The organism is Gordonia sp. NPDC003504 (assembly GCF_053587995.1).
Window position 1 is genome coordinate 1 of the sequence record NZ_JBSFPC010000002.1, and the last position, 57198, is coordinate 57198.

Annotated in this window: 52 protein-coding genes, 1 tRNA gene, 1 pseudogene and 2 riboswitches (1 of these 56 only partly in view); of the genes and pseudogenes, 27 read left to right on the plus strand and 27 right to left on the minus strand. The window is 66.4% G+C overall.

Annotation, left to right across the window (positions count from 1 at the left end; translation table 11 throughout):
• Together cobF and ACWDPV_RS04145 are read right to left on the minus strand one after the other, a co-directional pair.
• The coding region (gene cobF, locus ACWDPV_RS04140) for a precorrin-6A synthase (deacetylating) (protein ID WP_449741908.1) at nt 1-750 on the minus strand (750 nt) is incomplete at its 3' end.
• 3 nt (nt 751-753) lie between these two features.
• The gene (locus tag ACWDPV_RS04145; protein WP_449741909.1) at nt 754-1575 is read right to left on the minus strand and encodes an SDR family oxidoreductase; all 822 of its coding nucleotides are present in this window, start codon (nt 1573-1575) and stop codon (nt 754-756) included.
• Between the two features lie 209 nt (nt 1576-1784).
• On the opposite strand from ACWDPV_RS04145, the gene ACWDPV_RS04150 reads away from it, so the two are divergent.
• On the plus strand, nt 1785-2351 hold the full coding sequence (locus tag ACWDPV_RS04150; protein WP_449741910.1) for a hypothetical protein: 567 nt from the start codon (nt 1785-1787) through the stop codon (nt 2349-2351).
• Between the two features lie 119 nt (nt 2352-2470).
• Here the strand turns inward: ACWDPV_RS04150 and ACWDPV_RS04155 are convergent.
• A tRNA-Arg gene (locus tag ACWDPV_RS04155) sits at nt 2471-2543 on the minus strand.
• A 556-nt stretch (nt 2544-3099) separates the two neighbouring features.
• Between ACWDPV_RS04155 and ACWDPV_RS04160 the strand changes: the two genes are divergently transcribed.
• Nucleotides 3100-3792: a M24 family metallopeptidase gene (locus ACWDPV_RS04160; RefSeq protein WP_449741911.1), complete on the plus strand. Its 693-nt coding sequence runs from the start codon at nt 3100-3102 to the stop codon at nt 3790-3792.
• Nucleotides 3793-3873: 81 nt separating this feature from the next.
• Nucleotides 3874-4011 (plus strand): annotated as a pseudogene (locus ACWDPV_RS04165) (NAD(P)-binding protein); the annotation flags it as partial.
• 47 nt (nt 4012-4058) lie between these two features.
• Here ACWDPV_RS04165 and ACWDPV_RS04170 read toward each other — a convergent pair.
• Entirely contained in the window at nt 4059-4511 is a 453-nt protein-coding gene (locus ACWDPV_RS04170) for a MarR family winged helix-turn-helix transcriptional regulator (RefSeq protein WP_348809398.1), read from the minus strand.
• Nucleotides 4512-4567: 56 nt separating this feature from the next.
• Here ACWDPV_RS04170 and ACWDPV_RS04175 point away from each other — a divergent pair, with 56 nt between their 5' ends.
• On the plus strand, nt 4568-4936 hold the full coding sequence (locus ACWDPV_RS04175) for a cupin domain-containing protein (protein ID WP_348803081.1): 369 nt from the start codon (nt 4568-4570) through the stop codon (nt 4934-4936).
• Nucleotides 4937-4939: 3 nt separating this feature from the next.
• Here the strand turns inward: ACWDPV_RS04175 and ACWDPV_RS04180 are convergent, their stop codons facing one another.
• Genes ACWDPV_RS04180 through ACWDPV_RS04210 form a run of 7 tightly spaced genes read right to left on the minus strand, consistent with a single transcriptional unit; the run spans nt 4940 to nt 13725 of the window.
• Entirely contained in the window at nt 4940-6307 is a 1368-nt protein-coding gene (locus tag ACWDPV_RS04180) for an NtaA/DmoA family FMN-dependent monooxygenase (RefSeq protein ID WP_348803082.1), read from the minus strand.
• A 12-nt stretch (nt 6308-6319) separates the two neighbouring features.
• Nucleotides 6320-7513, minus strand: coding sequence for an LLM class flavin-dependent oxidoreductase (locus tag ACWDPV_RS04185; protein WP_348803083.1), 1194 nt, complete (start codon nt 7511-7513; stop codon nt 6320-6322).
• Nucleotides 7506-9077 carry a dipeptide ABC transporter ATP-binding protein gene (locus ACWDPV_RS04190; RefSeq protein ID WP_449741912.1) on the minus strand — a complete coding sequence of 524 codons (1572 nt, stop codon included), beginning with the start codon at nt 9075-9077 and terminating at the stop codon, nt 7506-7508. Before ACWDPV_RS04190 ends, ACWDPV_RS04185 begins: the two co-directional genes overlap by 8 nt.
• On the minus strand, nt 9074-9967 hold the full coding sequence (locus ACWDPV_RS04195) for an ABC transporter permease (protein ID WP_449741913.1): 894 nt from the start codon (nt 9965-9967) through the stop codon (nt 9074-9076). The genes ACWDPV_RS04190 and ACWDPV_RS04195 overlap by 4 nt, the downstream gene beginning before the upstream one ends.
• Entirely contained in the window at nt 9960-10955 is a 996-nt protein-coding gene (locus ACWDPV_RS04200; RefSeq protein WP_449741914.1) for an ABC transporter permease, read from the minus strand. The genes ACWDPV_RS04195 and ACWDPV_RS04200 overlap by 8 nt, the downstream gene beginning before the upstream one ends.
• A gap of 8 nt (nt 10956-10963) precedes the next feature.
• Nucleotides 10964-12592, minus strand: a complete 1629-nt coding sequence (locus ACWDPV_RS04205) for an ABC transporter substrate-binding protein (RefSeq protein WP_449741915.1) — start codon at nt 12590-12592, stop codon at nt 10964-10966.
• Entirely contained in the window at nt 12592-13725 is a 1134-nt protein-coding gene (locus ACWDPV_RS04210) for an LLM class flavin-dependent oxidoreductase (RefSeq protein ID WP_449741916.1), read from the minus strand. Before ACWDPV_RS04210 ends, ACWDPV_RS04205 begins: the two co-directional genes overlap by 1 nt.
• A gap of 7 nt (nt 13726-13732) precedes the next feature.
• A riboswitch (SAM riboswitch) is annotated at nt 13733-13816 on the minus strand.
• 136 nt (nt 13817-13952) lie between these two features.
• Nucleotides 13953-14032: riboswitch (ZMP/ZTP riboswitch) on the plus strand.
• A 22-nt stretch (nt 14033-14054) separates the two neighbouring features.
• Here ACWDPV_RS04210 and ACWDPV_RS04215 point away from each other — a divergent pair.
• Nucleotides 14055-15425, plus strand: coding sequence for an NAD(P)/FAD-dependent oxidoreductase (locus ACWDPV_RS04215; protein WP_449741917.1), 1371 nt, complete (start codon nt 14055-14057; stop codon nt 15423-15425).
• A 4-nt stretch (nt 15426-15429) separates the two neighbouring features.
• Here the strand turns inward: ACWDPV_RS04215 and ACWDPV_RS04220 are convergent, their stop codons facing one another.
• Both ACWDPV_RS04220 and ACWDPV_RS04225 read right to left on the minus strand, forming a co-directional pair.
• Complete coding sequence (locus ACWDPV_RS04220; RefSeq protein ID WP_449741918.1) at nt 15430-16281, minus strand: SDR family NAD(P)-dependent oxidoreductase; 852 nt, start codon at nt 16279-16281, stop codon at nt 15430-15432.
• Between the two features lie 5 nt (nt 16282-16286).
• On the minus strand, nt 16287-16718 hold the full coding sequence (locus ACWDPV_RS04225; protein WP_348809405.1) for an SRPBCC family protein: 432 nt from the start codon (nt 16716-16718) through the stop codon (nt 16287-16289).
• A gap of 138 nt (nt 16719-16856) precedes the next feature.
• On the opposite strand from ACWDPV_RS04225, the gene ACWDPV_RS04230 reads away from it, so the two are divergent.
• Entirely contained in the window at nt 16857-17420 is a 564-nt protein-coding gene (locus ACWDPV_RS04230) for a TetR/AcrR family transcriptional regulator (RefSeq protein WP_348809406.1), read from the plus strand.
• Here ACWDPV_RS04230 and ACWDPV_RS04235 read toward each other — a convergent pair.
• Nucleotides 17409-19019: a GMC oxidoreductase gene (locus tag ACWDPV_RS04235; RefSeq protein ID WP_449741919.1), complete on the minus strand. Its 1611-nt coding sequence runs from the start codon at nt 19017-19019 to the stop codon at nt 17409-17411. The two genes, ACWDPV_RS04230 and ACWDPV_RS04235, sit on opposite strands and share 12 nt — an antisense overlap.
• 253 nt (nt 19020-19272) lie before the next feature.
• Between ACWDPV_RS04235 and ACWDPV_RS04240 the strand changes: the two genes are divergently transcribed.
• Both ACWDPV_RS04240 and ACWDPV_RS04245 read left to right on the plus strand, forming a co-directional pair.
• Entirely contained in the window at nt 19273-20790 is a 1518-nt protein-coding gene (locus tag ACWDPV_RS04240) for an LVIVD repeat-containing protein (RefSeq protein WP_449741920.1), read from the plus strand.
• Complete coding sequence (locus ACWDPV_RS04245) at nt 20787-21437, plus strand: DUF305 domain-containing protein (protein ID WP_449741921.1); 651 nt, start codon at nt 20787-20789, stop codon at nt 21435-21437. Before ACWDPV_RS04240 ends, ACWDPV_RS04245 begins: the two co-directional genes overlap by 4 nt.
• 22 nt (nt 21438-21459) lie before the next feature.
• Here the strand turns inward: ACWDPV_RS04245 and ACWDPV_RS04250 are convergent, their stop codons facing one another.
• Both ACWDPV_RS04250 and ACWDPV_RS04255 read right to left on the minus strand, forming a co-directional pair.
• Nucleotides 21460-22773, minus strand: a complete 1314-nt coding sequence (locus tag ACWDPV_RS04250; protein ID WP_449741922.1) for a DUF2254 domain-containing protein — start codon at nt 22771-22773, stop codon at nt 21460-21462.
• The gene (locus tag ACWDPV_RS04255) at nt 22770-23228 is read right to left on the minus strand and encodes a MarR family winged helix-turn-helix transcriptional regulator (RefSeq protein ID WP_449742417.1); all 459 of its coding nucleotides are present in this window, start codon (nt 23226-23228) and stop codon (nt 22770-22772) included. The genes ACWDPV_RS04250 and ACWDPV_RS04255 overlap by 4 nt, the downstream gene beginning before the upstream one ends.
• A gap of 103 nt (nt 23229-23331) precedes the next feature.
• Between ACWDPV_RS04255 and ACWDPV_RS04260 the strand changes: the two genes are divergently transcribed.
• The 12 genes from ACWDPV_RS04260 to ACWDPV_RS04315 all read left to right on the plus strand — a co-directional run bounded on the left by ACWDPV_RS04260 (nt 23332) and on the right by ACWDPV_RS04315 (nt 34872).
• Entirely contained in the window at nt 23332-24456 is a 1125-nt protein-coding gene (locus ACWDPV_RS04260) for an FUSC family protein (RefSeq protein ID WP_449741923.1), read from the plus strand.
• A 147-nt stretch (nt 24457-24603) separates the two neighbouring features.
• Entirely contained in the window at nt 24604-26775 is a 2172-nt protein-coding gene (locus ACWDPV_RS04265) for a glutamine synthetase III family protein (protein WP_348803102.1), read from the plus strand.
• 105 nt (nt 26776-26880) lie between these two features.
• On the plus strand, nt 26881-28512 hold the full coding sequence (locus tag ACWDPV_RS04270) for a PucR family transcriptional regulator (RefSeq protein WP_449741924.1): 1632 nt from the start codon (nt 26881-26883) through the stop codon (nt 28510-28512).
• A gap of 300 nt (nt 28513-28812) precedes the next feature.
• Nucleotides 28813-29172 (plus strand): helix-turn-helix domain-containing protein, encoded by a 360-nt coding sequence (locus tag ACWDPV_RS04275; protein WP_449741925.1) that lies wholly within the window; start codon nt 28813-28815, stop codon nt 29170-29172.
• A 467-nt stretch (nt 29173-29639) separates the two neighbouring features.
• Nucleotides 29640-30788: a hypothetical protein gene (locus tag ACWDPV_RS04280; RefSeq protein WP_449741926.1), complete on the plus strand. Its 1149-nt coding sequence runs from the start codon at nt 29640-29642 to the stop codon at nt 30786-30788.
• Entirely contained in the window at nt 30745-31170 is a 426-nt protein-coding gene (locus ACWDPV_RS04285; RefSeq protein ID WP_449741927.1) for a hypothetical protein, read from the plus strand. Before ACWDPV_RS04280 ends, ACWDPV_RS04285 begins: the two co-directional genes overlap by 44 nt.
• Nucleotides 31171-31198: 28 nt before the next feature.
• Complete coding sequence (locus ACWDPV_RS04290; protein WP_449741928.1) at nt 31199-31945, plus strand: hypothetical protein; 747 nt, start codon at nt 31199-31201, stop codon at nt 31943-31945.
• Between the two features lie 5 nt (nt 31946-31950).
• Complete coding sequence (locus ACWDPV_RS04295; protein ID WP_449741929.1) at nt 31951-32238, plus strand: hypothetical protein; 288 nt, start codon at nt 31951-31953, stop codon at nt 32236-32238.
• Nucleotides 32239-32300: 62 nt separating this feature from the next.
• Nucleotides 32301-32612, plus strand: a complete 312-nt coding sequence (locus tag ACWDPV_RS04300; RefSeq protein ID WP_449741930.1) for a hypothetical protein — start codon at nt 32301-32303, stop codon at nt 32610-32612.
• The gene (locus ACWDPV_RS04305; RefSeq protein ID WP_449741931.1) at nt 32602-33222 is read left to right on the plus strand and encodes a hypothetical protein; all 621 of its coding nucleotides are present in this window, start codon (nt 32602-32604) and stop codon (nt 33220-33222) included. Before ACWDPV_RS04300 ends, ACWDPV_RS04305 begins: the two co-directional genes overlap by 11 nt.
• Complete coding sequence (locus ACWDPV_RS04310) at nt 33219-34406, plus strand: relaxase/mobilization nuclease domain-containing protein (protein ID WP_449741932.1); 1188 nt, start codon at nt 33219-33221, stop codon at nt 34404-34406. The genes ACWDPV_RS04305 and ACWDPV_RS04310 overlap by 4 nt, the downstream gene beginning before the upstream one ends.
• The gene (locus tag ACWDPV_RS04315) at nt 34318-34872 is read left to right on the plus strand and encodes a hypothetical protein (protein WP_449741933.1); all 555 of its coding nucleotides are present in this window, start codon (nt 34318-34320) and stop codon (nt 34870-34872) included. The genes ACWDPV_RS04310 and ACWDPV_RS04315 overlap by 89 nt, the downstream gene beginning before the upstream one ends.
• Before the next feature lie 886 nt (nt 34873-35758).
• Here ACWDPV_RS04315 and ACWDPV_RS04320 read toward each other — a convergent pair.
• Genes ACWDPV_RS04320 through ACWDPV_RS04330 form a run of 3 tightly spaced genes read right to left on the minus strand, consistent with a single transcriptional unit; the run spans nt 35759 to nt 37402 of the window.
• Nucleotides 35759-35911, minus strand: coding sequence for a hypothetical protein (locus ACWDPV_RS04320; RefSeq protein ID WP_449741934.1), 153 nt, complete (start codon nt 35909-35911; stop codon nt 35759-35761).
• A 45-nt stretch (nt 35912-35956) separates the two neighbouring features.
• The gene (locus tag ACWDPV_RS04325; protein ID WP_449742418.1) at nt 35957-36652 is read right to left on the minus strand and encodes a recombinase family protein; all 696 of its coding nucleotides are present in this window, start codon (nt 36650-36652) and stop codon (nt 35957-35959) included.
• 3 nt (nt 36653-36655) lie between these two features.
• On the minus strand, nt 36656-37402 hold the full coding sequence (locus ACWDPV_RS04330) for a recombinase family protein (RefSeq protein WP_449741935.1): 747 nt from the start codon (nt 37400-37402) through the stop codon (nt 36656-36658).
• Between the two features lie 192 nt (nt 37403-37594).
• On the opposite strand from ACWDPV_RS04330, the gene pruA reads away from it, so the two are divergent.
• Nucleotides 37595-39229: an L-glutamate gamma-semialdehyde dehydrogenase gene (pruA, locus tag ACWDPV_RS04335; protein WP_449741936.1), complete on the plus strand. Its 1635-nt coding sequence runs from the start codon at nt 37595-37597 to the stop codon at nt 39227-39229.
• Between the two features lie 12 nt (nt 39230-39241).
• Complete coding sequence (locus ACWDPV_RS04340) at nt 39242-40189, plus strand: proline dehydrogenase family protein (RefSeq protein ID WP_449741937.1); 948 nt, start codon at nt 39242-39244, stop codon at nt 40187-40189.
• A gap of 82 nt (nt 40190-40271) precedes the next feature.
• Here the strand turns inward: ACWDPV_RS04340 and ACWDPV_RS04345 are convergent, their stop codons facing one another.
• The 6 genes from ACWDPV_RS04345 to ACWDPV_RS04370 form a co-directional block, all read right to left on the minus strand.
• Nucleotides 40272-40817 carry a molybdenum cofactor biosysynthesis protein gene (locus tag ACWDPV_RS04345; RefSeq protein ID WP_348809417.1) on the minus strand — a complete coding sequence of 182 codons (546 nt, stop codon included), beginning with the start codon at nt 40815-40817 and terminating at the stop codon, nt 40272-40274.
• Between the two features lie 16 nt (nt 40818-40833).
• Entirely contained in the window at nt 40834-42417 is a 1584-nt protein-coding gene (locus tag ACWDPV_RS04350; protein ID WP_348809418.1) for an ATP-binding protein, read from the minus strand.
• A 33-nt stretch (nt 42418-42450) separates the two neighbouring features.
• Nucleotides 42451-43332: a catechol 1,2-dioxygenase gene (gene catA / locus ACWDPV_RS04355; RefSeq protein ID WP_348803109.1), complete on the minus strand. Its 882-nt coding sequence runs from the start codon at nt 43330-43332 to the stop codon at nt 42451-42453.
• Nucleotides 43333-43403: 71 nt separating this feature from the next.
• Entirely contained in the window at nt 43404-43688 is a 285-nt protein-coding gene (gene catC / locus ACWDPV_RS04360; protein WP_348803110.1) for a muconolactone Delta-isomerase, read from the minus strand.
• Between the two features lie 14 nt (nt 43689-43702).
• Nucleotides 43703-44803, minus strand: a complete 1101-nt coding sequence (locus ACWDPV_RS04365; RefSeq protein WP_348803112.1) for a mandelate racemase/muconate lactonizing enzyme family protein — start codon at nt 44801-44803, stop codon at nt 43703-43705.
• Nucleotides 44800-45777, minus strand: coding sequence for a LysR substrate-binding domain-containing protein (locus ACWDPV_RS04370; protein WP_348803113.1), 978 nt, complete (start codon nt 45775-45777; stop codon nt 44800-44802). Before ACWDPV_RS04370 ends, ACWDPV_RS04365 begins: the two co-directional genes overlap by 4 nt.
• Nucleotides 45778-46007: 230 nt before the next feature.
• Here ACWDPV_RS04370 and benA point away from each other — a divergent pair, with 230 nt between their 5' ends.
• The 5 genes from benA to ACWDPV_RS04395 all read left to right on the plus strand — a co-directional run bounded on the left by benA (nt 46008) and on the right by ACWDPV_RS04395 (nt 55796).
• Nucleotides 46008-47414, plus strand: a complete 1407-nt coding sequence (gene benA / locus ACWDPV_RS04375; protein ID WP_348803114.1) for a benzoate 1,2-dioxygenase large subunit — start codon at nt 46008-46010, stop codon at nt 47412-47414.
• Nucleotides 47415-47466: 52 nt separating this feature from the next.
• Complete coding sequence (gene benB, locus ACWDPV_RS04380; protein WP_348809419.1) at nt 47467-48039, plus strand: benzoate 1,2-dioxygenase small subunit; 573 nt, start codon at nt 47467-47469, stop codon at nt 48037-48039.
• A 15-nt stretch (nt 48040-48054) separates the two neighbouring features.
• A complete protein-coding gene (benC, locus tag ACWDPV_RS04385) occupies nt 48055-50868 on the plus strand; it encodes a benzoate 1,2-dioxygenase electron transfer component BenC (protein WP_449741938.1) in 2814 nt (937 codons plus the stop codon).
• 736 nt (nt 50869-51604) lie between these two features.
• Complete coding sequence (locus ACWDPV_RS04390; RefSeq protein ID WP_449741939.1) at nt 51605-52870, plus strand: DUF222 domain-containing protein; 1266 nt, start codon at nt 51605-51607, stop codon at nt 52868-52870.
• A gap of 403 nt (nt 52871-53273) precedes the next feature.
• Complete coding sequence (locus tag ACWDPV_RS04395; protein ID WP_449741940.1) at nt 53274-55796, plus strand: LuxR C-terminal-related transcriptional regulator; 2523 nt, start codon at nt 53274-53276, stop codon at nt 55794-55796.
• Here ACWDPV_RS04395 and ACWDPV_RS04400 read toward each other — a convergent pair.
• A complete protein-coding gene (locus ACWDPV_RS04400; RefSeq protein ID WP_348803119.1) occupies nt 55742-56446 on the minus strand; it encodes a CoA transferase subunit B in 705 nt (234 codons plus the stop codon). The two genes, ACWDPV_RS04395 and ACWDPV_RS04400, sit on opposite strands and share 55 nt — an antisense overlap.
• A gap of 50 nt (nt 56447-56496) precedes the next feature.
• On the minus strand, nt 56497-57198 hold the 3' portion of the coding sequence (locus ACWDPV_RS04405) for a CoA transferase subunit A (protein WP_449741941.1). Its footprint extends 87 nt past the window's final position; only the last 702 of its 789 coding nucleotides appear in the window; its start codon lies off the right edge, out of view; its stop codon occupies nt 56497-56499.

Sequence of the window (57198 nt, forward strand, 5' to 3'; positions counted from 1 at the left end):
TCTGGACGCCGGCTCCGGATCGGCGGATGCGGCCACCACCCGGGCCGCCTCGGCACGCGCGCGGACGATCTCGTCGGTGACGTCGCCGACGCGGCCGGAGATGAGGATCTCGTCGGCCGTGCCGAGGTAGGCACCCCACCAGATGTGGTCGTCGGCATCGGCGGTGTACCGGAACGCGAGATCGGCGTCGAGCATCACGATCTGGTTGGTGTCGGCACCCGGCGGGGTGTCGGCAAGCCGACGCCCGGTGGTGAAGTGGATCGGTTCGCCCACGCGGTTGGCGACGATTCGGTGCGCGGCGGTCAAGGCGCTCGCACTGGTCACGCCGGGAATGACCTCGACGGCGACCTCGAGGTCGTCGCGGGCGGCGAGATCGTCGACGATGCGCAGCGTCGAGTCGTAGAGGGCGGGATCGCCCCACACGAGGAATGCGACGATTCCGGTGTCGGGAACGTGCTCACCGATCGCGCCGGCGATCACCTCGGCGCGGGCGGCGTGCCACCGGCGGACCTCGGAGTCGTAGTCGGCGGGGTGCCGGTCGCGCGGCGGATCACCGATCTCGATGAGCGAATAGCCCTGTGGCGCATGCCTTTCCAGGATGTTGCGGCGCGCATCGAGCAGGCCGCCCTTGCTCGTGCCCTTGTCGAGGGCGAGAAAGGCATCGACGTCGGCCATGGCCTCGATGGCCTGCAGTGTGATCTGTCGTGGGTCGCCGGGTCCGATACCGATGACGCGGATGGTGACGTGCATACCTTAGATCTTGACGCGCGGCAGGCCGTGTTTGCGCGCGGTGATGTCGAGGATCAATTGACGAGGTGCCAGGCGGCGCAGCAGAAAGACGATTCCGGCGCTGTTTCCCTTGGCGTAGAACGGCTTCGGATGCTCGGCGAGGGAGGCGTCGACGATGGTCGTGGCCATGGTCTCGGCGTCGATGCCCTGTTTCTCGTTGCGGCGGGTGGCCGCGGCGAGTGTCTGGTATTCCTGCGCATACGGTGAGCCGTCGGCGATGTGGATGCTGCGGCGGTCGCCGATCCCGGTGGCGATGGTGCCCGGTTCGACGCTGATCATCCGAATGCCGTACGGCGCAACCTCTCTGCGGGTGGCGAGGGCGAAGGCCTTGAGCGCCGACTTGGTGGCGGCGTAGTTGGAGCGGAAGGCGACCGGGAAGCTCGACAGCATGGACCCGACCATGACCACCGTGCCGTGGCGGCGCTCGCGCATACCGGGCAGCACCGCCTTGGTGATGGCGACGGGCCCGAAGACGTTGACGCGGAACAGATCTTCGATGGCACTCATCGTGGTGTCCTCAAGGGCACCGGCCTGTGATTCGCCGGCGTTGTTGATCAGGATGTCGACGGCGCCGACCTCGGCCACCGCCGCGGTCGCGGAATCGTAATCGGCATTGTCGAGCCGGACGTAGGTGACGCCGGGGATCGGGTCGGCCACCGTGTCGGGATGGCGGCTGGTTCCGTACACGCGGTGGCCGCGTGCGACCATCTGGCGGGCCACCTCGGCGCCGATGCCGCTGGTCGCGCCGGTGACGAGGACGGTGAGCGGAGCTGGTGTTGATGTCACCCGCCCACCGTATCGCCTAACCGAGCACCGATGACCGGGGTGGGAGATACGGCCCGCGCACCGCCTTCGCGTGATATCGAGCGTGGGACATCGCAACACGAATAATGCGGCAACCCAGACGTTTCCGTCGCCGATCGGCTCCTGCGCGTAACGAGTCCGACAGACCGGCTTATTAGCAAGTGAAAGGACCATCGAGACAGGAGAAGTTCATGAGTCACCCACGACGTACGTTTCGAGGCTGCCTTCTGGCGGCCGTCTCGGCAATCCTCATCGGCGTCGGCTTTGTGGCAGGTTCGCCCTCCGCGGCCGCTGCTCCGTCGACGGGCACCGTCAACGGTCTGAGTCCGTTCTGGGTGAAGCCCGAGTTGGCGCTGACGCGCGCCCAGGTCACCTACGATCCCGCTGCCGGCCACCTGCAGGTGACACTTACGCACCGAGCGGCTCGACCGCGTGGCGCGGAGCTGGGTGAGTCCATCGATGTCACCTCGACATCCAAGTACGCGATGTCGTCGACCGAAGCCGACGGCGTCCACATCTACAGTCACGTCGCCGCCAACGACGCGCGGCAGACCTGGTTCTACATCACCAAGGATGGCCCACAGAGCGACCGCGGCCCGGTCACCGTGCAGGTGAACGGCGCGTCGACCACGTACACCATCGGTTCACCCGACATCCGAGCACTCCCATTGCACTACATCTCCGCCCACACCGACGACGCGCAGGTCTGCGAGTCCTCGTGCATGCCCGGCGGAACCGTCGACGAGCATCGATTCTGAGTGGAGTTGCGTGGGATCCGACGGAAGCCAGCAAGAGTGCCCGGCAAGAGTGCACTGTGCGCCTTCGTAGATCTTTTTCAAACCACACAGTGGGCGCACACCCGGCCGGAACATCACTGTGCCCCAGGCAGGATTCGAACCTGCGACCCTTCCTTTAGGAGAGGAATGCTCTATCCCCTGAGCTACTGAGGCGGGGACCGGGTGAAGTGATGGAGGAAGTTCCCGCGATGTCGTGCTTTCGCGGAGCTTCTACCTGGTGTTTCTTCGTCCAGCCCGTGTCGGTGACCGCGCGCGCTCCGGCTGCCGACGTGTGGAGTCTACGGCAGCCGGATATGGACATGGCAATACACCTCACGCCGGTGGGGTGACGCCCTCACAACCAGCCAACGCTCCTGCGCATTCGAATCGCGACAGGTCGAGCATTCGGTCGGTCATCTCCCGCGACTGGCGCCACGCGCTCCAATACCCTGGGCAACATCACGAACGTCGAGCGCACCCAGCATCTCGCCGCGGTCGGCGTAGCGACGATAGATGGTCGTGCGGGCGACTCCCGACGCGGCGGCTGCAGTCCCCGCACGAGGCGCCAGCTCGGCCCTGGGCCGGCCGCGGTCACCACCCACGAGGCGGCAGCGGCCCGCGCCTTTGTCGCCGAGGTCCGTGCCCTGCCCGCCGCAGCCCGTCGGCACGACACCCCGCCCACCCGCGCCGCCGAATTCACCCGACCGCTCGCCCGTGCGACCATGACTGTGTGACGACCCCCGAAACCGAACGCGCGGCACGCCTGCTCGATGCGCAGGCCAAGGCGGAGAGCCTGTTCCAGGAAGTCACCGACCGCGGCATGATCCGGGCCGGCGTCACCGAGCGTGAACTCTCGAACGAGATCCGCGACCTCGCCGCCGACATGTTCGGCGTCACCCGCCACTGGCACAAACGCATCGTTCGGGCCGGCGAGAACACCCTGGAGACCTACCGGGCCAATCCCCCCGACCGGGTCATCGCCGACGACGAGATCGCCTTCCTCGATTTCGGACCGATCTTCGAGGAGTGGGAAGCCGATTTCGGGCGCACCTTCGTTCTCGGCGACGATCCGGCCAAACATGCCCTGGCGCAGGCGCTTCCCACCATATGGACGGCCGGCCGCGAGTTCTTCCGGATCACTCCGGATATCACCGGCGCTCAACTGTTCGACCACGTCGTCGCGCTGAGCGAGGACGCCGGCTTCATCTTCAGAGGTCAGATCGCCGGACATCTCGTCGGCGAGTTCCCCCACGAGACCATCGACGCCGCCGAGATCGAGAGTTACATCGCCCCCGGTTCCGACGGGCCGATGCGCCGAACGGACAAGCGCGGCAACATGTGCCATTGGATTCTCGAGGTCCACCTGGTGACCACCGACCGCCGGTTCGGCGGATTCCACGAGGAACTTCTCGACCTTCCCTGACGAATACCCAAGCAGTCTGGACTGTTCGCATTTCTATGGCTGGCATCTCAGCCATGCCGACAGCCCGGACCGTCTCCACCGATGCCGATTCCCCCCGACCATTACGACGACGTCGTCGTCTTCGGTTCCGGTTTCGGCGGTTCGGTCGCGGCCCTGCGGCTCACCGAGAAGAGGTATCGCGTCGCCGCCCTCGAGGCCCGCCGACGCTTCGCCGACGAGTTCGGCGGCGCGGGTCCGGAACGTCACACACGGACTGATCGCGCTCCTCACCACGACGGGCGGGGTGAGGCGCCCTCGCCGAGGATGCGTAATGCGTCGACGACCACGCGCGTGGCGGCGTCGCCGATGACGGCGGTCAGCGCCGAGATCTCCGCCGCGGCGGCCGCACCGGCCAGCCGCATCACCGACTCGCCCCGATCGGTCAGTTCGATCAGTCGCGCCCGGCGGTCACTCGGATGCGCCGTCCGCACGACGTACCCGTTCGATTCCAGCGCCTCGACGATGGCCGCCGCCGACTGCTTGGTCATCCCGAGGTGCCGGGCGATGTCGTTGATCGATGCCCCGCCGCCGGCGATCCGGGCGAAGACCAGCCCGTGGACGGGACGCAGCCCGTGGTGACCGGCCTCGATGACGCGACGGTTGATGCGTTCGTTCACCCCGGACTCCGCCTGCATCAGCAAGAACGGCAGCATCGGTTCGACCGACGGAACACTTGACATATGGACAGTCTAGCTGTCCTATAAAGACAGTCACACTGTCTACCTGGGAGTCCGGCATGCCGCTCATCGATTCGCCCCGCCACCACGACCTGCACGGGGCCACCTTCAGCAGTTACGTCTGCCCGTCCACCGGGAGTCGCGAACTGTGCGCCTGGCGGACGACGCTGGGCCCCGCTCAGCCCGGAGCCGACCACCGCGTCGACCACGAGGAGGTGTTCCTGGTACTCGCCGGCTCTCCACGGATCACGCTGGACGGCCTGGTCACCCACGCCCACGTCGGTGACGTGGTGTTTGTGCCCGCGGGAAGCTCTGTCCGCCTGGACAATCCGGGAGCAGACGAATGCCAGGTGTGGGTGTCCGCGCCCGTGGGGCTGACGGCGACCACCGCGCAGGGGCAGCGGATCACACCGCCGTGGACGTTGTGAGCGTCACGACGCCGCTCGGCCGGCGTCGGCTACCCGATCCAGTCCCAAGTGCTCGCGCAGGGTCGTCCCGACGTATTCGGTGCGGAAACTACCCCGCTCCTGCAGTAGCGGAACCACCTCGTCCACAAACCGATCCAGACCGCCCGGGGTGATGTGCGGGACGAGGATGAAACCGTCGCTGACGTCGTTCTGCACGAATCGATCGATGGTGTCGGCCACGGTCCGAGCACTGCCCACGAACGCCTGCCGTCCGGTCACCTCGATGATGAGTTCGCGGATGGACCACCCGTGGGACTGCGCGCGTTCCCGCCACTCGCGGGCCGTCTCGAGCGGGTCGCGGTAGGAGCGCACGCTGGCCCGGCCGCGCGCAACGGTGTGCTCACCGAGGTCGGGGTCGATGTCGGGCAGTGGCCCGTCGGGATCGACGTCGGAGAGGTCGCGATTCCACACCTGTTCCAAGAAGCGGATCGCGGTGGCCCCACTGACCTGGGCCAGTCGCACCTCGTGCGCCAACTCGGCGGCCTCGGCGTCGGTGTCACCGAGGATGAAGGTGGCCGCCGGCAGGATGAGCAGTTGCTCGCGGCGACGCCCGTACTTCGACAGCCGTGATTTCACGTCCTGGTAGAACTTCTGTCCTTCGTCGAATGCACTGTGCCGGGAGAAGATGGCGTCGGCCTTCGCGGCGGCGAACTCGCGGCCTTCCTCGGAGTCACCGGCCTGGAAGATCACCGGACGCCCCTGCGGACTGCGCGGCACAGCGAACTGGCCGGCGATGTCGAATTGCTCTCCGGTGTGGACGAATTCACCGACGTCGCCGTCACGCAGGAATCGGCCGGATTCCTTGTCGGCGACGATCTCGTCACCACGCCACGATCCCCAGAGTTCGACGGCGGTGTCGAGGAACTCCTTGGCGCGTGAATACCGTTGCGTGCTCGCCAGATAGCCGCCGCGACGGAAGTTCTCACCGGTGAACTCATCCCAGGAGGTGACGACATTCCACGCGGCCCGCCCGGCGGTCAGGTGATCGAGACTGGCGAATTGCCGCGCCACCTCGTACGGCTCGTTGAAGGTGGAGTTGATGGTGCCGGTGAGCCCGAGTCGCCCGGTCACCGCGCCGAGTGCGGCGAGGATCGAGAAGGTGTCGGGTCGTCCGACGACGTCGAGATCGTAGATCAGGCCGTTCTGCTCGCGCAGTCGCAGCCCTTCGGCGAGGAACAGAAAGTCGAACCTGCCGCGTTCGGCAGTCTGCGCGAAGTGCCGGAAGGACTCGAATTCGATGTGGCTGCCCGCCGTCGGGTCGCTCCACACGGTGGTGTTGTTGACGCCCGGAAAGTGGGCGGCGAGATGGATCTCCTTGCGTGGCGTGGTCATGGCGCTCTCCGATCAGGCTGCGTAGCGGTTGGCGGGTCGAGCAAGGCCGAGGTGGCCGCGGAGTGTCGGGGCGGTGTAGCGATCCCGGAATCGGCCGCGACGCACCAATTCCCGGGTGAGGTCGCGGCTGATCACGATCAGATCGTCGGGCAGTACCGCGGGCCGCAACCGCACCCCGGCAAGGGCCTGGCCGCCGTCGCCGCGCGGCACCCACTCCTCGATGAGATCGGCAAGTCCGGCTGGGGTGCCGACGAAGATCCGCGCGTCACTGACGAATTCGCTCCCGGCCAGATCATCGAGATGCGCTTGCCGCGCTGCGGCGGCCGCATCCGTCTCCGCGAGGATGACCGTCAGGTCCGCGAAGACCCGCACCGGAGGATCGCCGCCGGCCGCGCGTCGGGTGGCAGCGATCTCGGCCACCGACGCGACGGCCTCCGCGGCCGAGTTCGGGGTGATGAATCCGATGTCGGCCGACGCCCCGATCAGGGCGTAGGCGGCACTGTTGTGCCCAAGGATCGCGATCGGAGGTGCCCCTTGAGGCGGCCGTGGCGTGATCGCGGGACCACGCACGCGGAAGTACTCACCTTCGAAGTCAATGTAGTGCAGCTTGTCCCGGTCGATGAACCGGCCGGTCGCCACGTCACGGATCTCGGCGTCGTCCTCCCACGAATCCCACAGGCGCCGAAGGACTTCGGCGTGGTCGCGGGCCTCGGTGAACAGCGCGTCGACGACCACCGGATCGAGGTCACCGGGCACCAGATCCGGTAGAGTCCGGCGGCCGAAGAGTCCCGCATCGGCGGCGCTGCCGTCGACCCGCAACTGCACGCCCGCCCGCCCGGAACTGACAAAGTCCAGTGTCGCAACCGCTTTGGATGTGTGGAATGGTTCGGTGTGGGTGGTGATCGCGGCCGGGACGATACCGATCGCCCGCGTCGTCGGGGCGATCCGATTGGCGATGAGCACGGCGTCGAGCCGGCCCCGCACCCGGTCGGTACGTCGGTCCGGGACGAACGGATGATCACGCTGCAGACCGAGTCCGTCATCGATGGTGACGAAGTCGAGCACTCCGGCCTCGGCCTCGCCCACCAGGTCCGCCCAATAGCCGCCGGTGAGCAGTTCGGTGGGCCGCGCGGCCGGTTCGCGCCACGCCCCCGGATGCCATCCGGCATCGGCAAGGGCGACGGCGAGGTGGATGTGATCAGCCATGAGTGGCCTCCGTGGGGCGATGGGCGCGACCCTCTCCGGGGATGGCCGCGATGAGTTGGCGGGTGTAGTCGTGACGTGGATCGCCGAAGATGTCTGCGACGTCGCCCTCTTCGACGATGTCACCGGCCCGCATGACCGCGACGCGGTGACTGATCTGACGGACGACCGCCAGATCGTGGGAGATGAACAGATACCCGATGCCGTGGTCGCGTTGCAGGTCGGCGAGCAATGCCAGCACCTGCGCCTGCACGGTGACGTCGAGCGCGGACACCGGTTCGTCCAGAATCAGCAGGCGCGGTGTGGTGGCCAGTGCCCGGGCGATCGCCACCCGCTGACGCTGGCCGCCGGACAGCGCGGTCGGGCGACGGGTGGCCAGAGCCGGATCCAGCGCCACCGCGATCAGCAGTTCCCGCACCCGGCGATCTCGTTCGGCGCGCGGTGTCCGGCCCAGCGGCTCGGCGATGATCTGCGCCACCGTCAGTTTCGGGTTCATCGCGGCGTAGGGATTCTGATAGACGAACCCCACGTCACCGCGTCGGTCACCCACCTCGATCCGGCCGGCGTCATTCGATTCGAGGCCGGCCAGGATTCTCGCGGTGGTGGTCTTGCCCGACCCGCTCTCCCCGACGAGCGCGAGCGTCTCCCCGGACCGCACCCGCAGCGAGACGTCGTTCACGGCCGCGATCCGACCGGCGCGCCCGACCCGGAAGGTCTTCGAGACATGTTCTGCGCGTGCGACGATCGGCGCCTCCGGCGGTATTGGGGCGACCAGCCGTCGCGACGTGAGCCCGGGCGCATCGGCGATCAGGCGTCGGGTGTATCCGTGCTGCGGATCATCGAGGATCTGCTGTGCCGTGCCGGTTTCGACGATACGTCCGCCCGCCATCACGATGATGCGGTCGGCCCGGTCGGCGGCGACGCCGATGTCGTGTGTGATCAGCAGCAGTGCCGTCACCCCACTGCTCGTCCGCTCCTCGAGATGATCGAGGATGCGTCGTTGCACCGTGACATCGAGCGCGCTGGTCGGCTCGTCGGCGATGATCAACTCCGGTTCGCAGGCCGCGGCGATGGCGATCAGCACGCGTTGCCGTTGTCCGCCGGAGAGCTGGTGCGGGAGTTGACCGTAGCGTAGGTCGGCATCGTGGAGGCCGGCCTCCACGAGATGCTCGATGGCGTGCGCACGGGCGGTCCTGCGTGCAGCACTACAATGAATCCGCAACACCTCGGCGACTTGATCACCCACCGGATGTACGGGATTGAGCGCGGTGCCGGGGTCCTGGGGAACGAAACCGATACGTGCCCCGCGGATCCGGTTGAGGGCCCGCACCGACAGGCCGTCGATCCGATCGCCGGTCAACTCTACGCGTCCCGACGCGGATGCGTTGCGCGGCAGCAACCCGATGATGGCGTGGGCCAGCGTCGATTTGCCGGACCCGGATTCCCCCACCACCGCCACGGTCTCGCCCGGTTCGATCCTCAGGTCGACCCCGGCGACGGCGTCGGTCTCGGAATGGTCGACCCGATAGCGCACCCGCAGATCCGACACTGTCAGTAGCGTGCTCATCGCTGTTCTCCCTCGGCGATGCGGTGGCCGATGGTGTGCGCGGCGAGCACGACCGCGACAATCGCCAACCCCGGCAGGGTGGTCATCCACCACGCGGTGGCCAGATAGTTGCGGCCTTCGGAGATCAACGAACCCCACTCCGGAGCCGGTGGGGTGGCTCCGAACCCGAGGAACGACAGGGAGGAGATCAGCAGGATCGCCATGCCGAATTCGGCTGCGGCCAGCGCGAGTACGGGAGCATACGAGTTGCGCAGCACGTGACGGCCGAGGATCACCGGTCGCGGCACCCCGAACGCCCGGGCGGCCTCCACGTACGGTGCATGACGCACCCGTAACACCTCGGCCCGCATGACGCGCGCGAATCCCGCGATGAGCACCACCGCGACGGCGATGGCGACCTTGGTGGTGCCGAATCCGAGTGCAGCGATGATCGCGAGTGCCAACAGCAGTTGCGGAATCGCGAGCATCACGTCGATGGCGCGCATGATCACACCGTCGGTGAGATCACCGGCGGTGCCGGCGATCAACCCGAGCAGGGCACCGATCGCCAGTGCGATCGCGACGGCGGAGACCGTGGCGGTCAGCGATAACGCCGCGCCGTGGACGAATCGCGTGTAAACATCCCGACCAAGATTGTCGGTGCCGAACCAGTGCTCGGCACTCGGCGCCCGGAGCTTGTCGGCGGGCACCGCGAGGAGTGGATCGCCATCGGCGAACACCGATGGTACGACCGCGAATCCGAGTGCCAGCGCGATCACGGCCACGCTCAGGACCGTGGTGGCGTTGCGGCGCAACCACACCCCGATCGCGTCGGGGCGCGCACGCCAGACCGGCCACGACCACGACGACGCGGACGACACCGAGGACGGGGCACTGGACTGCTCAGACATTGACCACCTCACGTGGGCTGCGATCGTCGACGGACGCGGTGGTCGGTGTCGGGGCGGACCGCCTCACCACTCGAGGATCGATGAACGGATAGGCGATGTCCACCAGCAGGTTCACGGTGACGAAGACCGCGGCGGAGAACGTCACCAGGGCAAGGACCAGCGGGATATCCTGCGCCAGAACGGCACTCTGAGCGAGCTTGCCGACGCCGGGCCGGGAGAAGACGGTCTCCACGACCACCGCACCGCCGAGGAGGTTGCCCACCACGACACCGGCCACGGTCAACGCGGGCAAGGAGGCGATCCGCAGGATGTGGTGGGTGATGACCCGAATCCGACTCGCCCCCTTGGCGGTCGCCGTCTGCACGAATGGCTCGGCATCCGTGGCGCTCATGCTCGTGGCCAGAACCTGACCGATGACTCCGGCATACGGGATCGCCAGGGTGATCACGGGCAGGACCAGTGAACCGGACCGGGTGTCACCGAACGCCGGCAACCAGGCGAGCCGAAAAGCGAAGATCTGCAGCAGGATCAGACCGACCCAGAACGTGGGCAGGGCCACGACCAGCGGTGGGACCGACAGCAGTGCGCGCCGCAGCCCTGACCACGAGGTGTAGGTGGCGGTGACGGCCAATCCCACGCCGAGACACACGGCGAGCAGCACCGAGGTGAGTGTCAGGGCGACGGTGCTCGGCAGTGCGTCGGCGATGACCGCGGTGACCGGCCGGCCCTGAGAGATCGACACACCGAAGTCACCGTGGACCGCGCCGGTCAACGCCGACCAATACTGCTGCCCCACCGACTGATTTAGGCCGTAGCGGGCCCTGAGGGCCTCGACCGCCGCCGGATCCACCGGTGTCGACGCATCGCCCGAGGTGGCGATGGCCACCGGATCGGACGGCAGCAGAATCAGGATGACGAACGCCACGGTGAATGCCGCCCACAGCACCCCGAGGGCGGAGAGCAACCGGATTCCGAGATAACGCAGCATCGTCGCGTTCACCGCCCGGACAACCACGTGTCGTGGAACTGCAACCGCGACGAGGCGTCGAACGTCACCTGATGGGTGGTGGCCGCGGCACCGATGGCCTGCGACAACTCGATGGTCGGGACGAACAATCCGTTGTCGAGGATCTGTTGTTGTGCGGTCGCGAGGTGGACATTGCGTTGCGCGGTGTCGGTGGTGGACTGTTCCCCGGCCAGGGCCACATCGAGAGCGGGAATCGGTCCGCGCCGGTTCAGGTTTCGTCCGGTGAGCCCGAACTGGGTGCGCAGGATGTCGCCGTCGGCACGGGTCACATTGTAGTAGACCGCGTCGTAGTCACCGGAGTTCTGCCGGACCGTGGCCGTGGCCGCCGGCACGACGTCGAGTTTCAGTTCGACGCCCACATTCTTCAGTTGCTGCTGGACGAGTTCGAGGATGGCCTGGTTGCCGGCGAACACCGGACTGTAGAGCACCGAGAAGCTCAGGCGTTGTCCGTCCTTGGTCCGGATTCCATCGGCGCCGGCCCTCCAGCCGGCGTCCTCGAGAATCTTCTTCGCCGTGTCCGGCTGAAAGCGCAACTCGGCCGAGGAGTCCGAGTATCCGGGGGTGTTGGACGCCAGGACTCCGGTGGCGGGATGGAAATCGTCGTCAAGGACGGTGGTCACCAGCTCCTGCCGGTTGATCGCCGGCAGCAGTGCGCGCCGCACCGCGGCGTCGGCGAGGACACCACGGGAGACATTGGGCTGCAACCCGAACGGCACACCCGGGTTCACCGCGGTGAGGACCTGTCCACCGGCCGCGGTGATCTGCGGCTTGTCGTTGGGCAGGGCATCACTGATCGCGTCGAGCTGCCCGGAGGCGAGCGAACCGGTGCGCACCCCGGACTCCCCGATCACCGTGAAGTCGATGCCGTCCAGGTAGGCGTCACCGGCGTGACCGAAGACCGACGATCCCCAGCCGTATCCGGCGCGTTTGCGCAGTGACGCCGACTTGCCCTGCGCCCAGCCCGAATACACGAACGGTCCCGATCCGATGTTGGTGCCCTGGCAGCGCTCCTCCGGCGTCGCGGCGACGGTGGCCTCGGCCTGAATCCCCAACTGTGGAGTCGAGGTGGCCTGCAGGAACTGCGCATTCGGGGCACCGAACGCCACCCGCGCGGTCAGCGGATCGACGACGGTGGTGCCGGTGTAGCCGCCGAGGTAGGTCGCCGCCAACGGCGCCTTGGCCGCACCGAGCGGTCCGACGATGGCGTCGAAGTTCTTCTTGACGGATTCGGCGGTGAGCGGGGTGCCGTCGCTGAAGGTGACACCGGGCTTGAGGTGGAATGTGAAGGTCCGCGCATCCGGGCTCACCTCCCAACTCTGCGCGAGCCACGGCTCGAGTCGGCCGCTTTCCGGGTCCTGGTCGGTGAGGGAATCGACGATCTGCCGGGTCACATAGATCGTCTGGTTGGTGCCGCTCTGGGCCGGGTCCGAGCAGGTGGGGGCGTCGGAGAGCCCGTAGCGCAGGGTGCCTCCCGGCACCGGCGGTTCGGCGTCATCCGAACCCGAGGAACCCGAACCGCAGGCGGTGAGCACACCGGCCACGGCCACCACGGCGAGTGCGGAGACGGCCGATTTCGCGGTGACAGCAATGCGATTCATCAGATCAGCCCCCATGCCTTGGCGAGCAGCTCATGCGACCTCAGCCGGTCGGCATGGTCATGGGTGACCGAGGTGATGACGAGTTCGTCGGCGTCGGTGAGCCGCCCGAGTGCGGCAAGCCGCTGCACGACGGTGTCGGGTGATCCGACGAACTGGGTCTCGAGCCGATCGGCGACCAGTGCCAGCTGGTCGGCGGGCAGCGGCTGCGCCGTCGCCGGGTCGGGGTACTCGATGGCGCCGTGGCCGGTGCGGATGCTGTGCACCCACCGCCCGTAGCCGTTGGCCAGATGCTGCGCGGTCTCATCGTCGTCGGCCACCACCACGTCGGCGGACACCACCACGTAGGGTTCGGCCAGCACCGACGACGGGCGGAACGCCTCCCGATAGGCCGCGACCGCCTCGAGGGTGGTGCCGGGGCTGACGTGGTAGTTGGCTGCGAACGGGAGTCCGCGGGCGCCGGCGACGTGAGCGCTCTGCCCCTTGCTGCTGCCGAAGATCCACACCTGCACGTCGGCCCCCTCGCCGGGAACCGCATGTAGCTCCTGACCCGACGGACTGGTGTAGGTGCCGTCGAGGAGCGACAGGATGTCGTCGACCTGCTCGTCGAAGTCCGGTGGCTGCGCACCCGGCTGCGTCAACACCTCGAAGCTGCGTGCGAGAGGCGAATGTGCCAGTAGCGCAGTCACATCGAGGGGTTCGGGGATCACCACCCCGTCGACGAGCCGACTCGGGGTCGGTGCGGAAATCGCGACCGGACCCGCGGGTGTTGCCGCCGCCTCGGCGCGTCGCTGTCCGGATCGGCCGAGCCCCAGGTCGATTCGGCCCGGATGGAACACGTCGAGCATCCCGAAGGACTCGGCCACCGATACCGCCGTCGTCTGCCCGACCTGCACCGCCGCCGATCCGACGCGGATCGATCGGGTCGCGGAGGCGATCTGACCGATGAGCAGCGCCGGCACCGAACTCGCGACGGCGGCGAAATGGTGTTCGGCCACCCAGTAGCGGCGATACCCCCACTGCTCGGCGTGCTGCGCGAGATCGATCGTATTGTGCAGCGCAGCAGCAGGATCGGAACCCTCGCTGATAGGTGCGAGGTCGAGCACCGACAGCGGGGCATGGTCACGAAACGTCACGGGGTGTCTCCCATCGATCCCGGCGTTAGCACCCTGGGGCGGGTTGCTGCGACGTCGACGAGCCGGGTCTCTCGGTCGCTCCAGATGGTCGATTCACCGTAGGCCCGTGATGCTGAGACAGGCAAAGAGAATGTCGGGACGGACGCCGTCCACGCCCGAATGCGGCGACGATTTTCTCGCGCCGAAGAATTTAAGTCGGCCTCGCCACCGGTTGCTCGATGGGCTATCGTCGGTTGTGCGACTGGCGCAGCCGGAGTCCACCGGCAAGGAGCACCGTTTCCCGACATCGTCCGCCTGGGTGTCGATTCCACACCAGAAGGAAACGTGCCATGACCCAGCGCGTACCGGTTCCCGGCGGCAGGACCCGCCGGCACCATGTCGTCATCGTCGGATCGGGGTTCGGCGGGCTGGCTGCCGCTCGTCGACTCGAGCATGCCGACGTCGACGTCACCCTGATCGCACGCACGACTCATCATCTGTTCCAGCCGTTGCTGTACCAGGTCGCCACCGGGGTGATCTCGCAGGGCCAGATCGCACCGCCGGTGCGGGTGATACTTCGCGACCAACGGAATGTGACGGTGGCACTGGGCGATGTCGAGGCCATCGACCTGGAGAATCGTGCGGTGACCTCACGCATGCTCGAACGTGTCACCACCACTCGGTATGACAGTCTGATCATCGCCGCCGGTGCGGGCCAATCCTATTTCGGCAACGATCATTTCGCGGAGTTCGCGCCGGGCCTCAAGACCGTCGACGATGCACTCGAGTTGCGCGGCCGCATCCTCGGGGCGTTCGAGCAGGCCGAACTGTCCACCGACCCGATCGAGCGTGATCGCCTGCTGACGTTCGTGGTGATCGGAGCCGGGGCCACCGGCGTCGAGATGGCCGGTCAGATCGCGGAGATGGCCGGCACGACGCTGCGCGGCGCCTTCCGGTCCATCGACTCGACGCAGGCACGGGTGATCCTGCTCGACGCCGCACCGGCGGTGTTGCCGCCGTTCGGTGAAAGATTGGGCTCCCGGGCCGAGAAGCGTTTGCGCGCACTGGGAGTCGATGTGCAACTCGGTGCGATGGTCGTGGACATGGACTACGACGGACTCGTGGTGCGCCATACCGACGGTTCGACGCGTCGCATCGAAAGTCAGTGCAAGGTCTGGTCGGCGGGGGTTGCGGCCAGTCCGCTCGGCCGACAGCTCGCCGAGCAGTGCGGGGTGGAACTCGACCGCGCGGGTCGGGTGCGGGTCGAACCCGACCTGACCATCCCCGGCCACGCCGAGGTGTTCGTGATCGGCGACATGATGGCCGTCGACGGAGTCCCCGGTCAGGCCCCGGCCGCCAATCAGTCCGGGCGGTACGCCGCCGACGCCGTCGCCGCCCGGATCAACGGCACCTATCGCGACCGAAAGCCGTTCGCCTACTGGGACAAAGGCTCGATGGCGACCGTCGCCCGGCACTGCGCGGTCGCCCGGGTACCCATCCCGGGCACCTCACGGGCCGTCGAGTTCTCCGGCTTCTTCGCCTGGCTGGGGTGGCTGTTCCTGCACTTGCTGTACCTGGTGGGGTTCCGCAACCGGTTCATCACGTTCATCGACTGGACCCTGGCCTTCACCTCCCGCAACCGTCATCAGTTGGCGGTCACCGAGCAACAGGTGTTCGCGCGGGCGGCGATCGATCGGCTGTCACACGACCTCGCGGCCTGATCTCTCAGGTGATGGCGCCCATCGCGCGGTCCGCGGTGGGTGCCGAGAGGTAATCGAGGACCGGCAGCACCGTCCGCAGGGCGGCGGGAGCGATGCGTTCGGGCCGGTGGGTGATCGCCCGGACGATCCAACTCGCCGCCTCATCCACCGACAGTGCCGCCACATCGTCGTATTCGGCTGTGGGCGAGATCATCTCGGTCCGCACCAGTGGATAGTAGATATTGGTGGCACGCACGCCCGGATGGGGCCGTTCGGCGTTGAGGCTACGCCCGAAAATCGACAGCGCATTCTTCGACGCCGCGTAGGCGGAGAACCGCGGGAAGGTTCCGGCCATCAGTCCCCACGTGCAGACGTTGACGATCTGCCCGTGACCGCGCTCGACCATGCCGGGCAACAGTCCCAGGCTCAATTGGACGGCGGCGAAGTAGTTGATCGCCATGGTGCGCCGGTAGTCGTGGAGCCGGTCGGTGGAGTCGATGATGGACCGCCGGATCGACCGGCCGGCATTGTTCACGAGGACATCGATCTCCCGCCCGGACAGCTCACCGAGCAGCCGGTCGGTGTCGGCCTCGTCGGACAGGTCGGCCACCAGATAGTCGCAGCCGGTCTCGCCGGCCAGCGAGGCCAACTCCTCCTCGCGGCGCGCCACGGCGATCACCTGCGCCCCGCGCGCGGCGAGTTGCTGCGTGGCCACCCGGCCGATGCCGGCGGATGCGCCGGTCACCACCACCCGCAGGCCGGCGACGTCTCGTCCGCGACCGGTGAGGGTGTCCTCGATGACGGCCGGCAGCATCGTCCGACGCTGCATGACGTCGAAAACCGCCGACGACACGGCGCCGGGAGAGAGGGAGACCATACGAATCACTCCAATTCGTCGCGCAGTTTTTTCTCCGTGTGCCGGACCGCCTGGGCCGCGAACGGCTCCATGATCGCGCCCAGCGCCCGGCCGGCCAGTCCGCCGGGAAGGAGGTACTCGAACTCGGCATGGACCTCGGTGCCGCCGTCGGTATCGCGGAACTTCCAGGTGGTGTTGGCCTGGAACCCGTCGATCGCCTTGAGCACGATGAACTCGTGTTCGACCCACTCGATCGTCTCGACGACCGACTTCAGGGTCTTCGGCCCGGCCTTCAACTCGACGTCGAAGACCGACCCGACGCCGCTGGTGACCTCGGTCTGCGGCGCGAACTTGTGCACCCCGAACATGTATTCGGGGACGTTGGTGTAGTCGTTGATGTACTCGAACACCGCAGCGCGCGGCACGGAAATCTGGGACGAATGCCTGACAACGCCCATGACGGACCCCTCCTGTCGGTTCGCCGAGGCGCACGGCACGTGCGCCTCGCCACGCGCCACACTACGCACTGAGACAATGGCCGACGGCATGTACCCCGTCACGGCCTTCGGTCTCCGCCATCCGAGCCATAATGACGTATGCGATCGCGAGGCAAGATCATCGAGGCAACGCTCGACCTGATCTCCACCGAGGGCTTCGCAGCCGCCAGCATCGCTGCGGTCGCCGCGAAGGCCGGAGTGTCCCGGCAGACGGTGTACTCGATCTTCGGTTCCCGCGAGGACATGGTGTCCCAGGCCATGGGTGAACTCGCCATCTCCGCCATGCGCGAGATCCACGATCGACTCGAGGGCATCACCGACTTCGGTGACTTCCTGATCGAGTTCATCATCGCGGGTCGTTCGATGGCCATCGCCGACCCGGCCCTGTCGGTGTTGCTGAACTCGCAGGAGAGTCACCCGTTCTTCGACGAGGGGGCGATGGCGCGCACCCGGGAGGTGGCTGCGGAGATCCTGCGACCGGCCGTCACCGACAAACCCGAGTACCGACCGCACTTCGCCGACATCGTCGACATGACCGCACTGTTGAGCGTCTCACTCGTCGCCGTCGACGACGGCCACCGCTCCGACGACGAACTGCGGGCGTTCCTCGGTCGCTGGCTTCGGCCCGCACTCGATGCGATGGCCCGCCCCTCAGATGGCTGATCCGACGTCGTTGGCGACGATGCGGTCCAGCGCCCGCTCGGCGATGGCCGCGATCGTCATCGACGGGTTGCACGCCGCGGAGTTACCCGGCATGAGCGCGCCGTCGACCACATAGAGGCCCCGCTGTCCCAGGACGCGTCCGTCGAGGTCACAGACCGACCCCATGTTCGCGCCGCCCACCGGATGCCACGTCGACGGCACGATCGCGTTGGTGTCGACGAGTGTCGATCCGGGACCGGCAATCCGGGTGGCGGCCGGATGCAGGTGGCGGGTCTGGATCGAAGCATCGCCCTCGTGCGGCCATCGGAGTACCGCCTGGTGTCGCGCTGCGTCATAGACGAAGTGACCGCGAGCGTTGCTCACCCCGTACCCGACCATCATCGTGCTGTGCGCATCCACCGGTAGCGGCGGGATGGAGGCCTGGATGAGGGTGAAGGCGTTCGCGGGATCGGACCAGTTGGGACTGCCGTAGACCACCGGACCACCTTGCGTGGCACCGAAATCCGAGGTCGGGCTGTTCCAGATGTAGATCCGGTCGGCGTTGGTCCCCCACCCCTGCCCCAACGTGTCGGGTAGGTCGCCGATGGCATCGGTCGCCTTGGCGCGCATCAACATTCGCGTGGTGTTCATGCTTCCGGCGGCCAGGATCAGCGCGCCGGTCGTCAACACCTTGGTCTCCAGGACGCGTCCGGTCTCGTCGGTGCGGTGCACCTCGACGACCCATCGTCCATCGCGCGCCCTGCGAATGTCGGTGACGTCGTGCAGGGTTCGGACGTCGAGGAGTCCGGTGCGTTCGGCCTGCGCGATGTAGGTGACGTCGACGCTGTGTTTGCCGCCGTTGTTGACGCCGATGGCCCCGCTTCCGTCTGTGTAGGCCGGACGCATCCTTCCGGCCAGTTCGGCGAGGGCGTAGTCCCAGTCGATGGGCATCGGGATCTTCTGCACGGGCAGTCCGGCGCGGCGGGCGTGGGCGGCGAATTCCCGTGCGGCACGATAATTCGGACTCCGGATCAGCGAGTCGGGCGCCACCGCGGCGCCGAGCATTCTGGCGACCCGGGGGTAGTAGATGGTGTCCATCGCACGCCAGTCGATGCCCGCGGGGAAGTGCGAGGTGAACACGGACTCGATCGGCTTGAGCGTCATCCCTTGATACACAAGCGATCCGCCACCGAGCCCGGCCGCGACCATGACGGTCATGTTCTCGTCGCTGATCGACTCGAAGAGTCCGACATAGGGATCGACCGACAGCGGCCTGCCGAACACCTGCGGGGTGGACTGATGCCAGAGGATGCGCTTGTCCGGGTTGGTCGCGTTCGGGAAGGTGGTGGCATTGGGGCCGGTGACCCAGCGCCGACCGCGTTCGAGGAGTGTCACCGGCACACCGGCGGAGGTGAGGCGCAGTGCGGCTACCCCACCGCCGAAACCGGACCCGATCACGACGACGCGATGTTCTTCGCGGGTGACGGGGGTGGTGCGGGTCGGTGCGCCGAAACCGCGGCCGACGCCGGCCGTCGCGGCCACGACACCGGCGGCGCCCGCGGATGCGGCACCGATCAGAAATCCGCGGCGCGAGACCGACGATGTGACGAGTGATGACATCAAAGAAGATCCCCCTCAGGGTCGACGCCCCACACGGGGCTCAACACGGACATGAAAACGACTGCAGGACAGGACAGTACGACGTCGGCGCCGGAACGACCCCCCGACCGCGCCGATCACCGGGACACAACGACCCCAAAACTAGACAACTGCAGTGGTATGTGTCAATAATTGGCGGCACAGTGGTCCACCACACTCATTTGCTCCGACTGTCGCACCCGCCACTCTCCAAGGGGATTCCGTGCGTCTCTGCATGCTTGTCACTCGCCATCAGGCCTGCGCGTCGATGATCGCCGCGACCGTCGTCGCCGCCCTCGTCGGCTGGCCGGCCCACGCCGATCCGGCACCCGCCGCGGTCGCCGTTGCCCAGTGCGGACCCGGTTCCCACCCGGAACCCGGCCTGCAGGGCGATGTTCCTGCCGCCGAACGCGATTCGGGACGCAGCGCGGGCGGCTACTCGTGCAACATCTCCGCGGTCGGCGCATATGCCGGACGAGGCGGCGGAATCACCTCGACGAGCCATGACACCTGCGCCTACATGGGGAGCCTGTTTCCCGGCAGCCTGTTCGGACCGGAAACGGGCGTGCAGGTGATCGACGCGAGCGATCCACGGAATCCGCGTCCGACCCAGCGACTCACCGCGCCCGCCATGCTCGCCGGAACGTGGGAATCCCTCAAGGCCAACCGCACCTCGAAGTTGTTGGTCGGCACCGGGGTGCCCGCCCTCTTCGGCGCGGGTCTTCTCGCCGTGTACGACGTATCCGACTGTGCCGCACCCAGACTCCTCAATCCGGATACCGGGTCGACCTCGATGCCGTTGCCGGTCACCGCGCATGAGGGCGGCTTCTCCCCCGATGGGCGCACCTATTGGGCGTCCGGACTCGGCCCGGGATTCCTCAGCGCCGTCGACCTCACCGACCCCGCACATCCGCACGTGCTCTGGCAGGGCGTCACGGGGCTGTCCACGCACGGCATCGGGGTGAGTGCTGACGGCAATCGTCTGTATCTCGCGAGCAACACCGGCGGGATCAGCGTCTGGGACGTCTCCTCGATCCAGCGTCGTGAGCACCATCCGAGTGCGGTGCGGCTGTCCGAACTCACCTGGAGCGACGGCTGGGCCACCCAGCACGCCATTCCGGTCACCTACGGCGACAAGCCTTTCGCGTTCACGGTCGACGAGGGCGGTTCTGGCGGGGTCAAGGTGATCGACGTCTCCGATCCCCGGAATCCGCGTATCGCCAATCGGCTGAAACTACAGATCAATCTCCGACAGAATCAGGATTCGTCGGTCGCATCGAGTTCCGGCGGCGGCGTCTTCGCCTATGAATCGCATTACTGCGCGGCCGATCGCCCGACGAATCCGACGGCGTTGGCGTGCGGGTGGTTCTCCTCCGGAGTTCGCGTCTTCGATGTCCGTGATCCGTTGCAGATCCGCGAGATCGCGTACTACAACCCACCGACACATCCTCGCCACGGCGACGTTCTCACCAACTCGCCACACGCATTGCTCGCCGCGCTCGGGGTACCGCTGCTCAGCGCTCCCGCGATCCTGCACTCCATCGCCGACGGCTCGTTCGATCCCGATCAGGCCATCAGCCCACGCATCGGTTCGACGACGGCCGACCAGTCCACCGACTGGTGCGCCTCACCGCCGGAGTGGCGCGGACGTGAACTGTGGGTTACCTGCTCGGACAGCGGTTTTCAGGTTCTCCGGCTCGCTGACGGCGTGTATTCACCACCGGCGGACCAACAGTCGACGGTGGGATCATGACCCTACCCCGACCCCGGCCGAGCGCTGTGGCGGTGGTGATTGCCCTCGTCGTCGGGGCGGCCATCGCCGGCTACCTCGCGCGGCCCGCGATCGATGGCGCACCCGGCGCGCACCCCGCGCCGCTGACGTCGACGGAAACCGCCTTCCTGCAGGACATGATCGGCCACCATCAGCAGGCCGTCGTCATGGGCAAGTCCGTCGACCGCGACGGCATCGATCCGGGAGTTCGCGCGCTGGCACGTCAGATCGCCGAAACACAGCAGTATGAGCTGGGGACCATGATCGGATGGCTGCGATTGACCGGCGCACCGCTGCAGAACCCCACCCCCATGACCTGGATGCATGCCGGCCACGACACGACCATGCAGGGTATGGCCATGCCGCATACCGCCATGCCGGGTATGGCCACGACCGAACAACTCGATCGCCTGGCCGCCGCGTCGGGGCAAGCGGCCGAGGACCTCTTCCTCACGCTGATGTATCGCCACCATCAGGGCGGCATCGCGATGGCACAGACGGTCGACCCGATGGTGAGTCACGGGGCGGTGCGTCAGACGGTGCGGGACATGATCAGCACTCAGTCGGCCGAGGTGGGACTGATCGGCGTGATGCTCGAACAGCGCTCGGCCACCAGGCCGGTCGGGTGAATCCAGCGCATCCCCGGAATGCTCATGCCGCCGCAATCGCGGTGCGCGCCTCGTCGATCTCGCCACGGCAGAACTGGGCGTCGACCTGGTCGTCGACACGATCGAGAGCGTCGTAGATGAGCTCGAGATGCGACAGCACTGCGGCGCGGACATCGGGTTCGACGGCCGCGACACCGAGCCGACGGGCCAGAAGGATCGCCGCGGTCATCGCGATCGGATGGCCGATCGCATACGTGCGCACAGCCCCGAACACGTCGTCGATCAGCTCGGTCAGCGGCAGCCGGGTCACCACCAGCCGCAAGGTCCCGTCGTCGCCGCGCCGACCCAGTTGCGGTGCGCGGCGTCGGGCCAACGGCACCAACGACGCCGCGAGTTCATTGAGGGCGTTGTGTGCGGTGTAGGGATCGTTGGTTCCCGGCGACAGCGCCCGCACCGCCATCTCGGTGAGCTGCTGCACCGCGAATTGGATGTCCTGGTACGGGGTTCGCGTCTCGCCCAGATGGACGTGGCGGCACACGTCCGCGCTCACGCTCTGCCGATCATCGGTTCCGTGCAGCGTCGCCAGGCGGTCACCGTCGATGACGTGATCGCCGGGACGCACACGGAGGACGATGAGACAGTCCGACTTCTCGGCCTCGTCGAGCAGACCGTCCTCGTCGATTCCGATGACGAAGCCCGAGGTCCGCGAGTCCACCGCGCTACCGCCGTCGGGCGCCGGAGCCGGGCACGACTCTTCCGGTTCGGACTCGGGGTACTGGGTGCGCACAACGGCATCCAGCTCGCTGCGTACGCGCGCCGAGAGCGTCGACACCTGGATCGAGCGGGCGATGTGATTGATGAAGTACACCAGGACGATCACATCGATGATCGCGAGGAGTACCGCGACGTTGATGGCGATGTCGGGCACGAACTCCTCGCCGACCTCGCTGCCACCCCGAATCGCGCGGAGCACCATCAGCGAGTACAGGAACGTTGCACCGAACATTCCCAGGACGAACTGGTTTCCGCGATCGTTCATGAAGTTGCGCACGAGCCGCGGGCCGTACGTCGAACTGGCGGTGGCCAATACCGAGATGGTGATCGAGAACGAGGTGGCCGCCACCGCCAGCATCGACCCGCCGATCGCGCCCAGGATGTCGCGGCCACCGCTGACCCCGACCTGATAGAGGAGTGCACCCTCTCCACCCGAGCCGGCCGACCCCACCTTCCGGTCGACGGCAACGAGGATCTGAGCCAGTGCGATCCCGGCGATTCCGAGCAACATCGGCACGAGCCAGAAGGCGTCACGCAGTTGCGCCAGACGTAGCCTGCCCACAGACACTCCCCCTGCTCTCATTCCCCCAGTGTCATCGAAATCTTGCGCAACAGTTCGGCGAGCACGCCTCGCTCCGCACCGCTGAGCGCCGACAACACGCGCCGGTCATCCTCCAGCCGCCGCGGAATCTCCTCGTCGACGAGGCGTCGCCCCTCCTCGGTGGCCACGAGCAGCACCACCCGCCCGTCCCGATCGGACTTGCGGCGTTCGAGCAGACCCCGGCGAGAAAGACTGTCACTGATCTTGGTGACCGACGCCCCGCTGAGCATCGTCGTCGACACCACCTCGCTGGCCCGCAACGGACGAGTGGCGCGGACGAGGGCGCCGAGGACGTCGAACTCCGAGCGGCCGATCCCGTGTGCCTCGAGGTTGCGGTCGAGCTGGGCGCTGGTCACCGACGCGATCCGCTGCACCCGCCCGAGGATCCCGATCGGCGAGACATCCAGATCGGGGTAGGCCGCCGCCCACTCACCCATGATGCGATCCACCAGGTCCGGCGGCCGCGCGGCGTCTTCGGTCACCTCGTCATCGTAGTGGCCGTCACATATTTCACTAGTAAAATAGTGATAAAGTAGTTCCATGGCGTCCACTGTTCATCCTCTGCCCAATGCCGTGCCCTGCCGCCGCGCCGCCCTCCGGCACGCGGTGAGCACTCAAGCGTGGCGCGATGCGATGCACATCGACCTGAGCCGCGCGGGTGTGGCCGCCCCGATCCGAGTCGGGATCGCCGTCGGGGTCGTCCTGATCGCCGGCGGAGCGCTCGGGCACCGCGACGTCGCCGGCCTCGCCGCACTCGGTGCGCTGGTCTCGGCGTTCTGCCGGCCGGACCCCTACCCGGTGCGCGCGACCCGCCTGGTGGCACTCGGTGTCGCGATCACCGGGGCCATCGCCGTGGGTGCGACACTCGGCGCGTCATCGGCACCCCTGGCCATGGAGATCGTCGTCATCTCCCTGCTGGCCGGTGTCGCGTCCTATCTGGTCGCGGCGCTGCACATCGTCGGTCCGGGTGCGGTCATCCTGGTGTTCGCGGCGACGGGCGCCGCGGGCTTCGCCCACGATGCCGCCGACGTGGGACGTGCCGTCGCCGCCACCGCGATCGGTGCGGTGATCGGGATCGCGGCGGCGTTGGCGCCCTGGCTGCTCCGACCCCGCGCCGGCACGGCAGAGCCCGACTCGGCCACGCGCGAATCCCTGTGGCGCACCCTGATCGGCGGCCGATCCACTGTCGGGCACCGTCATCTCCTGGTGGTCGCGATGCGGATGACGACGGCATCGGCCATCGCCGCGGCGATCGCGGCCGGGGTCGGATTGGCGCATCCGATGTGGGCGGCGATGGGGGCGATCGCCGCGATGCAGGGGGTCTCGTATCACCACACGGTGAGCCGCGGGTTCGCCCGGCTCCTCGGCAATGTCGCCGGTGCCGTGATCGCGGCCGCGTTGCTGGCGTTGCCGCTGGGATACTGGGGTGCGGTCGTCGCGATCATCGTCTTCCAGACCCTCGCGGAGATCTTCTCCACGGTGAATTACGCCTTGTGTTCGACGGCGGTGACACCGATGGCACTGCTGCTGACCGGCCTGGGTGCCGCACTCTCGCCACAGATGGCACTCGACCGCGTCGGCGACACGGTGATCGGCATCGTGCTCGGCATCGTCGTCGCGGCCGTCACCATCAGGCCGGCCGACGTGATTCGTCCAGCCACGTGAACTGAGTTTTCACGGGCGTCACATTCACGCAACGATGCGGGTACCTGCCACTCATAGCGTCGTATCGCTCGACCAACGTCCCGGTCAATGTGATCAGCGCACCGTCAAGCGCCCACGCGCCGGGGACCCACACCCCAGGAGTATTGAATGAGTGGCAGCATGTCGCGCCGTCAGGCCATCGAGGCCGTGACCACCTACGAGATGGATACCGAAGGCTTCGATGAGCCGTTGGCCGGCACTTTCGGGCGCAACGTCTTCAGCCTGTCGGTGATGAAGTCTCGTCTCCCCAAGCACGTGTTCAAGGCCGTTGCGGCCACCATCGACAAGGGCGCACCGCTCGATCCGACCCTGGCCGACTACGTCGCCTCCGCGATGAAGGACTGGGCCATGGAGAAGGGGGCGTCGCACTACGCCCACGTCTTCTACCCGCTGACCGGCTTCACGGCCGAGAAGCACGACTCCTTCCTGGAGCCCGACGGCGCGGACGGTTCGCTGGCCGAGTTCCAGGGCAAGACGCTGCTGCAGGGTGAGCCCGACGCGTCGTCGTTCCCCAACGGCGGCCTGCGCGGCACCTTCGAGGCACGCGGCTACACCGGCTGGGACGTCACCAGCCCCGCCTACATCTTGGAGAACAAGAACGGGAACACCCTGTGCATCCCGACGATCTTCATCTCGTGGACCGGTGAGGCCCTCGACAAGAAGACGCCGCTGCTGCGCAGCCAGCAGGCGATGAGCAAGCAGGCCATGCGTCTGCTCAAGCTCTTCGGCCACGACGACGTCGACACCGTGGTGTCCTTCGCCGGTCCCGAGCAGGAGTACTTCCTGATCGATCGCCACTTCTACTTCGCGCGGCCGGACCTGATGACCACCAACCGCACCCTGTTCGGCGCCAAGCCGTCCAAGGGCCAGGAGTTCGACGACCACTACTTCGGCGCGATCCCCGACCGCGTGCTGGCCTTCATGATCGAGCTGGACCGGGAGCTGTTCAAGCTCGCCATCCCGTCGAAGACCCGCCACAACGAGGTCGCCCCGGGGCAGTTCGAGATCGCCCCGGTCTTCGAGCGGTCCAACATCTCCCACGATCACCAGCAGCTCATGATGACGACCATCAAGAAGGTCGCCGAGCGCTACGGCATGGTGGCGTTGCTGCACGAGAAGCCCTTCGCCGGCGTCAACGGTTCGGGCAAGCACGTCAACTTCTCGCTGGGCAACTCCAACCAGGGCAATCTGCTCCTGCCGGGTGACACCCCGCACGACAACGTGCAGTTCCTGGTGTTCTGCGCCGCCATCATCCGCGGTGTGCACAAGTACAGCGGCCTGCTGCGCAGCTCGATCGCCTCGGCCTCCAACGATCACCGTCTCGGTGCCAACGAGGCCCCGCCGGCGATCATCTCGATCTTCCTCGGCGAGCAGCTGGCCGACGTGTTCGATCAGATCGCCAAGGGTGGTGCCAAGGAGAGCAAGCAGGCCGGCGTCATCGAGCTCGGTGTCGACACCCTGCCGCCGCTCAAGGCCGATGCCGGCGACCGCAACCGCACCAGCCCGTTCGCCTTCACCGGCAACCGCTTCGAGTTCCGTGCACCCGGCTCCAACCAGTCGATCGCCGACCCGATGATCGCGATCAACGCGATCCTGGCCGAGTCGCTCGACTACGTCTCGACCTACCTGGAGAAGGCGATCGGAGACGGCGCCGAGTTCAACGACGCGGTGCAGAAGCTGCTCGAGGAGATCATCACCGAGCACGGCAAGGTGGTCTTCAACGGCGACGGATACTCCGACGCCTGGCAGGAAGAGGCGGAGGCACGCGGTCTGCTCAACCTGCGCACCACCGTCGATGCGATGGGCCAGCTCGACGAGCCGGCGAACATCGAACTGCTGAGCAAGTACGGCATCCTCTCCGAGCGGGAACTCAAGGCGCGCAAGGACGTCGTCCTCGAGCAGTACGCGCTGGCACTGCTGGTGGAGGCCAAGGAGACCCTGGAGATCGCCAAGACCCTCATCCTGCCCGCCGCCACCCGGTACATGGGTGAGCTCGCGAGCACCGCGGCCAGCCTGAAGGCCGCCGGCATCGACATGGAGACCCCCGCGCTGCACACCATGACCACCTCGGTCAAGGCGCTCAACAAGGTGATGGACGCCCTCGAGGAGGCCATCGACGGATTCCACGGCGAGGGTGTCGAGGAGGAGTCGGAGTACGCGCTGAAGTCGCTGATCCCGGCGATGACCGCGGTCCGTGAGGTCGCCGACAAGCTCGAGACCGTCGTCGCCGACGATCTGTGGCCGCTGCCCACCTACAACGAGATGCTCACCATCCTCTGAGTCGCACCACACTCTGCACCACTCTGCAGCCCCAGAACGGCGTCCGCCGGGATCTCTCCCGGCGGGCGCCGTTCTTTTGTCTGTGCGGACAGTATCTTTGTCGGTATGGACAAAGGCGGGATCGGCTTGGGGCAGTTGGTACTCGCACTCGACCGCACCCTGGTGTCGCTGGATGCGGCGCCCCGCGGCCTCGATGTCCCCATCGACTCCGTCTCGTTGCTCGATCCCGACGATCTCCATCTCCCGTTGCGGGCCTCGACCCGCTCCGCCGATCTGTTCCTGTTGGTCGGGGCCACACCGGAGGCCGTGATCGCCTGGCTGTCGACCTATGACAGCGCCCGTCCGGCCGCGGTGATGATCAAGTCCCCCACCCCCGAACTCACCGCGCATCTGACCGATCTCGGTGTCGCCGTGGTCTCCGTGGACCCGCACGCACGGTGGGAGCGCGCCTACAACCTGGTGACCCACGTGGTCGGGGCCGCGACCACGCCATCCGCCGACGCCGAATCCATGCGGTCGGGCACCGTCGGCGATCTGTTCGACCTCGCCGCAGAGGTCGCCCGCCGCACCCACGGGCTGGTGAGCATCGAGGACGATCATTCCCACGTTCTGGCCTACAGCAGCACCGGGGACGAGGCCGACGAGCTCCGGCGATTGTCCATCCTGGGACGCGAGGGGCCGCCGGATATGCTTGCGTGGCTTCGGCAGTGGGGTGTGATGGATGCGCTGCGCACCACCACCGAGGTGGTGTCCGTCGACGAACGGGCGGACCTCGCACTGCGCCCCCGACTCGCAGTCGGCATCCGCGCCCCACACGAGGACCCGATCCACGGAGAACACCTGGGCACCATGTGGATTCAGCAGGGACGTGAGCCGCTGTCCGACGACGCCGCCGAGGTGCTGACCGGTGCCGCCGCCGTGGCCGCCCGGATCATCGTCCGACGCCGCAACGCCGGAACCGGACACGACGAGTTGGTGCGGCGTCTGCTCGGGGCCCGCGGCGATGTCGTCGATGTCCCGTATCTCTGTGCGCAACTCGGCATCTCGCCGTCCTCGAGTGTGGTCGTGGTGGCGTTCGACGGGTTGTCCGGCGCCGAGGCCGACGCGGGGGCACCACTCTCGGCGGCGGGTGTGGTGTCGGCATTGACCTTGCACGCCAGTGCATTCAGCCCGCTGTCGGTGACCACCACGCTTGCCGGCCGCGCCTACGTCGTGCTCCCCGGTACCACACTGGACGCCACCGTCGACTGGGCCACCTCGGCCGTCACCGCGGCGCACCGGCAGTTCGGCGTCGATGCCCGAGCGGTGATCGCGGGACCGGGAACCGAGGTCGCGAGCGTGTCGAGTCTTCGCGCCCAGGCCGACCGGGTACTCGACGCCGCGCACCGCGAGGCCGGACTGATCCACCCGGTGACGACGGTGAGTGAGTCGAAAACCGGTGTGCTCCTCGGTGAGATCATCGCCCTCATCGAGTCGAATCCGGAACTGATCGACTCGCGGGTGATCGATCTCGCCGAGCGTGATCGCCGATCGGGTGGCGACCTGACGATCTCACTGCGGGCATACCTCGACCATTTCGGCGACGTCCGCGCCGCCGCCGACGCACTCCACGTGCACCCCAACACGTTGCGCTACCGCATGCGACGCATCCAGGAACTCACCGGAATGGATCTCGACGATCCCGCCACCCGATTGGTGGTCGCCCTGACCCTCCGCGCGAGCATGGCGTCACGGTAGGTGTTCTGTCAGCCCGGCGAGTGTGCTTCCCGAGGAGTCCCCGGACCGCAGTGGGGTCCTGTTGGGGAAGGTGGGCGCTACTGCGTTTCGTAAGTTTATCGTAACTGAGCGCATAACCGCTGGTCGGCCGAAAGTTGATGCATAGTGGTCGTCACTGCACACTACGCATAAGCGACCGTCTTCAGACGCGAATTTGCGGCTACGGCGGCAGTCCTTACGAGGTCCTGGTGTAGCTATCCGTGAACCAGGGAAGCAGCCGGCAACGTACTCCTCCCGGAGATTCCACCATGGGAATTTCCGATGACACTGGCGACCTCGAACGCTGATACCCCTCAGGCCGAATCTGGCCACGACGATCCGTACCGATGGCTCTGGCTCTCCGAAGCTGAGGCCGAACACTACGGCGCACGGTCCACGCTGCGCCGCTACGTCAACGAAGGCCGCTTCCCGACCGCCGAGAAGGTCGGTCGGTCCTGGCGTGTCCGCAAGTACGACCTCGACCGGTTGACCCGGCGGGCGGTGCCGCCGTCTTACGACGACGTGCAAGCAGCCGTGTCAGCCGTGGCTGGCCAGGCACCGGCCTTCTCCGATGAGCAGGTCCGTGCGCTCTCCAAGGCGTTCACTGAGCAACTCGCCCGGCGTCGGGCTGTCGGTGCCTGATGAGCGCGCAGAAAGACCCCGCCAGCGACGCTGACGGGGCCTCCGAGATCTCTGCTTCTCTCGGTCAGCATACTGCGGCGAGCCGCTCGACCGTGTACCTGGGGCGTCCCGACTTCGATGTGCTGACCGCTGAAGGCTGGACGGTTCGGGAGCTCCAGGACAGCATTTCAGCGACGTCTCACGCCCCGTTCCTGGTGTTGTCCAAGCGTGTCGCGCGAGTGAGTGAATCGGCCCGGAATCTGGCGCAGCAAGAATCGGTGCGCCAAGAAATCCCGCTGAAACCGCAGGTCAGACATGGGGGTCATAAGCGCCCATGGGAGGGAACCTGTGACCCCGACCCCGTCGGGGTCACAGAGTCTGGTTCTGAGGTCTGCGACAGGCGCTCGCAGCAGTTCGGCGACCTCGCCACAATCCGGGCCGCCGGAACCGGCGAGTCGGTTATCCCGGTCTCGTTCGACACCGAGTTCGTGCAGACCGCCGACGGGCATCGGGTCATCTTCTCGTACCAGTTCGCGACACCTGATCCGGTGGACCCGTCCCAGATGGTCCTCGTCGTCTTCCTGCCGCTGTCGCTCGTGCGGCTACGGCTGGCCACGGCGCTCCGGGAGGTCTGGTGCGAGGCCGGGCTGTGGCAGCACAAGCTCGGAGCGAAGTCGGGTATCGGTGCCGGTGGTGTTCGACGCGACGGGTTCGCTGAGGATGGTGACGCTGAGCTGAGTCCCGACGATCGCGGCCGTGCTCGCCGTCGTCGCGTCTACCGGCGTCACGGTGTGCCGATCGATCTGCGCTGCCACTTCGGCAAGGCGGACATGACGGCGTTCCGGCGAGTGCCGCCGGACCCCATGAAGAACCTGACCAGTGCGGCCGGGGGCCTGGTCACGCTGCAGAGCTTTCGGGTGTGTGCTTCCGATGATTCGCGCCACAACTGGTTCCCATTCTCGGTCACTGTCAGCGACACGATGTGCCATGCGCCGGCCGGTTCCAAGACGCTCGACGCACTGGGGACCGCCTGCGGTCAGCCCAAGGTCGTGCTGCCCGATGGCGTGATCTCTCGGATAGACCTGCTGCGCCGGGACGACCTGGTGCTGTTCCTCCGGTACAGCGCCAATGACCCCGTCGTCGTGCATGAGTACACCGAGCGTCTCTACGGTCCTGACACCAAGCCGCCGGTCACGCTGTCCAGCGGCGCGGCTAACGCTTTCAAGGAATCGGTCAAGCGCTACTGGGGCGGTCTGACCGACGACGAGTTCTCACTCAAGTTCGGCGGTCTTGTCAAGCGTGACCCCGAGGTCAAGCGCGACGAGAGCGACCGCTCCTACTACGAGAAGCGCGGCAAGGTTCCCGTGGACGGTGCGGCGCGGGCGGTCATCGACATGTGCGCCAACGGGTACCACGGCGGGCTGAACATGTGCCCGATGCCGGGCTACTACGACGACGTTCGACTACGACCTCCAGGGTGCGTATCCCACGGCGATGTCGCTTGTGCGGGACGTGGATTGGGAGCACCCGGGCGGCGTCATCCAGACGGTGATCCAGAATCGGGACCTGACCCTCGACGATGTGCCGTCGCCGATGACGCCGTTCGTTGCCTGGGTCGAGTTCGAGTTCCCCGGTGAGACCCGGTTCCCGTGCCTGCCGATCTTCACCGACGGTGCGCCGATGTACGTCCTGTCGTCGGCTGGCCGGTCCGGCACGCACGCCATGGCGCCGGAGATCCATCTCGCGCTGAAACTCGGCGCTCGCGTGCATTACCAGCTCGGCTTCGCGCTGCGATCGCTCGACAACTACGACGGCGAACCGTCTCACGCTCTGCGCGAAGGCGTCATGCAGATGGTCAAGGACCGCGCTCTGGCCCGTGAGTGGTTCGGCAAGAAGTCCTTGGAGAAGTTGGCGGTGAAGACCATGGCCAACTCAACATACGGCAAGACCGCGCAGGATGTTTCGCAACAGAACGCCTGGGACGCCTTCGCAGCAGATCATGGATGCCGTCGGCGGTAGTGCGATTACGTCTCCCTACCACGCCGCGATGACCACGAGCTTCGTTCGCGCGGAGCTGCTGGCTGCGGCGATCCAGCTTTATGAAAAGGGCTTCCGGTTCTTCTCCGTGACGACCGACGGATTCATCAGCGACGCGCCGTTCGACGTCGTGCGCGACCTCGACCTGTTCGGCCTGGCCGCGCTGGCCGCGGAGTCGCGCGCGCTGCTCGCTGACGGTGACAGCTCGGTCTGGGAGGTCAAGCACGAGCAGCCCGCGTTGTTGAACATCACCACTCGCGGGAACGTCGCGCTCAACGAGGGCGGGGTACTGGCCAAGAACAGCTACAAGACCCCAGACGCGATCAGGAAGTCTGGCGACGAACGTCAACACTTCCACAATCTGGTGATTTCTCGGACCGGCCGGGTGGCCGCTCCGGTGAAGGTGTTCCCGTCGTTCCGGGTGCTCTCGTACAGCGATGGCCGTCGTGAGGACTTCATCGCCTCGACTGAGGACCGGCACCTGTCGATGGATTACGACTGCAAGCGTCAGCCAGACCTGGACAGCATGACGACTGCGCATCCGTTGGACGCAGCCGGGACCGCGCACGAAGTCGCGTCGTTCGACACCCGTCCGTGGGACACGATCGACGAATGCGTTCGCGGCCGCGATGTCGCCAAGAACAACGCGGACGCGGGTAACTGTCTGCGGCTGTCGAGCAGTGGCGGCAGTGGGAACTGCGTCGCTCTCACGGTCAGGGGCACCGGATCGCTGACCCGTATCGGTCGATTCTGCTGAGCATTTTGATCGGCCACCGGCAGGGCGTCGTCGGCTTCAACGTGCCCACGCTCGACGCTTCGGCCGGTTCGGTCAAGAAGCGCCTCGACTGGCTTTCCGGCTGGGGTCTCGGCGCTGTCAAGGAGTCGGACTGGAAGAACGCCCGGCGGCCGGATCGCGTCGGTCAAATGCTCCCGGCGTCAGCCTGCGGACCGTACTTGTCGGTGATCCGCGCTGCCACGGCCAAGACCGTGCCGTGGGACCTGCTGGCTCCCGACGACGGGGGTGATGACAGTGCCCAATGCGCCGCCTGATTGCCCTCACCCCGACTACCCATTCCCGCCGGAAGTACCCGGCAACCAACGAAAGGAATCCAATGACTGACAACAAGAACGCCCGCAAGAACCTCGACGAACTGCTCGCCGAGGCCGAGTCCCGCGTCGCTGAACTGAAGGCGAAGCAGAAGCAGAAGGACGCCCGCGAAGCGGCCAAACTCGGTAAGCGCCTGTACTCGAAGATCGGTGATGGACGCGCTGTCTTCACCACAGAGTTCAAGCTCATCCGCGATGAGTTGTTCGGCGACGATGACGCTCCGGCCGATGGGCCGGTGGCGACGCAAGAGCCGCCTGCCCCGGCGTCGGCCGGGGCCGGCGAAACCGCTTGGGGCGGTGCTGGATATGGCCAGTAGTACCGCTGCCCGCATGGTGGGCGAAGAAGCAGAGACCCCGCCCGGACTGAGCGAAGCGAACGAGGACGGGGGCGCGGTAACTGCAGGGCGACGCGAAGCGTTGTCCGACAATTACCCTGCTGGCCGTGGGGGAAGTACCGCAGAAGCCGCGTGCGCGTCGGACCGGCTGTCCGCCCGCGTGACGGTGCGCTTCAGCGCTCCGGAACGGGCGGCCATCGACGCGCGCGGTGCGGCGCTGGGCGTCAAGCCCGGCGCGTGGTTGCGCGCCTTGGCACGCGATGGTCTCGACGCTCGGCGCGATGAAGTCGAGCGGTTGCACCGCGCCGCTGCACGGCGTCCGGACCCGGCGCGGGCCGCGCTGGTGGAGCAGCTCCGGCGCGCTGGCTCGGTGCTCTGGCGTGAGCGTCGGCGTGACGGGCTGGCGGTCAAGTTGCTCGCCGAGATCCGGGATCTGCTGCGCGACGGTAGCCAGCTCGACGGGAAGCGGGCGGCCGCGCTTGATGATGCTCTGGCAGTGCTCGCCGATCCCGGCCGGGATGAGGTTCTCTCTCCGGTGATCACTGCCGTCGAAGCGCTGCGTGCTGACGCTGGGGATCGGACCCGGTTGTGAGTACCGTCAATGTCCAGTCGTCGCGCTCGGCACAGTCCAGCGTGGACTACGCCCTCTACGGCGACAGCGGACAGCTGAGGGAAGAGCACCGGCGGCGCGGTACCAGCCGCGCCGCCGCGCTCTCCTCGTCCGTAGATGATCCCGACGAGTTCATCGCTCGCTGTGAAGACCACGGGCGCAGAGTCGAGCTGTACTCGTACACGCAGAACTTCAGCCCCGATGAGTTCGACGTGAACAACCCCGACGACGTCAAGCGCGTGAACGATCTCGGCCGCAAGCTCGCCGAGGACATGCACAGTGCGGACTACCTCGTGGTGACCCACGCCGACAGCCGGGGCGGTCATCTGCACAACCACATCTACGCCTGCAACAACGATCTCCTGACGGGTAAGTCGTTGCAGCGGAACACATCCTGGTCGAAAGGCGTCCACCAGGTCAACGACGCCCTGATGGAGCGTGAGGGCTGCCAGGTGCTCGACTCCCCCATGCAAGCGAAGGTCGATTGGTCATTGCAGCGCGAGCAGTACGAGGCCGACGGTTTCGAGCGGACCCTGGGCGACAAGATCGCGACGTCCCTGCGCGATCCGCGCTCGACAGACCGCGAGGCGTACGAGGCCGTGCTGGCCGAGCACGACGTGAAGTTCAGCGTCGCCAAGAGCGGCGAGCACCGCTACAAGCTGCGCCACCAGAACGGGAAGCTCCTGTCGAAGTCCGGCAAGGCGTTGTCCCCCGACTTCAGCGCGACGAGTGCTGACGAGATCTTCAAGTACCACAGCGAGAACAAGACGAAGGAGCGGAGTAATGCCGTTGCTGAACGACATGAAGAACGAGGACCAGTCCGCGCAGACGAGCGCCGAGAACTTGGCGCTGCTGCGCGAGTTGACGACTCGCCAGAGCCGCGTCGAGGAACACGTCGCCGGGTTGACAGCGGCGGTCAACAAGCTCATCGAGAAGCAGAGCAGCGACACACGGAGCCTGTCCGGGCGGCTGACGATGATGGAGCAGCAGCGGCCCAGCAGTCCGCCGCCGTCCAGCGCGGCATCCGGGGTCGAGCCCGTGCGGCAAAGGCTCGACGAGATCGAGAAGACGCTGAGCGTGCTCGCCGACAGCGTCAGCGGCAACGATCTGCGCTCGGCCACGAAGGCCCTCAGCGCCGAGACGAAGGGCATTACTTCGGCCAGTAAGCAGGCGGCCGCCGACGCCCGGAAGGCCGCCGACGCCGCTGAGAAGGCAGCCGGTGCTGTCGATGGTGTGCGGGCCGCTGCTGCGAAGGAAATCCGCGAGGTGGCCAACGCGGTCGTCCGCCAGGCCGAAATTGCTATGGACGACGGGGAGAAGGCGAAGTCCGCTCGCGTCGAGAGGCTGGTGGCCGCTGCTGACAAGGTGGCGGCTCGGCGGTACTGGGACGCTCTTGGCGCGCTCGTGTTGGCGCTGGTCCCGGCGGCCGCGATCCTGATGGCCTGGACGGTTCTCGTCGGTGGTGTGTTCTACGCCTGGGAGCTGGTCACCACCGACGGGTCCGCACCGGAGCTGATCTCGAAGGGACTCCTGTTCGTCCTCGCAGTGGGAGCTGCACTGTGGGGGCTGTGGCGCTCACTCGTGTGGTTGTACGTCGTCGTGAGGGACTGGCGGCGTCGAGATCGGATTTAGGGACCTATCCGTCGGACTGCCACTCGCGGCCCGCCGATGGGTGCACCCCACGCAATCTACTAACCGCGAACGCGATCGATCACAGACGAATGTAGCCAGCTCGTCGCAAGAGGATTGTCAAGGTCAATGTTGGGCTCCTCACACTGTAGGACTTTCCGGTACGTATCGTACGAGAACCGTGGCGTGTCCTTCCTCCCAGTGGCAAACGGTTGCGCATCATACGGCGGGTAGTCCGCATAAACGGGTGCGCAGTCGCTTGGGTGGTCTACCTCAATTTCCCTGCGGCCAGGCACCAGGTCGCCGATCTGCGAAAAGTCATACTGAGACCAATACACAGCGTGTGCGCGCGGGGTGCGGTAGGCAGTCCGCCGACCCTCTACGTACAGGCAGTTACCGGATAGCGGGCAGACTGATACTTCTGCGTACCCTTTAGGCGACTTCCACCCATAGTTGTTGACTTTCTTGCCAGCTGAAGGATCCGGGTGAGTGGAAATATCTATCGAGTTCCCGTGCCAAAGGGTGCCATGAACATCGAGTCTCACCTGGCCAGCCCGAAGCGACCAAGCCTCAACTGCGGCCCCCGACTTCTTGACGCGCAACTGCGTTCCTTGCAGCTCGCGCCTGCCGAATAAGCTGCCCTTAAACTGGCCTATCGCCTCCAGCTCCACTGCGTTCACAGTAGTATCTGGATGAATGCCCCTCGTTCTGAGAAATTCGACGGCTTCAACCAACGAATTCTGAAAGTTCGCCGCCTCACGCCTGACGTTGGCCAGCGTGCGCGACGTCTGATCCGCCTGATCACTGCGGTTGCTCTGATCCGAGCGCCAAGCCTCTTCAAACTGATTCATGCGCGCATTGTTCCACAGCATGGCCGACTGACGCTGCGCTACTTCCAGGCAAGCCGCACAGTGGCCGGGTCGAACCCGCGCCGTCCCTGTGGCACTGCAAGCAGGGTGACGGCCGCGATGATGTCGATGATCCGACGTCGACCTTCCAGGTCCGCGCTCTTGAACAGTCCGGCCGGGTCTGACGTTCCCAACAGGGGCACTGTGGCGGCGTTGCGTGAGAGTTCCAGCTGTTCGCGTTAGAGGCGTTCGATCTCCGCGCGCGCAGTGTCTCGGACCCGCTTCAGGTCGGCGGCTTCGATGAGATCGGCCGCGTAGTCCTTCTCTGCCCTCTCGATGCGTGCGTGCAGCCCGTCGAGGTCGGCGACGACCGTGGCCAGCTGCGGCGAGTCGCTCGCGGGCACAGCGGCGCTGGCCTCCGGTGCGGCCGCCAGCCTTTCAGCGATCTTCTCCATGACGTATTCGTCGATTGGCGCGCCGGTGCGGTTGACGTGGCCCTCTGTCCGGCACCGGTACCCGCGGGACGATCCGCGTACGGGAAGGCCGCAGACTCCGCACAAATACAGACCTGATCCCGTGTGCTTGCGGCGAGTGCTGCCGTTGTTCGTCACCCGGCTGTGGTCGTCGAGCTTGACCTGCACCGCTTGCCAGGTCTTCACGTCGATGATCGGTTCCCACTGCCCCATGATCGGCTGGCCGTCGTCGTCGGTGACGATCTGATGGCGCCACGACCGGCGCCGGCCGCGCTGCCTGTCCTCGTCGGTGGCTGTGCCGTTGTCGAGACGGGCCTGCTTCTCTGCGTTCTCGGCGACGACCTGCCGCCGGTCTTTCTTCTGCGTGTAGACGGCGTATGCCGCATATCGGGGGTTCCGCAGGATTTCCAATACACTGCTCTCCGGCCAGGGCGCGTCTGGCGCGCATGGCGGCTTGCGCAGTGGCTACTGCTTCTCCTTCGGGAGCTTCTTGTTCTCCCGTTGCCTGCGGGCGTTGCGTTCCTCGTTGAGAGTCCAGCTGTGGCGCGGGAGCTGGGGGACGTCCGAGTGGTGCTCGTCGGGCTTCCCGGACAGCGCCCGAGCAATCCCTCGCAACGTTCCCTTGTCGTCGTTGAAGGCGCGGTAGATCGCGTTGACGGCTTTCGCCTCGGCTGCAATCTGGTGGCCAGCGATGTCGTAGCCCAACGGGCGCACGCCTTTCGGCGCTCTCCCCTGCCGGGCGCGCTGTTGGTGGGCTGCCTTCTGCCTGGCCGACTTCCGCTCCATCTCGGCCCTGGCCACAGCCGCCTTGATCCGGGCGTACATGCGGCCGCCGTCGGTGCTCAGGTCGGCGTCGCCGTTCGCGGTCACCAGCGCCAGGCCGCGTTCCTCGGCCCGGTCGATCCAGTCTTCGAGCTGGCGGGGTTGTCGGGTCAGCCGGTCCATGTCCCAGCAGATGATCGCGTCGAACGTTCCGGCCTCGTAGTCCGCGATCATCTCGTCGTACTCGGGCCGCACAGCACACTTGTCGGTGGCCGACTTCGACTGATCGGTGTAGGTCTTGACGACCTCCCAGCGACGGAACTTGGCCAGGTTCTCGCAGTCTTCACGCTGACGACTGAGCGCAAGCCCGTCCGCCTCGCGGTCCTGGCTAATCCGGAGGTAGATCGCCGCTCGGGTAGGTTTTCTGGCGTTTGTGCTGGTAACGGCCATAAAGGCCAGTCTACCGCTTAGATGGCACTCCGCTGCGGAACTCGACAGCATCCAGGTTCTCCAACACGACCCGGTTTCGGTGGGCCGAGTCAACCCGAGTAACGACAAAGTTGTCCGATCAGACAACAATGAAGGTCCTCCTTTAACCGATCGGCCATCGCATTCGTGCATGCGGCCACGTGAAATGGCTCCATGGACGCCATCACCACACCCCCACGCCCGGTGAACGAGCCGGTGCACACCTACGCGCCGGGCACGCCGGAACGGGCCAGAATCGTCGCCGAACTCGATCGCCGGTCGCAGGCGAGTCCCGTCGAACTCCCCCACGTCATCGGCGGCTCCGCGCGCAGCGGGTCCGGTGACCGCACGCCCGTTGTCCAACCCCACGCGCACCGCGAGGTCCTCGCCACCATCGCGAATGCCACCCACGACGACGCCCGCGACGCCGTCGACGCCGCACTCACGGCCGCCCGGGACTGGGCGCGCACCAGCTTCGACGACCGCGCCGCGGTCCTGCTGCGTGCGGCAGACCTGTTGTCGGGTCCCTGGCGTGAACGCATCGCGGCGGCCACCATGCTCGGTCAGTCGAAGACCGTGCAGCAGGCCGAGATCGACGCGCCGTGTGAACTCGTCGACTTCTGGCGCTTCAACGTGGCGTTCGCCCGGGAGATCCTGGCCGAGCAGCCGGTCTCCTCGCCCGGAGTGTGGAATCGCCTCGACCACCGTCCACTCGACGGTTTCGTGTACGCGATCACCCCGTTCAACTTCACCGCCATCGCCGGCAATCTGCCCACCGCACCGATGCTGATGGGCAACACGGTGGTGTGGAAGCCTTCCCCCACACAGGCATACTCCGCCCACCTCACGATGCAACTGCTCGAGGCCGCCGGGTTGCCGGCCGGGGTCATCAACCTGGTACACGGCGACGGCATCGCGGTATCCGATGTGGCACTGGCCGATCCGAACCTCGCCGGCATCCACTTCACCGGATCCACGGCCACCTTCCAGCACCTGTGGCGCGAGGTCGGCACACACATCGACACCTATCGCAACTATCCGCGGCTCGTCGGCGAGACCGGCGGCAAGGACTTCATCGTCGCCCATTCGTCGGCCGATCCGGACGTGTTGCGCACCGCCATGATTCGCGGTGCCTTCGAATACCAGGGGCAGAAGTGCTCGGCCGCATCGCGTGCCTACGTCCCGCGTTCGGTGTGGGCACAGATGGGTGACGACTTTCTCACCGAGGCAGCCGAACTCACCTACGGTGACGTCCGCGACCTGAGCAACTTCGGCGGCGCGGTCATCGACCGCCGGGCCTTCGACAAGCACGTGGCAGCCATCGATCGGGCCAAGACCGTGCCGACGATGACCGTCGCCGTCGGCGGCCAGTGCGATGACTCCGAGGGATTCTTCGTCCGACCCACCGTCCTGCTCGGCGACGACCCGACCGACGAGGCGTTCACCACCGAATACTTCGGTCCGATCCTGTCGGTGCACGTCTACGACGACGCCGACTTCGAGAAGACGCTGCGGGCAGTCGATTCCAGCGCCCGGTACGCCCTCACCGGATCGATCATCGCCACCGACGTCGCCGCCGTGAGCACCGCGTCGGATCTACTGCGCAACGCCGCCGGCAACTTCTACATCAACGACAAGCCCACCGGGGCCGTCGTCGGCCAGCAACCCTTCGGCGGCGGACGCGCCTCCGGCACCAATGACAAGGCAGGTTCGAAGGCCAACCTGATGCGCTGGACCTCCACCCGAACCATCAAGGAAACCTTCGTTCCACCAACCGAATCCGGCTATCCGCACATGCGGCCCGAGTGATCTGGAGCATCTATGAGCACCCTCTTCGACTCCGTCCTGCGGCCGGTCATCATGAAGGCCGCGGCGAGCGCCCGTATCAAGGAGACCTCACAACGCCTGCCGGTCACCGAGCGGGTGGTCAACCGGTTCGTGCCCGGTGAAACCCTCCCCGAGGTCGAGGCCGCGATCCGCCGATCCCTCGACGACGGCCTGTCGGTCACCATCGATTTCCTCGGCGAGGACACCGTCGACGAGGCGCAGGCCACCGCCACCGTCGACGCGTACCTCGCTCTGCTGCAGACGATGTCAACGTTGCCACACGAACACGGCCAACTCGAGGTGTCCCTCAAGCTGACCGCCCTCGGTCAGTCGTTGCCGCAGCACGGCGCCAAGATCGCCGAGGAGAACGCGCACACCATCTGCGCCACCGCCGCGCGCAGCGAGGTCCTGGTGACGATCGACGCCGAGGATCACACCACCGTCGACGAACGCCTACAGATCGTGCGATCGCTGCGTCGGGAGTTTCCCGACCTCGGTACCGTGCTGCAGGCGTATCTGCGCCGCACCGAGGACGACTGCACCGAGTTCGCGGCGTCGGGGGCGCGAATCCGGTTGTGCAAGGGGGCATATGCCGAACCCGCGTCGGTGGCCTACCCGGAGCGTCCACAGATCGACGAGGCGTACCTGCGGTGCCTGCGAATCTTGATGAAGGGCAACGGGTATCCGATGGTGGCCAGCCACGATCCGGTGATCATCGAGGCCGCGCAGCTGATGGCCGCGGAGTTCGGGCGGGCACCCGAGTCCTGGGAACACCAGATGCTCTACGGCATCCGCACCCACGAGCAGCGGCGGCTCGCCGCCGACGGTGCGGGCGTGCGTGTGTACATCCCGTACGGCCAGGAGTGGTACGGCTACTTCGTTCGGCGCCTGGCCGAGAAGCCGGCGAACCTCGGGTTCTTCCTACGCGCTTTGGCCGGTTGACCGCAGGAGCGGTGCTCGTTCTGGCCTTCGCCTTCAGCACGGTCCGGACGCGCGCGACCTCACGCCGAGACGGCGGGCTCGCCTACGCCAGAGGTTGCGCACGCCGCACCTGATCCGCCGCCCGTGCGGGATCGAGTGCGACGTCACAGCCGATGACGGCCGAACCGAGTTGCAACACACCGGATGTGAGCGGTTGCGCCCGCAGGCCACCGCGCCCGATCAGCGCCTTACGCACGCCGTCGCCGGCGGTGGTGTCCATCCACGCACACGGGTGCGCCGGCCGTCCACCCCGGAACCGAATGGGCCCGTCACCGGAGTCGATGGTGAATTCCTGCCCCCGCAGCGGATCGAGTTCGAGTCCGCGAACGACGATGTTGCGGCGGGCCAGTATCGGGTCGGCGGCACCGGCCGCCGCCTGCCACGCCTCGATCGCCAGAAAGGTGACCGCGGCCTCGGTGTGCGCGCGGACACCGAAGAATCGGTCGCCGACAATACCCTTGTCGGCGACGATCTCCACCGACTCGGGTGTCTCGGTGTCGACGTCGTCGGCCGGACCATCCTTCGGCCGACCGAAGTACGCGTGCCGCGGTGAACGCAGCAACGTCACGATCTCGAAGCGATACTCCACCGCCCCAGCGTAGTGGCTATCCGCGGTCGGCCGGTGCGAGGTAGTGCAGCCCGCGAAACCGCGCACTGCTCGCGAACACCTCGGGATCGAGGTCGGTACCGCGGTGCTTGGCCATCCGAAGCGCCAGCCGCAGAAGCATCTTGATGTCGCGCGGGGTGATGTCGGGGAAGCCGCCGACCAGATCGTCGAGCAGGCTCTCCTCGAGCGTCACGTCATTGCCCGCCGCCAGGATCTGCCACACCTGACGGGCATCCTTCGGGCCGGGTGGCTGATACTCGATGACGGCCGCGCAGCGGGCCAGGATGGCCTCGTCGACACCGTCGATACGGTTGGTGGTCAGGAACAGCAGGCCGTCGAAATACTCCAGTGTGCGCAGGAATTCGGCGACGATCGCATTCTGCGAGAGATCCAGGCCGCGTTCCATGACGAACACGTCGGCCTCGTCGAGCAGTAGCACCGCATCCCAGCGCTTGGCGCGGTCGAAGATGACCTCGAGGTTCTTGCGGACCAACTCGGCGGTGATGCCGAGCGAGCCGGAGTGGATGGAGTAGAGCGGTCGGCCGGTGACCTCGGCGTAGACCTCGGCGGTCAGCGTCTTGCCCACGCCGGGACGGCCTTTCGCCAGGATCACATTGCCCGCCGACTTGCCGTCGATGATGTCGCCGGTGAACACCGAGATGTCGGTGGTGAGGATGTTGAGCAGCTCCCGCTGGTCGTCGGGCAGCACCAGCTTGTCCTGCAGGTGGGCGTCGTAGACGTATTCGGTCAGGTCGCCGGTGTTGACGTCGAGGAAGTCCTGGGCGCCGAGATCGAAGACCCGCACGGCGGTGATCACCGGCACCGGCCCGTAGGAGTCACCGTCAAAGAGGATGGACGGTGCCACCATGCGCAGCGACGCGATCTCCCCTGGCGCCACATCGTGGACCACCTTGCGGTTCTCCCGCATGTTCGGGGAGCGGTAGTCGTCGGTGCGGATGACCCGCCCGGTGAACCGGTACTGCCGCCCGAATCCGTCGTCGATGATCGACTGGTAGCGCGCACGCCGGGACTCGTACTCCGCCTTCAGTTCTCCGGTTTCCTTGTACGCGCCGCCGGCGACGAGGACATCGCCCGGCGACTTACCGACGACCTCGGTCTCCTCGAAGTACAGCACGCGTGGCTTGCGCGACGGGCGCTTGACGGTGGCGTTGTCGGCCTCCATCGTGAACTTGATCCGCGGACCATGCGTGCGGTCGGCGTGTTCGAGGGTGAGATCCATGACCAGATACGGATGCAGGTACCCGTCGGATTCCCGGACGTAGAGCCACCCGTCGATGAGGTTGTGCCGCAAGAACTCCCGCATGATCTCGACGGCGGCGTCGATGTGCGGGATCGCCGGGAAACTCCCCGACCGAGCCGAGGCGATGGCGGTGACCGCGCGAGCGAAGGACTCCGCGCCCGCCGACGACGCCGTGGCCACGAGATCGGCCAGGGCGGCGTCGGTCAGGTCGCGGTCGGTGATCCCGATCTCGGGTGAACGCCACGACCGCGCCTGCGTGCGGACGGCGGCGAGATCATCCGAGGACGTGCCGGCGACCACCGTGGTGGGTGCGACGAGCATGGGAGTCACCTTTCTCCGGGTGGGGGTTTCGGATCAGGCTTCCGGATCGAGCACGAAGTCGTACTCGGTGACGAAGCCCTCGCCGTTCGGGTTCTCCGTGACGTCGAGCATCAGCTCGGGCTTGACCGCCGAGGCGATGTCGTCGCCGTTGTGCGGGTCGCCGGGGAAGTACAGCTGGCTGGTGATCAGTTCGTAGCCGGGGGCACTCACCTTGAAGTGCAGATGCGCCGGGCGCCACGCGTGCCAGCCGGCCGCGGCGATGAGCTGACCGCAGGCACCGTCGGTCGGGATCATGTATGGCGCGGGACGCAGGGTGTGGATCTCGAAACGGCCGTCCTCGTCGGCGATCCAGGTGGCACGCAGATTCCATTCCGGCAGTCCCGGAGCGAATTGCGAGTAGAAGCCGAGATCGTCGGCGTGCCACAGTTCGAGCTTGGCGCCGGACAGTGGGGTGCCGTCGACGGCGCGCACCTGACCGGAGAAGACCAGCGGGTTGCCCGGCTCGTCGTCGCGCATCGGGATGGTGCCGTTCCACGCCACCTCGGGCGAATCCGGGATGTAGTACGGGCCTTCGATGGTGCCCTTGGAGCCCTCGCGGTGCTCGCTGGCGACCTCCTCGACGGCGTGCTCAATCCAGACATCGAGGAACAGCGGCCATTCGCCATCGGCGCCGACCTTGATCAGCCATGCCTTCAGGGCGTTGTACTCCTCGTAGCTGACCTTGTCCTCCAGGACGATGTCGGTGACGGCTTTGATCACCTTGGAGGCGAGGTGATCCACGCGGGCGGTGTCGACGACGCCGGAACGTCCGGAATGTGCCATCCGCTCGGCGAATTGGGCCGACGCGTTGGCACCGGATTCGGCGGCCTTGGCGGTGACCTCGGCGTCGAAGCTGGTGTCGGTGGTGCTGGTCATGATGGGTACTCCTTTGTGCTGAAACGTGATTGGGCTGTGAACGTCGGGGGCCGGAGGGGTGATCGGGGTGATCAACCCGCGGCGATGTCGGACGGATGGGTGGCCAGCGGGGTCACCGCGATGTCCATGTAGGGGAAGAGTGGGAGGCCGGACAGGATGGCGTGCAGTTCGTCATTGCTCTCGACGTCGAAGATCGAGTAGTTCGAGTACTCACCGACGATCCGCCAGATGTGCGGCCATTTGCCGGATCGCTGCAGATCCTGCGAGTAGGCCTTCTCCCGGGCGACGGTCTGCGCCCGGATATCCGGGTCGAGGTCGTGGGGGATGCGCACATCCATCCGTACGTGGAAAAGCATGTCGTGTCGTTCTCCTATCCGATCCGGTAGCGGCTGAGCTTGTCCGGGTCGATCTCGATGCCGAGGCCGGCGCGGTGGGACGTGTGCAGGTGTCCGTCATGGATCTGCAGGGGTTCGGCGAGCAGGTCGTCGCTCATGTCGAGGAAGTTCGACAGTTCACCGGCGTACCGCGAGGTGAGTTCGAAGGCCGCGCCGAAGGCCAGTGCGCAGGCGGTACCGACCTGACCGTCGATCTGATTGCCCATGACCACCTCGATGCCGAGGCCCTCGGCGAGGTGATGCACGCGCCGCGACCAGGTGAATCCGGTGCGGGCGGTCTTGATGGAGATCGCGGTGGCGCTGCGGCCGAGGATCTCCCGGGTGACGTCTGCCGGGGTGGGCACCGACTCGTCCGCGATGAACGGGACGTCGAGTTGTTCGACGAGCCAACGCCTTCCGACCACGTCGTCGGCGGGGTTGAGTTCCTCGGCGAACAGCAGATCGAGGTCGGCCATCTCCTTCATGGCACGCAACGACTCCGACGCCGACCACCCACGATTGCCGTCGACATAGAGTTCGATCTCGTTGCCGAAACGTTCACGCAGGGCACGCACGACGGCGGTGTCGAGGGATACCGGGCGTCGTCCGACCTTCACCTTGAACGTGGAGATGCCGTAGGTATCACGCATCTTCTCGGCCTCGGCCACCATCTTCGCCGGATCGTCGAACCCGAGCATGTGGCTGACCCGCATGCGGTCGGTGAATCCGCCGAGGAGTTCACTGACCGGAACCTCGAGGGTCTTGCCGAGCGCATCCCAGATCGCCATGTCCACAGCGGCTTTCGCGGTGGGATTGCCGACGGTGCGGTTCAGCCGGGCGACCATGACCTCGCGGTCGTGCAGGGTGAGCCCGACGAGCTGTGGCGCGAACACGGTCTCGATGACGGCGACGATGCCACGTTGGGTCTCGCCGTAGGTGAACGGACGCGGAGGCGCCTCGGCGACACCGACGATGCCCTCGTCGGTGTGCACCCGCACGAGGACGTGCTCGGCGACCGACACCTCGCCGGACGCGAACCGCAAGGGTTTGCGGTACGGGATGGCGAACGGAATCGCCTCGATCTCAGTGATTTTCACGGATTCTCTCCCAGGGCTGTGGAGGACGGCAGGGCGGTGAAGGACGGCGGGGCTGCGGAAGACGGAGTTGCTGCGGAGGACGGAGTTGCTGCGGACATGTCGAAGGCCTCGCCGATCACCCGGGCGACGGACTCGACGACGGGATTGTCGTCACCGGTGTTCCACGCCAGCGCGATCTCGGTGGTTCCCGCATCGGCCAGGTCGCGGATCACCAATCCCGCCAGGGGAAGTGCACGCACCGATGCGGGCAGGACCGCGACGCCGAGGCCGGCCGCGACGAGGGCGAGCAGGACCGGTGTCCCCGAGGCCTCGTGTGCTCGTTGCGGAACGAAGCCGGCCCGGCGGCAGGTGCGGATCGTCGCATCGTTGACCGCGGAGTCGCGACTGTCGTACATGACGAAGGGTTCGTTGCGCAGGTCAGAGGTGGCCACCACCGGTTCGATGGCGAGCCGGTGATCGGAGGCGACCACCAGAACCATGGATTCGACGTCGATGGTGCGCAGTTCGAGACCCTCACCGACCACCGGTGGTCGCAGCACACCGAGATCGATCTCGTGGGCTTCCAGCGCCGCGCACTGCATCGGTGTCAGCAGGTCGGAGACGATGCGCAGTTCCACGTCGGGCAGCGCCGCCTTGACCGCGCGCGCGATTCGCGGCAGGTGGGAGAACGCCGCGATTCCGGTCAGACCGATGCGGACCATCCCGCTGCGGCCGGCCGCGATGCGGCGTACCCCGTCGACCGCGTCGTCGACATCGGAAAGGATGCGGTGCGCCTCGCCCTTGAGGTACTCACCGGCCGGGGTCAGCGAGACCTGCCGGGTGGTGCGGTTGAACAGGGTGGCATCGAGTTCGGACTCCAGTTGGCGGATGGCGTAGGACAAGGCCGGTTGCGCCACATGCAAGGTCGCTGCGGCCTGGCCGAAATGGCAGGTCTCGGCCACCGCTGCGAAGTACCGCAGATGCCGAAGTTCCATGTCCTCACCTCCTCGATCATTCGGTCAGATCACTGGAAGAGGCCCGTGTGATCGACGCCACGTATCAATCACGGTAAGACTCTGATCCATACGACACAAGTACCGAGATTCGGGCAATTGATCGTGTATATCGATCAATCGGACACCTGGTCAGGACTCGGGTTAGCCCTAGTGTGATCGCCAACACGTCGTGCCAAAGTCTGAAGTACAGCCCACATAGGAGGTAGTTCATGACTGTCACCGACCGCCCCGACCAGTCGGCGCCGACCATTCCCTCGTCTGCCCCGTCGGAGCACGTCCGCAAGGTGCTCTCCGACGCCGTCATCGATGACCGTCAGGCCGGGGTCTACCGCGCCAACCGACGCATCTTCACCGACGAGGAGATCTTCGAACTCGAGATGCGCCACATCTTCGAGGGCAACTGGATCTACCTCGCCCACGAAAGCCAGGTGGCCAATCCCGGCGACTACTTCACCACCTACATCGGCCGCCAGCCCGTCGTCATCACCCGCTCCAAGGATGGCGAGCTGAACTGCCTGATCAATGCGTGCGCCCACCGCGGGGCGATGATCTGCCGACGCAAGACCGACAACCGGATGACGCTGACCTGCCCCTTCCACGGCTGGACGTTCCGCAACGACGGCACCCTGCTGAAAGTCAAGGATCCTGACGACGCCGGCTACCCGGACACCTTCAACGTCAACGGCTCACACAACCTGACCAAGGTCGCGAAGTTCGGCAACTACCGCGGCTTCCTGTTCGGCAGCCTCAATCCCGACGTCGTCGACCTCGAGGAGCACCTCGGCGACACCCGCGTCGTCATCGACATGCTGGTCGATCAGTCCCCCGAGGGTCTTGAGGTACTGCGCGGTGCCTCCACCTACACCTACGACGGCAACTGGAAGGTGCAGGCCGAGAACGGCGCCGACGGCTATCACGTCACCGCCACCCACTGGAACTACGCCGCCACCACGTCGCGCCGCAACACCGGCGAGTCGAAGAACGACACCAAGGCCCTCGACGCCGGCGGCTGGGGCAAGTCCGGCGGCGGCTACTGGTCGTTCCCGCATGGTCACCTGTGCCTGTGGACGTGGGCCGCCAACCCGCAGGACCGCCCGCTCTGGGACAAGATGGATGACCTGAAGAAGCAGTTCGGCGACGCCAAGGGCGAATTCATGGTGAAGGGTTCGCGCAATCTGTGCCTGTACCCGAATGTCTATCTGATGGACCAGTTCTCGACGCAGATCCGCCACTTCCGGCCCATCGCCCCGGACAAGACCGAGGTCACCATCTACTGCATCGCCCCCAAGGGTGAGAGCGATTCCGCTCGCGCACACCGCATCCGCCAATATGAGGACTTCTTCAACGCCTCCGGCATGGCGACCCCGGACGACCTGGAGGAATTCCGTTCCTGCCAGCTGACCTTCCGCGCGACCGCCGCCCCCTGGAACGACATGAGCCGCGGCGCCGAGCACTGGTTGACCGGACCCGATCCGGTGGCGCAGAGCCTGGGGATGCACGAGATCATCTCGGCCGGGAAGAAGAACGAGGACGAGGGCCTCTACCCCGTGCAGCACGGTTACTGGCTCGACACGATGCGTGCGGCCGTCGAAGCCGAGGACGCCGATCCGGTCTGATCGGTCCGCCCCAGTTCTCCCCAGCCCACCTCCCCAGAAGGGATATCCCCTCATGACCACCGAATCCGTCCCCGCTGCATCCACTCCCACTGCATCCACTCCCACTGCAACCACCACCGACGCGGCCGGCTCAAAGCTGATCACGCAGAACATGATCGAGCAGTTCCTCTACCGCGAGGCGCGCTATCTCGATGACCGCGAGTTCGAGAAATGGCTCGAGTGCTACGCCGACGACGTCGTCTACTGGATGCCGTCGTGGGACGACGACGATCGCCTTGTCGAGAATCCCCAGCGGGACATCTCGCTGATCTACTACCCCAACAAGGGCGGGCTCGAGGATCGCGTCTTCCGCATTCGTACCGAACGGTCGTCTGCCACGTCGATCCCCGAACCGCGGACCAGCCACAACATCAACAACGTGGAGGTCATCGAACGACGCGGCGACCTGGTGGATGTCCGATTCAACTGGCACACCATGTATTTCCGCTATCACACCGTCGACCCCTACTACGGGACGTCCTTCTACACGATCGACTTCTCCGGGGAGTCACCGCTGATCCGGCGCAAGACGATCGTGCTCAAGAACGACTACATTCACCACGTGGTGGATGTCTACCACTTCTGAGCAGGTGAGGCACCCATGACCGTCACCACTGAGAAAGGCTCGGCCACAACGACGTCCGGGCCAAACGGGGCCGGCGCGCCCACCGACAAGCCGACCCATCAGGTCGCATTGACCTTCGAGGACGGCGTCACTCGCTTCATCACCTGCCGCGAGGACCAGACCGTCGCCGACGCATCGTATCGTTCGCGTATCAACATCCCGCTGGACTGCCGTGACGGTGCGTGCGGAACGTGCAAGGCGTTCTGCGAATCCGGCGAGTACGACGGCGGGACCTACATCGAGGATGCGTTGTCGGAGGCCGAATCCGCCGACGGGTACGCCCTGCCCTGCTGCATGAAGCCGCAGTCGGATCTCGTCTTGCAGATCGCCGCGACGTCGGACATCGCCAAGACCGCGGCCGGTGATTTCGCCGGCACCATCGTGAGCCTGGAACGGCTGTCGGAGTCGACCATGCGGGTCGGCATCGAGATCCCCAATCGTGGTGACTTGGCGTTCCTTCCGGGTCAGTACGTCAACATCGCGGTGCCCGGCACCGTCGACGATGACGGGAATCCCCTGCGCCGGTCGTATTCGTTCGCGAATGGTCCGCACGAGGAGCGCCTCATCTTCATGGTGAAGCTGACTCCCGGAGGCGCGATGTCGGAGTACCTGACCGATCGGGCCGCACGCGGCGACGAGATCACCTTCACCGGACCGCACGGCTCGTTCTTCCTGCGTGAGGCCACTCGGCCGGTGTTGTTGCTGGCCGGCGGGACCGGTCTCGCACCGATCTTGTCGATGTTGCGAAAGATGCACGACGACAGCACCTCCCGCAAGGTGCACCTGATCTACGGGGTGTCCACCGACACCGATCTCGTCGCCTTGGACGAGATCGAGTACTTCGCAAGGGAATTGCCCGGATTCACCTGGGATCATTGCGTGTCGGACCCGAAGAGCACCGCGGCCAACAAGGGTTACGTGATGTCGCTCATCACGCCGGAGCATCTCTACGACGGTGATGTCGCCATCTACCTGTGCGGTCCCCCGCCCATGGTGGAATCGGTGCGCTCCCACGTGTCCGACGCCGGGATCGAACCCGTCGGCTTCTACTACGAGAAGTTCGCACTGGCGGTACCGGCGAAGTCCGCCGCCTCCGCGGCGGGCGAGGAGGACGCCGGCATCGTTGCGGCTGCACCTGTCGAGATCACCGACGAAGCGGTGCTCGAGGCCGGCGATGCCCGCGCGATTGCCGGACAGGAAGTGTTGCCGCCGAGCTCGCTTGGGTCGTTGCCGGGTGGCTCCGACCACCTCGACGATGCTGGTGCGATCGGACGCATTGCCGGACAACAGGTCTGGACCGACGGCGGCAACGGAATCGGCCTCGACGCCGACGACGGTGCGATCGTGCCCGTCGGCGGAGCGCGGGCCATCGCCGGACAGACCGTGTTCGCGGGTGAGTCGATCGAGCCCGTGGTCGGCGAATCGGCAGCGGTGGCGCCCTCGACTGTGGACGACCCTGTGGCAGAACCTTCTGCGCCGCAGATGGATTCCCCTGCGGCGCCGACGGTCACCGATCAGGGTTACGAGATCGGCGAGGAGCATCCGGGGATCTACGAGTCCGACGCGTTGTTCGAGGCACGCGCCGCACTCGAACTCGGAGCGCTGGAGTTGACCTTCGGCAGACTGACCACCGGCCAACTCGCCGGCTATCAGCTTCTCGCCGAGGCGACCCTCCCCTACGTGAAGGGCGACTCGTTCGTCGATGCGGCCGAGTACACCGAGACCAATGCCGCATTCCACGATTACCTGTTCTCGCTGACCGGAAATGAGCATCTACTCGCCGCGTACACGGCTCTGGGTGTCAAGGGCCGCATGGGTGAGGTGCTGCGGAACGCCACCTGGTGCCACCCGCTGTGCGCGCAGGATCATGTGGATATCGTCGACGCCTTCGCCTCGGGCAACCGGGACAAGGCACGCGGACTCATCGCCGCCCACGCCGACCGGTCGAAGCAGACCATGCGGCGGGCGATGGCCGACGAGATGTCGTCCAAACGGCCCAAGTTCATCACGCCGGGCCGATTCGCCGGCAAGGTCGTCGTGGTGACGGGCGCCGCTCAGGGTATCGGTGCACAGACGGCACGCCGCATCGCCGCCGAAGGCGGCAAGCTGGTGTGCGCCGACCGATCCGACCTCGTCGGCGAGTTGGTCTCCGACGTCACCGAACTCGGTGGCCGGGCCGTGGAGGCCATCGCGGACCTGGAGTCCTATTCCGGTGCCGCATCGGTGGTGACGAAGGCCATCGAGACCTACGGCCGCGTCGATGTGTTGATCAACAATGTCGGTGGCGCGATCAACTTCAAACCGTTCGTCGAGTTCAGCGACGACGAGATCCGCGCCGAGATCGACCGGTCGTTGATGACCACGCTGTACGCCTGCCGCGCGGTTCTGCCGTCGATGGTGGAACACGGCTCGGGCGTCATCGTGAACGTGTCGTCGGCGGCGACCCGCGGTATCAACCGGATTCCGTACTCGGCGGCCAAGGGCGGTATCAACGCGATCACCGCCTCCCTCGCCATGGAGTACGCCGACAACGGGATTCGAGTATGCGCAACCGCGCCGGGTGGCACCGAGGCACCGCCGCGGAGAATCTGCCGCGGCACGCCGACCCCCACCGGAGAGACCGAGCAGCAATGGTTCGACGCCCACATCGAGCAAACCGTCGCCTCGTCACTGATGAAGCGCTACGGCACCCTCGACGAACAGGCCGCGGCCATCTGCTTCCTCGCCTCCGACGAGGCGTCCTACATCACCGGCAGCGTGCTGCCGGTGGCCGGCGGAGACCTGGGATAGTCTGCCACGCTCCATAATTCAATAGCGGCATCACCGCCGGACGGCATACGTCCGGCGGTGATGCTGTCTTGAAGCACCGCCACCCCGCCGACATCCCTCACCCTCACTGACAGCGCTCATCCCTTCGTTGACAGCGCTCTGAATTACGTTGACAGCGCTCTGATTTCCGTTGACAGCGCTTTGATAAGGGTCGAGCCAACCCCTCTCCCGCCGGTCGAGCAGACCTTCCGCGAGTCGAGGGGCCCCAGCCCGCCGGCCGAGCCAACCCCATCCGCCGGCCGAACCGCCCCGGAGCGATAGCCGCCGCGTTGAGTTCCGTCGAAACGGAGGGTCGCGTCCGCCGGGCCGAGCTTGTCGAGGTCAGACCACGCAAGGCAACTCTGTTATGGAACCAGCACCACCACAACAGGTCTCGATGCTCGTCGCTAGCGCTCCTTACACCTCGACCACCGGTGACACCGGTCGAGCCGACCTCATCCCGCCGGTCGAGCCGACCCATCCCGCCGGTCGAGCCGACCCGGAGCGCTAGCGGAGGGTCGTGTCGAGACCAGGTGAGGAGAGGCTGGAACCCCCACCACCACAACATCTCCCACGAACGTGTCGCCCCATACCACACCCCACCGACAAGATAATCGCGCCGACAACACGTTATCCACAGACCAAAAGTTATGCACAGCAACAGGATTCGGAAAGCTGGCCCTTGCGCCGACCGCCAACGAGGCGTATTGTGGTGTACATGACATCGGGGGAACTTGACATCACCATCGACTTGTTGTCGGAGCTCGACTACACCAACGGCAGCCTCACCCGTGAAGACGCAAAGTACGCTCTTCACGCGATCCTGCTCATCCGCAACCTCGTCGATCACCATGCCAGCATCCTTGTCGGACAATGTGATCACCTCGGCGTGGCGGAGAACGAGGGTCGCAAGCTTCAGGAACTCCTGCACGAATGGGGTGTCGCCCCGGCCTCCGCGTCCCGAATGATCCGACTGGGCACCACCCCCGACATCGAGCGGGTACACCGCCACACCTCGCTGGGCACGCTGTCCGCCGAACACGCCGACGCCATCGTGAGAGGATTGGCGCACATCGAGAAACGATCCGGACAACCCGTCACCGCCGAGGAACGTGACGCGCACAGCATCGCCCTCCTCGGCCACGCGACCGCCGGGTTCACGCCCGCCGAAATCCGCAACTACGCCAAAAGCCGAGGCAACCAGCAGGCCGACGACACCGACGGACTACCCGCCGGCGAAGACCGTTCCATCAACACGCTGGACTTCCACGATTCCGATGACGGACGACTCACCGTCACCGGCGACCTCCATGCCGTGCTCGGGGAGAAACTCAGGACCGCGATCGAAGTCCTGTCGGCGCCACGGCCCCAGCCCGACGGGTCCCGCGATCCGCGCACCGCAGGTCAGATGCGTGCCGACGCCCTGGAGAACATCCTCGACACCGCAGCCCGCGCCGCCAGAGGTGAGCATCGCGATGACGACGGACCACGTATGCCCACCGAACTGATCAACCTCACCATCCCCACCGGCACACCCTCCATGGCATCCCTGCAGTTCATGGGATCGGTCACCGAAGCCACCGCCCGCAAACTGTGCTGCGACGCCACCGTCGGCGTCATGATCGTCAGCAAAGACGAAGTACCCCTGTCGCTCGGACGCACCATCCGGTTGTTCAACCGGGCCCAACGACGAGCGTTGACGCACCGGGATAAGGGGTGCATCAAGTGCGGTGCACCCGCCTCACGCTGCCAGGCGCACCACATCGTGCATTGGATCGACGGCGGCGAAACCTGTTTGGAGAACGGCGCTTTGCTCTGCACAGCCTGTCATGACGATGTCCACCATAACGGATGGGACGTCGTCATGGGAGCCGACCACCACCCGTGGTTGATCCCACCGGAAAGTGTTGACCCACAACGCAGGTGGTTGCGGTCCTATCACCGCAGGACCATGACCTTGGATGGATTGCCGGGTGCGGCATGAGGATTCGAGTTCCAGCCTTACCTTGCGAGGTCTCCTTGCGTTGAGCTCCGTCGAAACGACACGGACTCCGCTAGCGCTCCGTCTGGCTCAACCAGCGGGCAAGGTGGCTCGACCACTGGAGTAAGGGCTCGACCAACGGGCAAAGGGGCTCGGCCAGCGGGGACGCGTCCCCATCGCCGGTTGCGGGGTAGCAACCAGCGACGTGACCCAGCAGCCCTGCCTCACCGATAGATAACAGACCAACCAACCCGCACCCGGCCTGCCGGGACCGCATCGGTACCTTGACAATTCCACAGTGACAACGGCCATGGGGTTCTCGAGCCGACGATGAGCAGCAAAGATGGAGGTGCTGCGGCAATCGGATCCGAACCCCACATTCCTCTCGAACGCCTACCATGGAGCGATGATCATCGAGGCCAGCTGCATCGGTCGCGATGACGAGATCGGCGAGATCCTGCAACGCACCGATGGCCTCACCGATCCGGCGTTTCTGGTGATCACCGGGCCGCCGGGCGTCGGCAAGAGCACCGTGCTCCGTCGCGTCGCCGCACGTGCCGAATCCGAGCATCTCCCCCTACGTGTTCTCGACGACGCCGACGGGATCGACTCCGATTCGATACGCGAACTCGGAACCGATACCGCCGGGAATCCACTGCTTGTCGTGATCGCGGTGACCACCCACACCCCGGCCACGATGGCACTGCTCGCCGATACGATCGCTCTCGACGGGCTGCCCCGTCACGCCATCGCAGAACTCGCAGCGTCACGCGGCATCGTCGTCCACCCCACAGTGCTCGAACGGCTCGCCGACCACACGGCCGGCAACGCGCGAGACGTCATCGCCCTGTTCGGAGAGCTACCCAACAGCGCGTGGTCGCGGGCCGATCTGGCACTGCCTGCCCCGCGCTATATCGTCGACGATGTCCGGACCAGGCTGCAGCAGGTCCCAGCTGCCGCCGGAGAACTCATTCAGGCGATCTGCATCCTGGATGACGGCGACTCCCTGGGAACAGCAATCCAATTGGCACACATCGACGATGCCATGGCCGCTCTCGATGATGCACTGAACAGCGGCCTGATTCAGACAACCGCCGCACTGACACCCGCCGACGCCCGACCCCGGCCGACCAATCCACTCATCCGCACGGCGGTGCTGCAGGTCATGGGGATTCGGCGCGTCGGCGAGATGCACAGTCACGCAGCCGACCTCATCGAGGACCCGGTCCGCAGTCTCGGGCATCGCGTGGCGGCAACCCCCGTACCCGACGCGGACCTCGCCGACCAACTCGACGCCCTTGCCAGAACCCGCGCCGCCGACGGTGAATGGGCCGCGGCGGCCGACCTGTACCGGCAGGCCGGCCGCCTCACCTCCGACCGACTGCAGAGTGAACAACGGACCACACTGTCGGTGGACGCGTTGCTCGCGGCCGGCGACTGCGTCGGCGCGGCCGCCCTCGTCCCGACCGTGGAAAGCCTCCGTGAAACCGCGCTGCGCAACGCCACCCTCGCCTATCTTGCGATCCTGCGCGGTCGTTCCGCCGAGGCAGCCCTCCGACTCGAACGCGCCTGGGGCATCGTCAACTTCGAACGCGAACCCGACGTCGCCGCGCTCATCGCCCAGCGCTACGTCCTGCACAATCTGGTGCGGTGCCGCGGCGATGAACTCGTCGACTGGGCCGACCGCGCAATCGCCATGGCCGGCGACACCTCGTCGGCGGGTATCGAAGCCGCAGCCATCCGCGGTCTCGGACAGGCGTGGTCCGGTGATCCGGGCGGCGCACTCGCCTCCTACACCGAACTCGCCGAGCGGGTGCGATTCGGCCCGCAGGCCCAGCGCGTCACCATGGGGCGTGGGTGGCTGGAACTGGGCATCGACGAGATCGGCGCGGCGCGCAGTAGCCTCGAAACAGCGGTCTCCATGGCCCAACTCGGCGGTTCCAACCGCATCTCCCTCTGGGCACTCGGATGGCTCGCCCGCGTTCAGTTCCTCACCGGCGACTGGGATTCGGCGCTCATCACCATCGATCAGGGACGCGAACTCGCCCGCAAGGGTGGCATCGAACTCGCCACGCCACTGCTCAACTGGACCGCCGCACACATCCACTCGATGCGAGGCGATCGGGAACGCGCCGAATTCCACATCACCGCAGCAACATTGCCCGCCGGAGACTACGAGATCATGCGCATCCCACTCCTGTTGGCACGCGCACACGTCGCCGAGGCGGACGCCGACTACGGCCGGGTGATTCGCATCCTCGAACCGCTTCGGCAGATGGCGGAGGTGACACCGGCACTGGTGGAACCCGGCTGGTGGCCGTGGGTGGATGTGTTGGCCAACGCCCTGGTCATCGACGGGCAACTCGACGCCGCCGACGCGCTTCTGCGCCCGTTCGAGGAACTCGCCGCGCGACGCGAACACCGGTCCGCAGCCGCGCGTATCGGCTATGCGCGTGGGCGGTACCTCGGCGCCACCGGCGACATCCATGCCGCGCGGCGCGCCTTCGACGAGTCGCTCGAACTGCTCGACGGACTCCCACTCCGATACGACCTCGCCCGGGTCAACTTCGCCTACGGGCAGACACTACGCCGCGCCGGGAAACGTCGTGCCGCCGACACGGTGATGGCCACGGCCCGCGAGATCTTCCAATCCCTGGGTGCCACAACCTATGTCGACAGGTGTGATCGCGAGCTCAAGGCCGGCGGCCTCAGCACCACCCGCAGCGCCACCACCCGAACCGACGCCGACGCGACCGATCTCACCCCGCAGGAGGAGGCGGTCACCGCGCTGGTCGCCCGCGGACTGTCGAACCGGGAGGTGGCCGCCGAACTCTACATCTCCCCGAAGACGGTGCAGTACCACCTCACCCGGATCTACGCCAAGCTCGGACTGCGATCCCGCGCCGAGCTGGCCGCCTCACGGTCCTGACCGCTCAGACCCTCGGCGGTCCGATCAACCACCGGCGCACCGGTTTTCGATTCCACCGTGGCGAAGTCCACACCCGGGGCGAGTTCGACGACGTCGAATCCCGTTCCGGTGACGTCGAACACGCCGAGGTCGGTGATCACACGACTGACCACCGACCGCCCGGTCAGCGGCAACGAGCACTCGGCGACCAGCTTGGGATCACCCTTCTTGCTCACATGCTCCATCAGCACGATCACCTGACCGGCACCGTTGACCAGATCCATCGCGCCGCCGATACCCTTGACCATCGCGCCGGGCACCATCCAGTTCGCCAGGTCGCCACCCGCCGACACCTGCATCCCGCCCAGGACGGCGACGTCGACGTGACCGCCACGGATCATGGAAAAGCTGGTGGCCGAATCGAAGTACGACGCGCCGGGGAGCACCGACACCGTCTGCTTGCCGGCGTTGATGAGGTCCGGATCGACCTGATCGTCGTACGGGAACGGACCCACACCGAGGATGCCGTTCTCGGCGTGCAGCACGATGTCGGAATCGTCGGGCATGTGATCGGGAATGAGCGTCGGCAGACCGATACCCAGGTTGACGTAGTCGCCGGGCCGCAGTTCGCGCGATGCGCGGGCGGCCATCTCGTTGCGGGTCCAGGTCATGATGTTCTCCTCGAACGTGGTGATGGATCGTGGGTGAATCGGCGGCGCACTCAGACGAGCGCGGCGGCCTCGTCCGGCCGCTGCCGGATGGTGCGGTGCTCGATCCCCTTGTCGGAGGCCTGCTCCGGGGTGAGCTCGACGATCCGCTTGACGAAGATCCCGGGCAGGTGGATCTGATCGGGACCCAGTTCACCGACCTCGACGACCTTCTCCGCCTCGACGATGGTGACCCGTCCCGACATTGCGGCCGGCGGGTTGAAGTTGCGGGCGGCGGCATGGAAGCAGCAGTTGCCGGCCTTGTCGACGACGGCGGCACGCACCAACGCGAAGTCGGTGACGATGGACTCCTCGAGCACCATCTCCTGGCCGTGGAAGGTCCGCACCTCCTTGGGCGGCGATGCGAGCGCGACGGAACCGTCGGCGTGATACCGCCACGGCAGCCCACCCTCGGCGACCAGGGTTCCGACTCCGGTCGGTGTGAAGAACGCACCGATGCCACTGCCACCGGCACGCATCCGCTCGGCGAGCGTCCCCTGCGGGGTGAGTTCGACGGTCACCTCACCCGCGAGGAACTGCCGGCCGAATTCCTTGTTCTCCCCGATGTAGGAGGCGATCACCTTGTCGATTCGCCGGGCCTCCAACAGAAGTCCGAGTCCGGCACCGTCGACGCCGCAGTTGTTGGAGACGATGGTGAGCTCTCCGGCACCCTGCGCGAGCAGTGCGTCGATGAGGAACTTCGGGATACCCGACAA

What these genes read in the sequence shown, in the direction of transcription:
- catC (WP_348803110.1), bottom strand. Translation starts at nt 43,688, where the DNA reads ATGCTTTTCCACGTACGGATGGATGTGCGCATCCCCCACGACCTCGAC.
- benB (WP_348809419.1), top strand. Translation starts at nt 47,467, where the DNA reads ATGACCACCGAATCCGTCCCCGCTGCATCCACTCCCACTGCATCCACT.
- ACWDPV_RS04150 (WP_449741910.1), top strand. Translation starts at nt 1,785, where the DNA reads ATGAGTCACCCACGACGTACGTTTCGAGGCTGCCTTCTGGCGGCCGTC.
- ACWDPV_RS04245 (WP_449741921.1), top strand. Translation starts at nt 20,787, where the DNA reads ATGACCCTACCCCGACCCCGGCCGAGCGCTGTGGCGGTGGTGATTGCC.
- ACWDPV_RS04350 (WP_348809418.1), bottom strand. Translation starts at nt 42,417, where the DNA reads ATGCTCGTCGCACCCACCACGGTGGTCGCCGGCACGTCCTCGGATGAT.
- ACWDPV_RS04180 (WP_348803082.1), bottom strand. Translation starts at nt 6,307, where the DNA reads ATGACCACGCCACGCAAGGAGATCCATCTCGCCGCCCACTTTCCGGGC.
- ACWDPV_RS04230 (WP_348809406.1), top strand. Translation starts at nt 16,857, where the DNA reads ATGCGATCGCGAGGCAAGATCATCGAGGCAACGCTCGACCTGATCTCC.
- ACWDPV_RS04300 (WP_449741930.1), top strand. Translation starts at nt 32,301, where the DNA reads ATGACTGACAACAAGAACGCCCGCAAGAACCTCGACGAACTGCTCGCC.
- catA (WP_348803109.1), bottom strand. Translation starts at nt 43,332, where the DNA reads ATGACCAGCACCACCGACACCAGCTTCGACGCCGAGGTCACCGCCAAG.
- ACWDPV_RS04235 (WP_449741919.1), bottom strand. Translation starts at nt 19,019, where the DNA reads ATGTCATCACTCGTCACATCGTCGGTCTCGCGCCGCGGATTTCTGATC.
- ACWDPV_RS04290 (WP_449741928.1), top strand. Translation starts at nt 31,199, where the DNA reads ATGACCACGAGCTTCGTTCGCGCGGAGCTGCTGGCTGCGGCGATCCAG.
- ACWDPV_RS04195 (WP_449741913.1), bottom strand. Translation starts at nt 9,967, where the DNA reads ATGTCTGAGCAGTCCAGTGCCCCGTCCTCGGTGTCGTCCGCGTCGTCG.
- ACWDPV_RS04250 (WP_449741922.1), bottom strand. Translation starts at nt 22,773, where the DNA reads ATGAGAGCAGGGGGAGTGTCTGTGGGCAGGCTACGTCTGGCGCAACTG.
- ACWDPV_RS04330 (WP_449741935.1), bottom strand. Translation starts at nt 37,402, where the DNA reads ATGGCCGTTACCAGCACAAACGCCAGAAAACCTACCCGAGCGGCGATC.
- ACWDPV_RS04305 (WP_449741931.1), top strand. Translation starts at nt 32,602, where the DNA reads ATGGCCAGTAGTACCGCTGCCCGCATGGTGGGCGAAGAAGCAGAGACC.
- ACWDPV_RS04220 (WP_449741918.1), bottom strand. Translation starts at nt 16,281, where the DNA reads ATGGTCTCCCTCTCTCCCGGCGCCGTGTCGTCGGCGGTTTTCGACGTC.
- ACWDPV_RS04215 (WP_449741917.1), top strand. Translation starts at nt 14,055, where the DNA reads ATGACCCAGCGCGTACCGGTTCCCGGCGGCAGGACCCGCCGGCACCAT.
- benC (WP_449741938.1), top strand. Translation starts at nt 48,055, where the DNA reads ATGACCGTCACCACTGAGAAAGGCTCGGCCACAACGACGTCCGGGCCA.
- ACWDPV_RS04400 (WP_348803119.1), bottom strand. Translation starts at nt 56,446, where the DNA reads ATGACCTGGACCCGCAACGAGATGGCCGCCCGCGCATCGCGCGAACTG.
- ACWDPV_RS04265 (WP_348803102.1), top strand. Translation starts at nt 24,604, where the DNA reads ATGAGTGGCAGCATGTCGCGCCGTCAGGCCATCGAGGCCGTGACCACC.
- pruA (WP_449741936.1), top strand. Translation starts at nt 37,595, where the DNA reads ATGGACGCCATCACCACACCCCCACGCCCGGTGAACGAGCCGGTGCAC.
- ACWDPV_RS04200 (WP_449741914.1), bottom strand. Translation starts at nt 10,955, where the DNA reads ATGCTGCGTTATCTCGGAATCCGGTTGCTCTCCGCCCTCGGGGTGCTG.
- ACWDPV_RS04170 (WP_348809398.1), bottom strand. Translation starts at nt 4,511, where the DNA reads ATGTCAAGTGTTCCGTCGGTCGAACCGATGCTGCCGTTCTTGCTGATG.
- ACWDPV_RS04285 (WP_449741927.1), top strand. Translation starts at nt 30,745, where the DNA reads ATGACGCCGTTCGTTGCCTGGGTCGAGTTCGAGTTCCCCGGTGAGACC.
- ACWDPV_RS04225 (WP_348809405.1), bottom strand. Translation starts at nt 16,718, where the DNA reads ATGGGCGTTGTCAGGCATTCGTCCCAGATTTCCGTGCCGCGCGCTGCG.
- ACWDPV_RS04255 (WP_449742417.1), bottom strand. Translation starts at nt 23,228, where the DNA reads ATGGGTGAGTGGGCGGCGGCCTACCCCGATCTGGATGTCTCGCCGATC.
- ACWDPV_RS04390 (WP_449741939.1), top strand. Translation starts at nt 51,605, where the DNA reads ATGACATCGGGGGAACTTGACATCACCATCGACTTGTTGTCGGAGCTC.
- ACWDPV_RS04275 (WP_449741925.1), top strand. Translation starts at nt 28,813, where the DNA reads ATGACACTGGCGACCTCGAACGCTGATACCCCTCAGGCCGAATCTGGC.
- ACWDPV_RS04185 (WP_348803083.1), bottom strand. Translation starts at nt 7,513, where the DNA reads ATGGCTGATCACATCCACCTCGCCGTCGCCCTTGCCGATGCCGGATGG.
- ACWDPV_RS04240 (WP_449741920.1), top strand. Translation starts at nt 19,273, where the DNA reads ATGCTTGTCACTCGCCATCAGGCCTGCGCGTCGATGATCGCCGCGACC.
- ACWDPV_RS04270 (WP_449741924.1), top strand. Translation starts at nt 26,881, where the DNA reads ATGGACAAAGGCGGGATCGGCTTGGGGCAGTTGGTACTCGCACTCGAC.
- ACWDPV_RS04370 (WP_348803113.1), bottom strand. Translation starts at nt 45,777, where the DNA reads ATGGAACTTCGGCATCTGCGGTACTTCGCAGCGGTGGCCGAGACCTGC.
- ACWDPV_RS04260 (WP_449741923.1), top strand. Translation starts at nt 23,332, where the DNA reads ATGGCGTCCACTGTTCATCCTCTGCCCAATGCCGTGCCCTGCCGCCGC.
- ACWDPV_RS04395 (WP_449741940.1), top strand. Translation starts at nt 53,274, where the DNA reads ATGATCATCGAGGCCAGCTGCATCGGTCGCGATGACGAGATCGGCGAG.
- benA (WP_348803114.1), top strand. Translation starts at nt 46,008, where the DNA reads ATGACTGTCACCGACCGCCCCGACCAGTCGGCGCCGACCATTCCCTCG.
- ACWDPV_RS04340 (WP_449741937.1), top strand. Translation starts at nt 39,242, where the DNA reads ATGAGCACCCTCTTCGACTCCGTCCTGCGGCCGGTCATCATGAAGGCC.
- ACWDPV_RS04205 (WP_449741915.1), bottom strand. Translation starts at nt 12,592, where the DNA reads ATGAATCGCATTGCTGTCACCGCGAAATCGGCCGTCTCCGCACTCGCC.
- ACWDPV_RS04190 (WP_449741912.1), bottom strand. Translation starts at nt 9,077, where the DNA reads ATGAGCACGCTACTGACAGTGTCGGATCTGCGGGTGCGCTATCGGGTC.
- ACWDPV_RS04175 (WP_348803081.1), top strand. Translation starts at nt 4,568, where the DNA reads ATGCCGCTCATCGATTCGCCCCGCCACCACGACCTGCACGGGGCCACC.